The sequence below is a fragment of the Acinetobacter sichuanensis genome (genome assembly GCF_003024515.2).
Classification (GTDB): Bacteria; Pseudomonadota; Gammaproteobacteria; order Pseudomonadales; family Moraxellaceae; genus Acinetobacter; species Acinetobacter sichuanensis.
On the sequence record NZ_PYIX02000006.1, the window covers coordinates 57,672 to 115,342 of the forward strand.

The window sequence follows — 57,671 nt, forward strand, 5'->3', positions numbered from 1 at the left end:
AGACTTCATGATGGGGTAAAACAAACTCTACATCACTACGATGTCCATTTTTCATTAATGATACCGCAATATTTAAAGGAGGCGCACCCTCAAAGATCACTTCATGCAATGCCGCTGTAATTGGCATATAGACATCTAGCTCTTTTGAACGAGTATTGACTTGAACGATGGTATTAATACCTTCAGCCGTCTGCCCAAGTTCTTTGGTCGCCTGCTCTAAGGATTTACCGGAACCCAATGCAAAACCCACTTGATAATTACGACTCAAAGGACTATTACAAGTGGCAAATAAATCACCAACACCAGATAAACCAAGAAAAGTTAAAGGGTTTGCACCTAGCTTCACCGCAAAACGACTCATTTCTGCTAAAGCACGTGTCAAAATCATACTTTTGGTATTTTCGCCTACTTGATATGCAGCCGCCATTCCCATTGCGACAGCATAAATATTTTTTAATGCCCCCCCAAGTTCTACCCCATGCACATCATCACTACCAAACACACGAAATAAAGCACTATGTAAGGCTTGTTGTACGGCATAACGTACAAGTTCAGAGTCACTTGCAATCACTGTACCCGCAGGCTGACCTGCCATGATTTCTTTTGCAAGATTAGGACCCGATAAAACACCATAAGGTACTTCTGGCAACTCATCACGAATAATATCGCTCATAAAATTAAAGCTTTTCGCCTCAATCCCTTTGGTTAATGACACAACCGCCTGAGCACTGATAAAAGGCTTAATTTTCTTTAAGACATCACGAAATGAATGGCTTGGGATTGCCACTAAAATAATATCACGATCACGAACAGCTTTTTCTAAATCTGACTCTGCTTTTAAGCCAAGCTCTAAAGGATAATCAGGCAAATAACGTTTATTTAAATGTGTAGCATTCATTTCCTCAGCAACAGCTTCATCACGAATCCAAATCATGGTATCACAACCATTTCGTGCTGCTGTATTTGCCATTGCTGTACCAAAACTACCGCCCCCTAACACAGTGACTCTTAACGCAGTTTTTTGATTTAATACTACAGGCTCAACCAAATCTGAAAATTTTAACTCTGACATTATTGTTATCCTAAAACATAAATGATGTTGATATTAAGGGTTCATTCTTATTTAAATTTTAAAATGCTTGCCAAACTGAAACATGAGCTTCCGTACTTTTTTCAGCACGTGGAGCGATCGCTTTTGCCGCAGTTCCAATATAAATAATCCCTGAAATAAGATCGTCAGGTTGCAGCCCTAACTTTTGTTTTAATAATTTTGACTCAACAACTGCACCACTACGCCACATACTTGCAAAGCCTTGCGCTTGTAACGAAAGTAAAAAGTTTTGAATAGCAGCACCTGAACTTAATGTTTGTTCAAATGTAGGAACCTTAGGATGCTCGACAAAACGTGTCACCGCCAAAACTAAAAGTGGCGCTCTAAAAGGATGGGTTTTTACACGTTCAACTTGAATAGGATCCATTTCTCCTAAATTTTGAACTGCCTCCGCCAATAACTCACCAAAAGCTGCACGCTGATCGGCAGATACAACAATAAAATGAGTTGGCTTTAAACGATGATGGTCAGGCGCAGTTAAAGCAGCTTGAAATGCGAGTTCTAATTGTTCTGCATTGGGTGCAGGCTCAATTAAATGCCCAACAGACTGACGTTGATGAATATTTTGCTGCACAATTTGAAGATTTGAATCTGCCATTGACCATGTTCTATAAAAACCTTTTGAATCAAGATTAGCATAAACTTTTAAAAAAGCGTGATATTTGCTGAATTTACTCAACACAATTCTGACTATTTCACAGGACTGCCATATAAAACATCATATTTAATACATATTTTGGCATTTTTATCTCTATTCCTGTGCTGCAATATCAGAATCTTTTATTATTTAGAGCGAACCTATGAAAAAAACGCTTATTATCGCATCTATGCTGTCTAGTGCTTTCTTATTTACGGCTTGTAGCTCCAATCCGACTCAAACTCAAGCGATTCAAAAACCAAACAACCAATATGAAGTGACTGGTTTAGGCAAAAGTCAGATCATTTCCAAAAATAATGCGATCGGCGCAGCAAATAATGCTTGTGGTAAAAAGGCGACACCTATTGTTATAGATGAAAAAGTTGAATTTAATGGCGCGCTAAAAGGTGTATTTGACGAACAAACAGGGAAAATGATTACGGCTGCGGCAGGTGTATTAGGTTCAGTAATTGGTAAAGGTGGTATTGAAAAAGATACAGATTATCAAACAACATTGACTTTTACTTGTCAGGCGAATGCTTAATTCCTATAAAAAAACCTCTCAAAATCGAGAGGTTCTTTTATTTTTAGCGCTTTAAAAACAGCTTAGCAATAACCATCCAAGCGTGTTAAAGGCAATTTTTGTCCAATCGCTTTTTCAATTTCTGGTAAATAAAAAGCATCATCTTCAGATAAAAAGCTAATACTTACACCTTGAGTACCTGCGCGACCTGTACGACCAATACGATGCACATAATCATCTGACTGCTCAGGAAGCGTAAAATTCACCACATGAGAAACGCCATCTACATGAATACCACGCCCTGCAACATCTGTAGCAATCATGATATTGTGCTGACCATTTTTAAATTGATCTAACATTTTCAAACGCTTATCTTGCGCGATTTCACCTGAAAGCATCACGACTTTATAACCATCTGATTTTAAATGATCGTAAAGCTTTCGAACTTGATCTCGTCGATTTGCAAAAATCATGACTTTTTCAATCGGCTCATCAGACAATATTTCTCGCAACAAACGATACTTATCTTTCTTTTCAACAACATAAATACGTTGCTCAACATCCTGATTGGTTTTCTTTTCAGGTTCAATTTCAACAGTTACAGGATTAAACAACCATTGTTGAGCAAGGTTTAAAACGTCATAGCTGAATGTTGCAGAGAACATGAGCGTTTGACGCTGTTCTTTACGTGGTGAATAACGCACAATCCGTTTTACCGATGGAATAAAGCCCATATCCAATAAACGGTCGGCTTCATCAATCACTAAAAACTCAATTTGATCTAACCAAACTTCTTTTTGCTCAGTAAAATCAATTAAACGACCGGGAGTAGCCACTAAAATATCAACAAAATTTTTATCTAATTGCTTTTTTTGTTTATCAAAGTCAACACCACCTACTAAAGTTAAAACATTTAAATCTGAAAACTTAGTTAACTCGCGTGCATCACTTTCAATTTGAATGGCTAATTCACGTGTTGGCGCTAAAATTAAAGCACGTGGCTCACCACGAAAACGTTGACCTTTCACAGGATTTTGCAATAAATCATTAATAATACTGACTAAAAAAGCCGCAGTTTTACCTGTTCCTGTTTGAGCGCGACCAATCGCATCATGCCCAGCCAACGTATATTTCAATACTTTCTGCTGAATGGGGGTCATTTCTTTAAACCCTAGAGCATCAATCGCTTGCTTAAGTTGCGGATGTAAATTTAGGGTTTCGAAACCTGATGACATATATACGTGCTCTAACGGTAAAATATAAAAATATGAGGTATTATAAACAAACACAGCTAAAAAACAAAAACGCCCCAATTCATTAAAATTGGAGCGTCACTTAAGCTTTTACAAACTTAAGAATTAGTCTAAAGGCTGAACTTCTTCAGCTTGAAAACCTTTTTGACCTTGAACAACGCTGAATTCTACGCGTTGACCGTCACGAAGTGAACGGTGTCCGTCGCCTTGAATAGCACGGAAGTGAACGAATACATCGTCACCGCCAGCGCGTTGAATAAAGCCAAAACCTTTAGTATCATTGAACCATTTAACAACGCCTTGTTCACGAGCTGTCATAAGTTAATCCTCAGTTATTTAGAAAAAAGGACCACCCGGTGTTGCAAACAGCAGAGCAAACAAAGTTTAAAATATTTTTTATTTCAAAGCTTGTAATCATTCTGTAAGACTATTAACAAAATCCCGGTTACATCCACTTGTAATTCAGATAAATGAGCAGTTGTTACTGCACCATTCCTAAAACACGCAAGGAGCTTAACATGGGTGAATCACAATTAATAGAATTTTTTTAGATAATTATGAGATAAATATTTTCATTTCATCAATATTTTCTCTAACTTTTAGCTGAAATGCTTTTTCACAAAGTCTTTAACGCAAAAAGATTGGGCTGAGTTATTTTCTTTGTTAGACTAAACATTGTTTGATAGATAAATGTTATTGCTCATAAAATGACTGAAAGTTTAACTCCTGATTACATCACCATTGATGCCATAGGCAAACCTTGCCCTCTGCCACTTTTACTTTTAAAAAAGCAATTGAAAAAGTTACCAACGCCGCAAAATATTTTGCTAAAAGCTTCAGATCCACATAGTGAAATTGACATTTTGCGTTATTGTGAACTTCATCAACTCATTTGCCAATTCACACAAATTTCAGATCATGAGCTACATTTTTTAATAAAATCTTAAGTGTTTCAATTTTAAATTAACAAAGATTCAGTATTTTATGTTAATGCTTGTATAATTGAATAAAAGTTTACATTTCTATACCCAATTTTCCTTAATTATGAATGCCAATACAATTAAGATGAAGCTATGGTATTACCACTATTATCCTATAAGGAGAACTCATGAGTGACAGCAGCAATCAATTGATGCCCCTGTCCTTATCTGCGCCAGGTGTTAATCTGGGTGCTTATATCAGCACTGTGAACCAAATCCCTATTTTGACAGCCGAACAAGAAAAAGAGTTGGCTGATCGTTATTTCTATGATCAAGATTTAGATGCGGCAAAAATGTTAGTGATGTCTCACTTACGTTTTGTTGTTCATATCGCACGTAGTTATGCAGGTTATGGCTTACCTCAAGGTGATTTAATCCAAGAAGGTAACCTTGGTTTAATGAAAGCTGTTAAACGTTTTGACCCCAACATGGGTGTGCGTTTAGTTTCATTTGCGGTGCATTGGATCAAAGCTGAAATTCACGAATATGTCATTCGTAACTGGCGTATTGTGAAAATTGCAACCACCAAAGCCCAACGTAAATTATTCTTTAATTTACGTAGTTTGAAGAAATCAAGTAAAAAATTAACACTTGAAGAAGCTCAGTCCATTGCCAATGACTTAAATGTAACTGCCGAACAAGTCCTTGAAATGGAAGGTCGTTTAACCGCATATGATGCTGCTTTTGAGGCACAAGGCGATGATGACGATGAAGGTTCAACCCATGTTGCACCTGCGCTTTATCTCGAAGATAACCGTTATGACCCTGCACGACTGGTTGAAGAGGAAGATTATGAAGCACAAAGTACTTCTGCCCTGCACGATGCCATGGAACAGCTCGATGATCGCTCTCGTAATATTTTACAGCGTCGTTGGCTGGATGATGATAAATCCACATTGCATGAGTTGGCTGCTGAATATAACGTTTCTGCGGAGCGTATCCGTCAATTGGAAAAAAATGCGATGGATAAAATCAAAGTGGCGATGTCATCCAACTAAAAACTTTATTTCTATCTTCATAAAAGGGCGATCTGCCCTTTTATTTTTTATTTAAGTATTAACTTTTACAGTGTTTTTCCGCCTTAACCTCAACTTAAAATTGTGCTAAGGTGATGCGCAAATTTATACAGATGACTGACTGATGTGGATCGCAATTTCAGCACTGAATCTTGCTTTTGCCGTGATCTTGGGTGCTTTTGGCGCGCATGGTTTAAAAAAAATTGCCTCACCTGAACAATTAACATGGTGGCAAACAGCAACAGATTATTTTTTCTACCATGCCTTGGGTTTACTGGCTCTAGGTATCTTAAGCAAAGTGATTCCGCAGCTTCCGATTAAAACCAGTTTTCTACTGCTTCAGGTCGGTATTTTATTTTTCTGCGGTTCACTTTATATCATGGCATTGGGTTTACCCCGAGGTCTCGGTGCGATTACCCCCATTGGTGGTGCACTCATGATTGCAGGCTGGTTGCTGTTGGCATGGAATGCACTAAAGTACGCAAAATAAAGCGTTTAAATTTATGTTTTGCTTGAAAGGAATGGATTTTTTATGCAAATTTTCTTAAATGGCGAGCCTCAAGATACGACTTGTCAAAACCTCTTGCAACTCATTCAGGAATTATCCCTTGAAGGCAAACGTTTTGCCGTTGAAATGAACGAAATGATCATTTCCAAAAGTAAACTTGAGCAAACCCCCATTGCAGCACAGGATCGTATTGAAATTATTCATGCGGTTGGTGGCGGCTGATGGGTATAGAGAGATTGAATCATCCCATGCAAAATTTAAATCATTCAGACAGTCCTTTACTTATTGGCTCACGTCGCTTTCAATCACGTTTATTGGTCGGAACAGGCAAATATAAGGACATGCAGGAAACTGATCTGGCGATTCAAGCCAGTGGTGCTGAAATTGTCACGGTTGCAATCCGCCGTGTCAATATTGGGCAAAATCCTGATCAACCCAATTTGCTTTCAGTGATTCCCCCTGAAAAATATACCCTTTTACCCAATACCGCAGGTTGCTTCGATGCCAACAGTGCTGTGCGTACCTGTATGCTTGCACGTGAACTGCTCGATGGTCACAACCTGGTTAAACTTGAAGTTTTGGGCGATGAAAAAACCCTTTATCCAAATGTGACGGCAACACTTGAAGCTGCCCGCACATTGGTTGAAGATGGTTTTGAAGTCATGGTCTATACTTCTGATGATCCGATTGTGGCGCAAGAACTTGAAAGCATGGGCTGTGTTGCCATTATGCCTTTAGGCAGTCTGATTGGTTCAGGCTTGGGCATTTTAAATCCACACACCATTTCCATTATTAAAGAAAATGCCAAAGTGCCAGTTTTGGTTGATGCAGGTGTCGGTACTGCCAGTGATGCAGCGATTGCCATGGAACTGGGTTGTGATGGCGTGTTGATGAATACTGCAATTGCGGCGGCGCAAAATCCAATTTTGATGGCATCAGCAATGAAAAAAGCGGTTGAAGCAGGTCGTGAAGCATATTTGGCAGGTCGTATGCCGCGGAAGCGCATGGCAAATGCAAGCTCACCTGAAACGGGTTATTTCTTTAAATAATCAGTACTAAGCCTTTTATGACTTAATATTGAAAAAGGATTCCTCGGAATCCTTTTTTAGTTATAATGAATCATTAGAAAAATAAGGTCATACCATGATAAAAATAATCAGCCCTTTGTTTTTACTCAGTTATTTATCCATTCATATAAGCTACGCCACGCCTGTGGACTTACAAAAATTTATTCCAGCTCAATGGGAAATTATTTCTAAAGCAAATGGTGATTTAAATGCTGATGGTCAAAGTGATGTCGCACTGTTGATTCAGCCAGAAAATACCCAAATACAGGATCGAAAACTACTTATTTTATTAAAAAATAATCAAAGTTATATGCTGTATTTGAATAAAAAAATTCCTGCATGGACTTATCCTGATGAAGAAAACTGTATCGACGATGCCATTTCAGGAGCAGGTCTGGCAATAAAACATGGCATATTGGATGTCGGTTTTAATGCCATGAACAGTTGTTCCAACTGGTACGGCGAAGGTTGGACATATCGCTTTCAGTGGCGTAATAAACACTTGAAATTAATTGGTTTTGAATATTGGTTCATCTATAAAACTGATGGTAAATCCAAACGCTATAGTGGAAATTTTTTAACACAAAAATTGAAAACCACTTTTGCGAATGAGTTTGATGATCAGATTCAACCTCAAATTTCATGGAAAAAATTAATCCCGATACAACCAGATCAACTTGAACACATTCAATTTGAAGACAGTCCTGGTTTCTTAAAACAGATGATTAAATAAAATCAGCCATATACTCACTGTTCAAATCCCAATAACTGTTCAAACCCCAATCATCATCAAAACTGATCCTGATTGACCTTAAAGCATCAGACCTTTTTCAAGAATCCGAATCTTGACCTCCAATACATCATCCTGAACTTCCGCTTGATATGCCTGCATATGAGCTGTTTCCAGATGTGTTTGTAAGTACTGCATACTTTCCCAATATTCAAGCATGGTAATCACATTGGGATTTTTATGCTGAAAATCAGCCTCTACTTGTGCATCCAGCAATAATTCATAGCCATGACAACCCGACTCTGCCAAAACCGTTGGTGTAATTTTCCGAAAAGCATCTATCACTTTACTTTTATGCTCTATGCCCTCTCGTGTATGTATTTCCGCAATCACAATCAACATATTGCCGCTTCCTGATTCAATGAGCCAACTGCCAATGCTGCAAAAACCTGATGTAAATGTTCACGATATTGCTGTTCACAATCTGCAATATTGGGTGCTTTAATCACATCGTTGGCAATATAAGTGGCAAGTGCTTGCATACCTAAAAACTGATTGGCTTTGTGAAAGGGTAAATAAACACCATCGACGCCCACGCCATGGAAAAATTGCTCAGGATCGGTAAATGCTTCCATCGGGGCATTCCAGGTCAAAGACAACATATATTTTTTGTCATGCAGCAAACCACCTGAACCATACTTTTTAGAGGCATCAGAACGGCTACGTCCATCATTAGCATACAAAGTTCCGTGACCTTCGGTAAAAACATCATCCATATATTTTTTTACTGTCCATGGCGCACCCATCCACCAACCTGGCATTTGATAAATCACTACATCCGCCCACAGATATTTCTGAACTTCTTGTTTTACATCATAATCACGGTCTGCACGACTCACCTTTACCGCATATCCCAACTCACTCAATACGGATACTGCAAGCTCAGTTAAAGTATCGTTCAATTCGCCATTGGAATGTGCAAAAGTTTTCGCGCCATTGATAATCAGAATATTGCTCATATTTAACTCTAAATCTTAATCTATGACAGCACTATAAAGATTTACGTTGTTGCGAAAAATACAAGATTAAGCAAAATATTGTTGACTAAAAATCAACAATGATATCAATAAACATAAAAAAGCACCCGAAGGTGCTTTTCAAACAAAATTGTATTGCACTGAAAATTAAGGAATTAAACCTTCGTCACGCATTGCAATCTGTACAGATTGGCGTTCAGCAACCAAGTTACGTAGTGCAACAATATTTTTAAATGGTGTTAAGTCATGATGAATCACATTCGACCAATTGGTCAGGACAAATAAATAAGCATCCGCAGGTCCAAAACGGTCATTCACCAAATAATCGTATTCAGACTCACCTAAATAATCATCAATATATTTCAACATTTTATCAATGGTTGCATAACCACGTTGTTTTTCTTCGTCAGAAACGGCTGGATTAAAAAACACTGCATATTCATCATGTAATTCTGAGTTTAAATATCCTAACCATTCTAAAACTTTCGCACGCCCCAAACCTGAAGGTGGAATCAAATCTTGCCCTGCATCATGTTGTGCAATAAAAGGAAGGACCGCAACATTTTCAGTCAAAATCAAGCCTGGGTTGATTTCCAAGGCTGGCACATAACCTTTAGGATTAATTTCGTAATAATCTGCCCCTTTTTCAGTCGTGTGCGTTTTTAAATCAACACGTACTAAGTCAAAATCAACATTAATTTCATTAAGTAAAATATGGGCAGCGAGGGAACATGCACCTGGTGAATAATACAGCTTCATATCTAATCCTTGTTATATGGCTATTTCAGTTTTAAAGGGCTTCTTTACCAATTTCAAGTTGAATCAGGTGAAATTTGCAAATAAGCGTAAATTTATAAATAAGTAGTACTTTGAATATTCAGTAAAACCATAAATTTTTCAAGTGAAAATTCACTATGTAAAATCAAAAGATGTTTTATCATACACATTTTTAAAAATGATGAATTTTTAGAAATGAAAAACAAAAAAGCCAGTCATTTATACATGACTGGCTTTTTTGTTATTTGTAACACAAAGTTAATACAATGGATTGAATTAACTCAATTTTAGTTTACTAAAACTCAGATGACCATCTTCAGCACCGATCAAAATCGTATCACCTAAGATAAAATCTCCTGCTAAGATTTTTTGAGCCAATGGATTTTCAATCTGTTGCTGAATCGCACGTTTTAACGGACGCGCACCATAAACAGGATCAAAACCAGCATCAATCAGAATATCAAAAGCTTGATCATCGACTTTCAAACCGATGTCACGTTCATTTAAACGAGCACGTAAACGATCCAGCTGAATATCAGCAATGCCACGAATCTGTGATTTTTTCAATGAATGGAATACCACCAACTCATCAATACGGTTAATAAACTCGGGACGGAAATGTTGTGATACCGCATTCAACACAGTTTCACGAACATCTTCATCGCTGGCATTTTCACCTAATTCACGGACATCGCTTGAACCTAAGTTTGAGGTCATCACAATCACAGTATTTTTAAAGTCAATCAAGCGACCTTGCGAGTCAGTTAAGCGACCATCATCCAATACCTGTAATAGGATATTGAAAACATCAGGATGCGCTTTTTCAACTTCATCAAACAACACAATACTGTATGGTTTACGACGAACAGCTTCTGTAAGCACACCACCTTCTTCATAACCCACATAGCCCGGAGGCGCACCAACCAAACGACTGACTGAGTGTTTTTCCATAAACTCTGACATATCGATACGAATAATCGCATCATCACTATCAAATAAGAAATTACCCAATGCTTTGGTCAATTCAGTTTTACCCACCCCTGTTGGTCCAAGGAACAAGAATGAACCACTTGGACGGTTTGGATCAGACAATCCTGCACGTGAACGACGTACTGCATTGGATACAGCAACCACGGCTTCATCCTGTCCAACCACACGGTTATGTAAGAAAGACTCCATTTGCAGTAATTTCTCACGTTCACCTTGCAGCATTTTCGACACAGGAATACCTGTTGCAGCACTAACAACCTCTGCAATTTCGTTTTCAGTGACTTTGGTACGAATCAGTTTCGGTTCTTCATTAGTTTCCGCCACTTCTTCCTCATTCAGGCGTTTTTGCAACTCAGGAATCACGCCATACTGTAAACGACTTGCTTCTGCCAAATCACCTTCACGTTGTGCTTTTTCAAAGGCTGTACGGGCTTTATCAAGTTCAATCTGTGCTTGATTGGTACCATCAACCAAACGTTTTTCAGCAATCCACACCTCTTCCATATCGCTGTATTCTTTCTGAACTTCAGCGATTTGTTTTTCCAGATGCTCAACTTCAGCTTTACTGACAGAATCAGCATCTTTTTTCACCGCTTCCAATTGCATTTTCAATTGGATTAAGCGACGATCCAAACGGTCTAATGGCTCAGGTTTTGAGTCAATTTCCATTTTTATACGAGATGCTGCTTCATCAATCAGGTCAATCGCCTTGTCAGGCAATTGACGGTCTGTAATATAACGATGCGACATTTTCGCCGCAGCAATAATGGCTGAGTCAAGAATTTGCACACCATGATGGGTTGCATATTTGTCTTTTAAGCCACGTAAAATCGCAATGGTGTCTTCCACACTCGGTTCATCGACCAAGACTTTTTGGAAACGACGCTCTAAAGCTGCATCTTTTTCAATGAATTGGCGATATTCATCCAAGGTTGTTGCACCGACACAACGCAACTCACCACGTGCCAATGCAGGTTTCAACATATTGCCTGCATCCATTGCACCATCGCCTTTACCTGCGCCGACAAGGGTATGTAACTCGTCAATAAATAAGATGATTTCACCATCGTATTTTGCTAAATCTTTCAGCACGGCTTTTAGGCGTTCTTCAAATTCACCACGGTATTTTGCACCTGCAAGTAATGACCCTAAATCCAGTGATAAAACACGTTTACCTTTGAGGCTTTCAGGTACTTCACCATTGACAATACGTTGTGCCAAACCTTCGACAATTGCCGTTTTACCCACCCCAGGTTCACCAATGAGTACAGGGTTGTTTTTAGTGCGGCGTGACAAGACCTGAATGGTACGACGAATTTCTTCATCACGACCAATCACAGGGTCTAATTTGCCTGACAACGCACGCTCAGTCAGGTCAATGGTGTATTTATTTAACGAATCACGTTGATCTTCATGGTTATTTGCCATAACTTGTTCGCCACCTCGAATATTTTCAATTGCTTTGCGTAGTTTGTCAGTCGTCACACCCACGCTACTTAATAATGTTTTGGTTGCACCTGTTTCAGCGAGCGCCAAAATCACCCAATCGGTTGATAGGAATTCATCCCCTGCCTTTTGTGCAAAACTGTCAGCCAAGTTGAGTGCACGCACAGCCTCAGGGTTTAAGTTAATATCACCTGTCGGATTGCTGAGTGTTGCAGCATCATTGAGGGCTTGTTGCAGTTTATTTTTCAGTTCAGGTAAATTTGCACCTGATTGCTGCAATAAACTGAGGTTTGAAGGTTCTTCCAATAAAGCCGAAAGAATATGAATACCCTCAATCGCTGTATGGTCTTTACCCATCGCTAAAGATTGGGCATCGGATAACGCTTGCTGCAGGCGGTTGGTAAATTTTTCAAATCGCATTCTTGTTATTCCTCACAACAAATTCTGTACTTGAATAATAAATGGGAACACTTTGTGAATTTTCAACTTAAATTTTTAAATATTTAATATATTTTTCAAAAACTTACTAAAATACTCAGGATGTATTTCAGTATTAATATGCGTCCTGAATGTTTCTTTTTCAAGTCAGTGTTTTAGAAAAATATATGACTGTATTCAAGGTTGCTCTTGATGTATCTATCTCTTAGCGTAAGGATAAATTAGAGATTTTAGAAGAACGATAATGTTGAGTTTCAGTAATGCAGATATTGATCTACTGCTTTGACTAAATATGGAAAAATACTTCAAAATTTTTATTTTAATCGGTAGATGTTCCAATGCCACAACTGACATTGGAATTTTTGATGAAAACTAAACTTTCGACTTGGTTGCTGAACTTTGCGATACCGCACTATTGGCAGGCACACTTTGTGTAATCCAGACATTGCCACCAATAACAGCACCTTGCCCAATGGTAATACGACCTAAAATGGTCGCACCTGCATAAATCACCACATTATCTTCAACGATAGGATGACGCGCATATTCCTTTTGTAAACGCCCTTCACCATCGACTTCAAAACGCTTCGCACCCAATGTAACTGCCTGATAAATACGGACATTTTTACCGATAATACAAGTTTCACCAATCACCACACCCGTCCCATGATCAATAAAGAAACCTTCATCGATTTCTGCACCAGGATGAATATCAATCCCTGTTTTGGAATGTGAAATTTCAGCAATCAAACGTGCTAATAAAGACAAATCTTTTTTATAAAACTCATGCGCAATACGATGATAAATAATCGCCATAATCCCAGGATAGCAAAGCAGAACTTCATCGACACTGCGAGCGGCGGGGTCACCATGATAAGCAGCGATGACATCAGTATCGAGCAGACGACGTAATTCAGGCAATTTTTGTGCAAATTCAGTCACAATATTTTGTGCAATTTCTGAAATTTCGACCAGATCTTCGTGTTGCTTTTTATATTTTGCATCATAGCTCAAATTCAATTTGACCTGCTCAAGCAAGGCATACAATGTCTTTTCCAAAGTGTGCGCAATATAAAAATTTTCACTTTGCTGCCTTAAATCGTGTGGTCCCAAACGCATGGGAAATAAAATACCACACAGATCATTAAGAATTTTCTTGATTTCTTCCTTCGATGGCAACTCCCTGCCACCAAAAACTTTTAAATTTTTTTGCTGAGCACGCCATTCATTACGTGCCTGTTGCAAGTCTATTACGATATTTTGAATATTCCATTGGGTCATGCGTTTACCTGCTATGTCTTTGCTAATTTCATTATTGTTTTAATAATAAAATGTGTTTCACTCGATTGTTCAGTTCTTCTATGTAAATGGTATTTTAATCATCTGTTTTTATATAATAATTATTCGTATATCTATAGCAGATTTGTATATAAATGAAGCTAAATTTTAAAAATCACTTTTCTAAAAAAAGAATATACAATCCATTTTTTATTCATTTTAAGAATATAAAAAAGCATTATATTGAGCCTAAATATTTTCAATAAATTCTGAAATAACATTTTAAGAATTTGATCAAGGTGAACCATGACTAGCGCAACTCAAATTAATACCATCCAATTAGATGAACAAAAAGTCAAACAAATTTTGACTGAAGCTAAACAGCGCGCAGAAGATCATTATCTAGAGTTTACTGGCACTGTTTTACCACACGAAGCTTGGGCATTATTTCAATCAGATCTTGCTGTTATTGTTGATGTTCGTACAAATGAAGAACGCAAATTTGTAGGTTATGTTGAGGACACCATACACATTCCTTGGGCAACAGGTACAGCATTAAATCGTAATCCACGTTTTGCCAAAGAACTCGAAAATAAAGTCGGGAAGGATAAAATTATTCTGCTACTTTGCCGTAGTGGAAAGCGCTCAGCTGCTGCTGCAAATGTCGCTTTTAATGCAGGATTTGAAAATATTTACAATATTGAACAAGGTTTTGAAGGCGATCTTGATGAAAATAATCATCGTGGTGCTTTCAATGGTTGGCGTTTTCATGACCTACCTTGGAGACAAGAATAATTTGCACTTTTTGGAATAAGCTTAGCATTTTACTTCACAAAAGTTCATTTTTTAATCATAAAAAATTAGAAGATTTTGTGAAGTAAATCTACTAGATTATTCATTCAGCATGACAGCTTTAAAATGAAAAAAATAAAAGATTGATTCAAATTAAAACTGATACAAAGGAGAACACAGGGACATTTTATCTAACATATTCATACTTATTAAAAAACAAACACATTTACAAATACATCAGGATTTACCATGGCTAAAAACCAAGATACACCACGCCAAGCATTAAATGACCTAGCAGCTCGTCAACTTGCCAATGCAACAAAAACTGTCCCACAACTATCAACAATTACGCCGCGATGGTTGACACATCTATTACAATGGACACCTGTAGAAGCTGGTATTTACCGAGTAAATAAAGTTAGTAATACCGATGATATTCAAGTGGCATGTACACAACGTGATGAAGCAACCTTGCCACAAACTTTTGTAGACTATGAAGTTAATCCACGTGAATATTTTTTAAATGGTGTTTCAACTGTTTTAGATATTCATACTCGTGTTTCTGACTTATATAGCAGCCCACATGATCAAATTAAAGAACAACTACGTTTAACTATTGAAACCATCAAAGAACGTCAAGAAAGTGAACTGATCAATAATCCTGAGTATGGCTTATTAGCAAGTGTTGCCGATGGACAACGTATTTCAACACTCACAGGTGCGCCTACACCAGATGACTTGGATGATCTACTACGTAAAGTATGGAAAGAACCTGGCTTTTTCTTAGCGCACCCAGATGCAATTGCTGCTTTTGGTCGTGAATGTACGCGTCGTGGTGTTCCACCTCCAACTGTAAGTCTTTTTGGTTCTCAATTCATCACTTGGCGTGGTATTCCACTGATCCCTTCAAATAAAATTCCTGTAGAAGATGGTAAAACTAAAATCATCTTGCTGCGTGTAGGTGAAAAACGTCAAGGTGTAGTTGGTCTATTCCAACCAGGTCTAGCAGGTGAACAAGCGCCTGGCTTATCTGTGCGTTTTATGGGCATCAATCGTAATGCTATTGCCTCTTATCTCATTTCTCTATATTGCTCTTTAGCTGTATTAACAGAAGATGCTTTGGCTGTACTTGAAGATGTGGAGGTTGATAAATACCATGACTATCCAACAACTTACAAGTAATTTACCTTCTACTGATGCTGCATCTGCAACCGCAGATGCACCGATTAGTGAATCGGTTATTGCACAATTGGCAGCAGAGTTTTTCTCTGCTTTGCCAAAGCAAAACGCACATGGTTTAAACTTAGATTTACCTGAGCATGCAGCACCAAGTATCAGCCACCCACCACAACCAAAGGATCCTATTGCGGCTTTGAGTGGACGCATTCCTGCTGTAGTGCAACAAAGTAGCCTTAACCCTAATTCTACTCAACGCTTGGCTGATCCAACTGCAGATCATCCTGAACGTCGTATTTTGTCTTCATCACCTGTGATTGGTGGCGCGCATAATCCTGATCCTTCAGCATTATTTAATCGTATTCATTTACCTTCAGGCGCAAGTGAAGTACCGCAAGCATCACCCACGCTTGCAAACGATGTATCAGGACAATCAGCTTATTACTTTTTAGACATTCCAAAACCTGATTCATTACAAACGAGTCAGTCTGGTGATGTTTTGCGTAACCCTTTTGCTTTTGATGATTATCATGTTGTTGATGACCATCAACTTCAAGGTTTACTCAAAGATCGTAATGATAAACCTGTAACAACTGAATCGGGCTATTACTTCACAGCAACGCCTCAGTTAGATCAATCTCAATTTAAACGTGATCAAGATTTACAAATCCCAACGACAACACAAAATTATCAACCCATTGATATTTTGCAAATCCGACGTGATTTTCCAATCTTACAAGAACGTGTAAATGGCAAACAGTTGATCTGGCTAGACAATGCTGCAACAACACATAAACCACAAGCTGTGATTGATCGTATTTCATATTTTTATCAACATGAAAACTCGAACATTCACCGTGCTGCACATGAGTTAGCTGCACGTGCAAGTGATGCTTATGAACATGCACGTGATGTTGTTGCCCGTTTTATTGGCTCTCCTTCTGCACAAAATATTGTGTTTGTTCGAGGGACAACAGAAGGCATTAACTTAATTGCAAAATCATGGGGCAAACAAAATATTGGTGCTGGAGATGAAATCATCGTTTCAAATCTTGAACATCATGCCAATATCGTGCCATGGTTTCAGTTGACCAAAGAAACAGGCGCTAAACTTCGCGTTATCCCAGTAGATGATACAGGTCAAATTCGCATTGATGAGTTTGTGAAATTACTCAATCCAAGAACCAAACTGGTGGCAATTACACAAGTTTCTAATGCTTTGGGTACCGTAACACCGACTCAAGAAATCATTGCACTTGCACATGCGGCAGGTGTCCGTGTCTTGATTGATGGTGCGCAATCTGTTTCGCATATGCCAACCAATGTGACTGCTTTAGATGCTGACTTCTTTGTGTTCTCTGGACATAAAGTCTTTGGTCCTACAGGTATTGGTGCTGTTTATGCCAAATCTGAATTACTTGACACTATGCCTGTTTGGGAAGGTGGCGGTAATATGATTCAAGATGTGACTTTTGAAAATGTAATCTACCAACCTGCACCGAATAAGTTTGAGGCAGGAACTGGAAATATTGCAGACGCAGTTGGTCTGGGTGCAGCACTTGAATATGTAGAAAGCATTGGTATCCATAATATTGCACGTTATGAACATGACTTGCTTGAATATGGTCAACATGCGCTACAAAGCGTTTCAGGTTTAAGATTAATTGGTACAGCTTTGAACAAAGCCAGTGTCATGTCATTTACCTTAGCAGGTTATGAAACTGAAGAAGTGGGTAAAGTTTTAAATCAATACGGAATAGCAGTTCGTACAGGGCATCACTGTGCGCAGCCAATCTTGCGCCGTTTTGGTGTAGAACGTACGGTACGTCCTTCTCTAGCGTTTTATAACACCACTGAGGAAATTGATTTATTGGTTTCAGTCTTGCATCAACTTAGACGAGCAAAACCATATAAATCTTAATTTTTTATCCAATCATCATCACATGCTTAATTCATTAGGCATGTGATTTTGTCATTTCTTTTTTATAAAATCTTTTATAACAACGCTTTTGTCACAACTTTCCTAGTCACTAAAACACACTTAGGCTATTTCATATTAACAATCAAACGCTTGAGTTTACACTTTCAAAAGTTACACTTGATAAAAATTTATCACATTTTAAAAGCTTATGTTTTCAATCAAAAAAATCTTAATTCTTTGTGGATTACTAACAAGCACGCAAATTTTTGCTCTACCACAAGACTCGCGCCGTGCAGGTGGCATCGCGGTGATCCCACTTTCACAAAATATTTCTGAAGTAAAATATAAAGATCAACCGATTTTAATCACGCAACCCAATACTCAACGTTATGCAATTTTTGGTATACCACTTTCTACCCCTGTAGGCTCATTAGAACTACAAACCAATGCTCAACCCATTCAAATTGAAGTGAAGCCTTATAAATATGCAGAACAACGCTTGAATGTTAAAAATCAAGATTATGTCAATCCGCAGCAAGAACAACTTGACCGTTATGCGATAGAAGCCAAAGAACAAAATGACATTTATACCTCATTCAGCCCTGCACAATTTTCTGATTTTCCAAACTTTATACGTCCAACTGCTGGAAAATTTAGTAACTCTTTTGGGCGCAAACGTTTCTTTAATGGTGAAGAACGCGCACCACATTCAGGCTTAGACATTCCTGCACCTGTAGGACAGAAAGTGGTTGCTCCAGCATCTGGTGTTGTCGTCGGGGTTGGTGACTATTTCTTTAATGGTCAAACTGTTTTAGTTGATCATGGGCAAGGCTTGATCAGTATGTTTTGCCACTTAAGTAAAATTAATGTTGTAAAAGGACAGAAATTAACGCAAGGCGAGGTTTTAGGCTTAGTTGGTAAAACAGGTCGTGTAACAGGTCCACATTTACACTGGGGAATGAGTTTGAATAACGCTCGAGTTGATCCGCAATTATTTTTAAATCAATAAAACTTAAGCTATTTGCGCATATTTAAGGGAAAACTGAAGATCAGACACATTTTGTAATAATTTTAATTGATATTTTTTCAATTTAAATAAATTTAGTGATTTTCATCAATTTTTTAAGATTAAATGTTGATGTATACACTCGGAATTAAACTGAAAATCTATCAATTTCGAACAAAAAAAAGCCAAAATGTTTTTGGCTTTTTTTTTATTGTATTTTATTCTGCTGCAATAATTTCAAAATCATGGCTGATCACAACACCACCATCTGACAGCATTTTACTTGCAGAACAGTACTTTTCAGCAGAAAGTTCAACTGCTTTAGCTACTTGTTTTTCCTTTACATCACGTCCAGTCACCACAAAATGTAAATGAATTTTAGTAAAAACTGCTGGGATTGTATCTGCACGATCAGCCTTGAGCTGACATACAACACCTGTCACATCTTGGCGAGATTTTTTTAATATAGTCACAATATCAAAAGAAGCACAGCCACCAAGTCCCATTAATATCAGTTCCATGGGACGTGGTCCACGGTTTTCTCCGCCATATTCAGCAGAACCATCCATAACAACCTGATGTCCACTTTCCGATTTTGCTTCAAAAGCAACATTCTCTAACCAATGTACGCTAGTTTGCATTGCAACTACCTAAAAAAAGCTATAAATTTACAGTGTACCTGTACACTAGCATAAAATGAGTTGATAAGGAATTTCATCTCTTACGCTTCTATGTGACGAGTTCAATTTAGATTTATGATCTAGTTATTATCCAATTTGGAATTTTTTAGCATGTCTTCTAATTTAGCACAACTTAGTACAGATGCTTTGTCTCCTGGGCAACTGCCAGAATCTGTCAAAGCATTACTCAAGCGTGCTCACATCAATCGTTTTCCGAAACGTACGACTATTGTTGATGCGGGTTCAGAGTCAAAATCACTGTATTTAATTTTAAAGGGATCGGTATCAATCATTTTACGTGAAGACGATGACCGTGAAATTGTAGTTGCTTACCTTAATCCAGGAGATTTCTTCGGGGAAATGGGGTTATTTGAACAAAATCCTCAACGTACTGCTGAAGTAAGAACTCGTGATGTTTGTGAAATTGCTGAAATCTCATATGAGAATTTCCATGAAATCAGCAAACAATATCCTGACTTAAGTTATGCTGTGTTTGCACAATTGGTCAGACGTTTAAAAAATACCACGCGCAAAGTAACAGATCTGGCATTTATTGATGTTTCTGGTCGTATTGCACGTTGTTTAATTGATCTTTCAGCGCAGCCTGAAGCCATGATTTTACCAAATGGTCGTCAGATCCGCATTACACGTCAAGAAATTGGTCGTATTGTGGGTTGCTCACGTGAAATGGTCGGTCGTGTTCTAAAAACACTTGAAGAACAAGGCATGATTGAAACAGATGGTAAAGCCATTCTGATTTTTGATGTATCTTTAGAAGAATCTTCATATAATGAAGATGAACATGATGATGAATAATTAATTTATATTTTTCATTTTAAAAGCAAATCTTCGGATTTGCTTTTTTATGTGTAACTCTTGTGACTCTCCGTTGAGCTATAAAAATAATTGATTCAAGATAGAAATGTAACACTCATACTTTAACGATAATACTTAAGGATCATCTCAATGAAATATAATCCACTAGGTCAATCAGGTATTGAAGTTCCTGAAATTTGTTTAGGTACCATGACCTTTGGTGAACAAAATACCCAAGCTGAAGCTTTTGAGCAGCTCGCTTATGCTTTAGATCAAGGTTTGTATTTTTGGGACACCGCAGAAATGTATCCTGTACCGCCCAAACCTGAAACACAAGGTGCAACTGAAGAAATTATTGGACAATGGATTGCACAAAATGGACAACGCGATAAGCTATTTATTGCTTCAAAAATTGCAGGTCCACAACAAGGTGGCAGCCATATCCGAGATGGGCATACGAAGTTTATTGAAAGTGAAATTGCATCAGCTATAGATGGCTCTTTAAAGCGTTTACAGACAGATTATATTGACTTATATCAGTTACATTGGCCACAACGTGCGACGAATTTCTTTGGCACATTAGGTTATGGCAATAAACAAGCACAACAAAATATTGACATTACGCCTTTAGAGCAAACATTAGAAGCACTCAGTAAAGAAGTCCAAAAAGGTCGTATTCGTCATATTGGCTTGTCAAACGAAACCCCTTGGGGAACCTTAAAATTTTTACATTTAGCTGAAAAATTAGGTTTGGAAAAGATTGTCAGTGTGCAAAATCCGTATAGCTTGCTCAACCGTACTTATGAAGTTGGTATGTCGGAAATTGCACAGCATGAAAATATTGGCTTATTGGCTTATTCACCTTTGGCTTTTGGATATCTAACAGGTAAGTTCCGTCATGGTGCCCGTCCTGCTGATACCCGTATTACTTTATTTAGTCGCTTTAGCCGTTATAGTAACCCTGAAAGTGAATGGGCAATTGAGCAATATGCATTGCTTGCTGAAAAGCATGGTTTAAGTCTGACACAATTAGCATTGGCTTTTATTAAGCAACAATTTTTTGTGACCAGTACCATTATTGGAGCAACAAACTTAAACCAACTGAAAGAAAATATTGCAGCTTTTGATCTGATTTTATCTGATGAAATTTTACAAGGTATTGAAGATATTCACCGTCAACAACCTAATCCTGCGCCTTAACTGAAAGACAACATTGCCCCTAATCATTGGATTTGGGGCACTCTCTAAAATGAGGGATCAAATACAGGTCACTTCACGAGCAATAACCAAACGTTGAATATCTGAAGCACCTTCATAAATTTGGCTGACTCGAACATCTCGATAAATACGTTCTACTGGAAAATCGGATACATAACCATAACCACCATGAATTTGAATGGCATCAGAGCAAACTTTTTCTGCTATTTCTGAAGCAAAAAGTTTTGCCATAGACGCTTCTTTTAAACAGGGTAAATTTGCATCTTTTAAACTCGCAGCATGCAAAATCAACTGTCGTGCCGCTTCAATCTGTGTAGCCATATCCGCTAAACGAAAAGCAACTGCCTGATGTTGCATTAATTCAACTCCAAAAGCTTTACGCTCATTTGCATATTCGACTGCGGCATCTAAAGCTGCACGTGCCATACCGACACACTGTGATGCAATGCCAATTCGACCAGATTCTAAGTTTGATAATGCGATTTTATAACCTTCGCCTTCTTTGCCTAATAAATTTTCAGCAGGAATGCGACAATTTTCAAAAACAATAGTGGCAGTATCAGAGCAATGTTGTCCCATTTTATTTTCAATACGAGACACAATATAACCTTGTGTGTCTGTCGGTACGAGGAAGCATGAAATACCGCGTTTGCCTGCATCTTTATCTGTGACTGCAAAAACGATTGCGAGCTGTGCATGTTGTCCTGTGGTAATGAATTGCTTTGTTCCGTTGATTATCCATTCATCTCCATCACGCACAGCTTTACATTGTAAAGCCCCTGCATCTGAGCCTGCTTGCGGTTCAGTCAAACAAAAACAGCCAAGCCATTCCCCTGTTGCGAGTTTGGTTAAATATTTCTGTTTTTGTTCTTCTGTGCCATAACGCTGTGTAATACCGCATGGTAATGAGTTTTGTACACTAACAATAGTTGAAATAGCACCATCCCCTGCGGCAATTTCCTCAAGTGCTAAAACCAAAGAAATATAATCTAAACCTGCACCACCATATTGTTCCGCTACAGTCATTCCCAATGCACCTAATGCGCCTAATTCTTTGAGCTCTTGTATAGGAAAATGAGAGGTTTGATCACGTTCTGCTGCTGTGGGTTTTAATTTGCTTTGTGAATAATCACGCATCATGTCCTGAATCATTTTTTGTTCTTCGTTTAAAATCATCACAGCATCCTTTCTATATACTTTTTAGGCAAAAACTGACCGACTTGGTCTATAAAAAACCAAGAGAATCAAAGGTAAATTAAATTTTTAGTGAGAAATTCATATACTTCTTCATTGAACCCAAAGAAGTATATGAATAAAAATAGATGATTAAATTTAGAAAAATCTTATTTTAATGCACTACTTAGGTTGCATACGAATTGCACCATCAAGACGAATAGTTTCACCATTTAAATAACTATTTTCACAAATTTGCCCAACCAATGAAGCAAACTCTTCTGGTTTTGCTAAGCGTGGCGGAAATGGCACCATTTGCCCTAAAGCATCTTGGACATTTTGTGGTAGCGCTTTTAACATTGGTGTTTCCATAATGCCTGGTGCAATCGTCATCACACGGATCGCATGCTGTGCTAGTTCACGTGCTAAAGGTAAAGTCATCGCCACAACTGCACCTTTTGATGCTGAATACGCAGTTTGACCAATTTGACCATCAAAAGCAGCCACAGAAGCGGTATTGATAATCACCCCGCGGTCTTCCTCACCTGCTTGTAACTCATATTTTGCAATTAAATTTGCTGCAAAGCGAAGCATGTTAAATGTGCCTGACACATTGATATTTAATACACGTTGAAAATCAGTTAATGCATGAATGCCTTTTTTACCTAAAACTTTTGCCGAAGGACCAATACCAGCACAATTCACTAAGCCATTAAGCTGTCCATATTCTTGTTCAACATCATTAAAAAACTGTTCAACTGTGGTCTCATCTGTCACATCAAGTTGGACAAATTTAGCATTTTCACCCAATTGTTTTTGGGTTTCTTGACCTAGCTCACTATTCATATCCACAATAATGACTTTTGCTTGACGCTCAACTAAAAATTTTGCTGTTGCTGCACCTAAACCTGATGCACCACCAGTCACAACAAACACTTTTCCTTCGATTTTCATATTATTTTCCTATTCATTTTTTGAATATATGCACTCGACTTAAGCAGCAGAGTAAACATAGTTAAGCTTGAGTACAATTTCCAAAACGTGCATCTTTGCTGATGTATTTGGACAATTGTTTCGTGCTACAAAATAATGGAATTGCTCATGAATAATCAACCGCCTCAGTATAGCAAAGGAACAATTTCTATCGCATTGGTACATGAAGCCTTAGCAACTGCACAACAAAAAGAGCTAAATTTAACCCAGCTACTTCATAACGCAGGTATTTCAATAGAAATGCTACATTCTCCTAAAAGTCGTGTCTCAGTCAGTGCTTTTGCTCAACTTTGGACAGAAATTGCCAATCAGATGAATGATGAATTTTTTGGCATGGACAGTCATGGAATGCGAAGAGGTAGTTTTCAATTATTATCTAAAATGCTGATGCAAGCTGAAACAGTCAAAGTTGCACTCAATCAAATGTTACAGTTTTTAAATGCAATCCTTGATGACTTTCAAAGTACATTATTTATTGAAGAAAATTATGCTTATATTGTGATTTATGAGCGTAAAAGTACTAAAAATATGTTTGCTTATGCCACTTATTTCATGTTAATTCATGGTTTAATTTGCTGGCTCAGTGGTCAACGTTTAATCATCAATAAAATTCAACTAAAATGTGCAGCACCTCTTGATGATCATGATTATAAGGTTAGATTTTGTGAAAATATTCAATATGATAGTAATGAAAACTATCTACAATTTGATGCTAATTATTTAAAAATTCCCATCAAACAAGATCAACAATCTTGGTATAAATTTATCCGTCAGACACCCGAAAACTTATTGGTACGTTTTAAAAACCCTTATGCACTCAGTTCGATTATTCGTAAATCTCTCATGCAACAGTCACCTGAAAAATGGTTAGAACTCAATATTTTAGCCCAACAGCTCAACATGTCTGAAGCCACAATCCAACGTCGTTTAAAAAGTGAGGGAACGAGCTATCAACAATTAAAAAATGAAATCCGTCGAGATACTGCAATTGAACTACTGAGCACCAGCCAAAAAACCTTACAAGAAATTAGTGATGAATTATATTTTCAAGACCCAAGTGCTTTTCATCGTGCCTTTAAAAAATGGACGGGAGTCAGTCCAGGTTCTTATCGTGAACAATCATAAGTCTATGAACGAGTAACAATAGTGTAAAAAATCACTTTGCATTTAGAGTAAAAAATAGCGTCATTTTGCATAAATTTGCGCTGTTCATTCGTCTGAATCTGTTTGCTAAAAATACAATATTGGGTTACTTTTCAACCAAATTCAGCTATATCATTTTAGCTATTTTATCTTCCAAAATTGCTTTTATTGTTACAGGTTCTTCCATGAATAAAATGTCAGACGTGCTTGAGCATTCACTGGTACAAAAATTTGTTCACTCTTTATCTGCCCAAACAGAACATCTTGATGAGTTAATTGATGGCATATTAAATGCCCCACAACAAGATTTTCATCAGGCAATTTCGTCTTTTGTTGCTGATCAAGATACACCCAACTTTGCACAAGCCTTAGATATTCAAAAAGAAAATCTTCAAGCCATCCAAGATGGACTGGCTTTGCAAAAAGAGCATTTAGCAGATACAGCAAAAATTGTTGCATTATGCTTAGCTTTAGAAACAAATATACTTACTCAACTTGAAGTCGCTGAGTCTTTAAAAGATTTTCCTATGTAAAATGAAATTTGATGCATTAAAAAGGTTGCTTTAAAGCAACCTTTTTAACATTTTAATTAAGCATGATTAATTTTGCCACTGCGCTAAAGTGACACGGTCATTTCCACCATAGTCTTTGACTGTACGGATTTCTTTAAATCCATATTTTTGGAAAATTCCTTGTACAGCCTCAGCTTGATCATAGCCATGTTCTAAAGCAATCCAGCCTTGATGGGTTAACCAATTTTTGCCCTGTTTAATGATGAGTTCTATATCTGCTAAGCCTTGGTTCGCTGCCACCAAAGCACGCTCAGGTTCTGATGCTAAATCACGCATATGTACATCTTTAACATCAATGTATGGCGGATTAGATACAATCACATCAAAATATTGACGATTAAGCGCTTCAAACCAATTACCTAAATAAAATTTCACATGATTTAAATCATGTTTTTTCGCATTTGATAATGCAACCTCTAAAGTTGGTTCGTAAATATCTGTTGCAGTTACAGACCACTCAGGTCGTTCACTCGCTAAAGATAAAGCAATCGCCCCAGTTCCTGTTCCTAAGTCAACAATGCGCGCATCTACAGGTACATCAAGATGTAATACAGTTTCCACCAAAACTTCTGTGTCGGGACGCGGCACCAAAGTATCTTTAGTCACTGTTAAGTCTAAAGTCCAAAATGGCTGTGAACCTGTAACATAGGCTAGAGGCTCACCTGCTTGGATACGCGCCAAACCCTCAACATATTGTTGTTCTTGCTCAGCAGTCAGTTCTTGCTCTTTCTTCATGACCAAATCAAAAGAATCAATTTTGGTAATATGTTCAAGCAACCAAGCATTTTCTTGACGCTCATAACTTTCAGGCTCACCACGTAAGGCAAGCGCTTGTGCAATATTCATTAGCCACCATTCTGCTGAGCAAGAAGAGCCAACTGATCTGCTTGATATTCACGATGTAAGCTATCAAGTAACTCTGTTAAATCACCTTCCATCACGGCATCTAACTTATATAAAGTGAGGTTAATTCGATGATCGGTCATACGACCTTGTGGGTAATTATAAGTACGAATACGCTCAGAACGGTCACCAGAACCGACCAAGTCTCGACGCATTTCTGAAGTTGCAGCATCTGCAGCCGCACGTTTTGCATTTTCCAAACGTGAAACTAATAAAGCCATCGCTTTGGCTTTATTTTTATGCTGTGAACGTTCATCCTGACATTCCACCACTGTACCTGTTGGAATGTGTGTAATACGTACCGCAGAATCGGTTTTGTTAATATGCTGACCACCCGCACCTGATGCACGATAAGTATCGATACGTAATTCGGATGGATTGATTTCAACCGTGGTATCAACATCAATCTCAGGTAAAATTGCGACTGTACATGCAGAAGTATGTACTCGACCTTGGGATTCTGTTGCAGGAACACGTTGCACACGATGTGCACCACTTTCAAATTTTAAGCGACCATAAACGCCTTCACCATTAATCAGGCAAATGACCTCTTTATAACCGCCATGTTCACCTTCATTTTCCGACAATATTTCGATACGCCAATTTTGTGTTTCAGCGTACTTAGAATACATACGAAATAAATCACCTGAGAAAATAGCTGCTTCATCGCCGCCTGTTCCTGCACGGATTTCCAAATATGCAGAGTTAGCATCATTGGGATCTTTAGGAATCATCAGAATATTGAGGTCAGCTTCTAAAGTTTCGAGCAAGGCTTTATTTTCTTTTATTTCTTCAATCGCCATGTCTTTAAAATCTGGATCAGAAGACATTTCTTCAGCAGTCACGATATCTTCTTCAGCTTGCTTATATTTTTTCCAAACGTCGGTGATTTCGCTCAAATCACTGTGCTCACGTGACAAATTACGAAAGCGCTTGTTATCTGAAATCACTTCTACATCAGCAAGTAGTGCTTCTAGTTCTTCGTGTCGATCACACAATTGGTCTAATCGTAAACGTAACGATTCTTTCATTTAAATAAAATCTCAATCTCAAGCTCACCATCATTTATAGATTAAAATAAAGACAGCAAGACATTTTAAAAATTGTGCCTAGTTTAACGATTATGACTTTTAAATAACACCGCTATATCTGTTTCTCCTTAGATTTCACACTAGATTTTTTGTGTGACGCCTGACTGAAGTTTTTTAAACTCAATATCAGTTATTCACAATACCTACATGATTGGCATAAGTTTGCTGCTTTAAAGCACAATTTTAATAGAAAGCATACATTCAGATACTAAACACCTTAATAAAGGGAAATCTTCTCCATATTTTTGATGACGCCTTTTGTTACATTTAGCTCATCAAATAGAGATATAGAAAGCTGTCCGAATCAGGACATGGAGCAAGACATGAAATTAAATGCGATGTTATTAAGTTCTGCTTTAGCAATTACTTCAATTTTTACAGTAAGTGCCCATGCTGATAACTCAACTCGTATTGCAGCAACCTCAGCTTTAGGTAGTGTTGCAGGAACTGCTATTGGTAAACAAATGGGCGGTAATACAGGTGCAATGATTGGTTCAGCATTAGGTGGCGCAGGTGGTGCTGCTGTAGCAACAAACAAACGTGATCGTACTGCTGCTGCAATTGGTGGTGGCTTAGGTGGTGTTGGTGGCTACTCTGTTGGTAAAAATGTAGGTGGGTCAACAGGTGGTTATATTGGTTCAGCGTTAGGTGCAGCAGGTGGTTCAGTTTTGGGTAAAAAAGTATCTGAAGACCGCCATTATGATGATCGTAAATATAACCGAAAATATCGTAAACACCGTCATTAATTGATCATGATCAAAAGCACCTATTTTTAGGTGCTTTTTTATTACAGCTATCTTTTTATCAAAATATCGCTGATATCTCAGTTTGAATACATACTAAAAAACGGCACTTAAGTACCGTTTTTTATGACTTAAAATGATTTATACCATTAACAAGGACATTTTTTTAATGTCCCCCCTGCACTTGGATAACGTGCATCAACACAATAACGATGAAAGGTTTTTTCATCCATTGCCTCTAGATCAGGATGATGCTTCTTCATATGCTCTAAGTAGTTTTGATAATCTGGAACACCCACCATTAAACGAAAACTTTGCTGTAGGCGTGTCCACAAAGTTGCAATTCTTGACCAATTTTTAGGATTAAAAATTAAATCTTTTTGTGACATCACAGTCATTTTAATGATTTTATAAATCACCGTTTTGCCACTTTTGGCGAATTTCAAATTCATCTCACTCACCTCTTCTTTAGATTTAATGTTTGGCTGATGTTACCACTGTATCTTCTGGCTCTGCATATACAGCAGGTGCTTCATTTACAGTTGGAACAGGACTTGCCAATGCACGACGAATCACGCCAATCGCAGCAATAATCATCACAATCGCCACAATCATAAAGAATGCACATAAAGCTGCATTAATTTGATTTGACAATACAATCGTTTGCATCTCTTCAAGTGTTTTTGCAGGTTTTAAAATCTCACCTTTAGCAATCGCAGCGGAAAAACGATCTGCCTGTGCCAAGAAACCAATTTTTGGATTTTCATGAAAGATTTTTTGCCAACCCGCAGTCATACACGTAATGATCAAAAATACGGTTGGAACAATAGTGACCCAAACATATTTTTCTTTCTTCATTTTAAATAGAATCACTGTACCCAAGGTCAGTGCCATTGCTGCTAACATCTGGTTACCAATACCAAATAGTGGCCATAGACTATTAATACCACCCAATGGATCAATCACCCCTTGATAAACGAAGAAGCCCCAACCTGCAACTGCCACAGCCGTACCAATCAAGTTTCCGACAAAGTTATGTGAGTTTTTTAAAGCAGGTACAACAATACCTACAGTATCCTGCACCATAAAACGACAAGCACGAGTACCCGCATCCACCGCAGTTAAAATAAATAAAGCTTCAAATAAAATCGCAAAGTGATACCAAAATGCCATCATTGAACGATTATTGAAAATTTCTGTAATAATATGTGCCATACCAATAGCAAAAGTTGGCGCCCCACCTGTACGTGACAGAATGGTACTTTCACCAACTTCTTTTGCCAGTAAAGTTAAAGCTTCTGGTGTCACAACAAAGCCTAAATTACGCACGGCTTCTGCTGCACTTTCTACAGTTGTACCCAATACGGCTGCGGGTGCGTTAATCGCAAAATATACGCCTGGCTCAAGTACAGTTGCACAGATCATTGCCATAATGGCAACAAAAGACTCCATTAACATACCACCATAGCCAATGACACGAATATTGACTTCGTTATCAACAAGTTTCGGTGTAGTTCCTGAAGAAACCAACGCATGGAAGCCTGAAATTGCACCACAAGCAATAGTAATAAATAAAAATGGGAACATTGAACCAGAAAATACAGGACCCGTGCCATCAACAAAATGCGTAACAGAAGGCATTTTAAGCATTGGCATTGCAACCATAATACCGACAGCAAGACCTGCAATCACACCAATTTTTAAGAAAGTAGATAAATAATCACGTGGTGCTAATAACAACCAGACAGGTAGAACTGACGCAATAAATCCATAAATAATCAATGCCCATGTCAATTGAGTGCCTGTCAAAGTAAATAATGGTCCCCAATATGGATGTGCTGCAATATCTCCACCAAAAATAATGGCAGCCATCATTAACACAAAACCAATGATAGAAACTTCTGCAATTTTTCCTGGGCGCAGATAACGCATGTAGATTCCCATAAATAGTGCAATTGGTATTGTTGCTGCAATACTAAATACACCCCATGGGCTGTTGGTTAATGCTTTCACGACAACAAGTGCTAAAACTGCCAAGATAATAATCATGACACCTAATGCACCTAGCATCACAATGACACCCGCAAAAGATCCAAGTTCCTGTTTTGCCATTTCGCCCAGAGATCGACCATCTCGTCGTGTTGAAATGAACAAGACTAAAAAATCTTGTACTGCACCTGCAATCACAACACCAACCAATAACCAAATCGTGCCAGGGAGATATCCCATTTGTGCTGCCAAAATAGGACCAACTAAAGGTCCTGCACCTGCAATCGCAGCAAAGTGATGCCCAAACAATACATACTTATTGGTAGGTACATAGTCCAACCCATCTGCAAGACGATGCGCAGGTGTTAATCTACGTGGGTTGAGTTCAAAAACTTTATTGGCAATAAATAAACTATAAAAACGATAAGCAATGCTATATACACAAATTGCAGCAAGTACGAGCCAAACAGCATTGACATGCTCACCTCGACTGACAGCTAAAATTCCAAACGATACCGCACCAATAATGGCAACAATCACCCAAATCAGTTTGGATAAGGGCGATGATTTCTTTTCAATATTTTCCATGAATACCTCACATTTCGATTAAACGAGCAGTTCCATTGTTGTTATTTGCCATAATTCATTTCGGTTTTGTCTCTTTCCTTAGTGACTCTACTCCTCATTTTTTTGTTTTCATCTAAGACTTTTGATTTAAATGTGTTGTTAATATCACCAATTAACACGACATAAAGATGACCAGAATATTTTGATTATTATTTTTATTGTGACAATTTTGCCAACTCTTTTGAATCTACTCTTTATTTTTCACAGCCGATCTAAGACTTTAGTCTTAGAAAGGTCTTAAATTTATTTCTTTTTTATCTATTTTAAATTTTTTATTCTTATTGAAAAATACCGTAAATAACACACCATCAATGGGGTAAAAATATTGAGAATATATCTTCAATAAAATAAAAAAGGTAAAGATCAAATCAATCAATCTTTACCTTTTTCACAATTTCATTTTAAACAATAAAATTGCTGTCATTTATTTATAGTGAATATCAAAGGTTTTATCTGTGATAAATAAAAAAGTAACATCATTGTCTTCTTGTGCGCCATGAAACATTACTTCACCCTCAGGAAACCAAATAAAATTCCCTGGTCCAAATGAACCTTTAGAAGTAACTAAAATGCCGTCAAGCACATACATCCCATGTGCACAATGATGTGTATGTGATTTATTCATAAACCCAGCTTTATAACAACATTTAGAAATCGACATTCCAGATGTGTTGTCTAAAAATAATGGCTTCATCAAAATACTGGCATCCAACTCTGGAATTGGCAGTTCTTGCCACGGCATACGATGACTGTCTACAGTGATGACTTCTTGAGTATTTTCCATAATTAACGCTACATTATTCCATTCATTATTTATTCAAGACAAACAACTAAACATAAAATAGCTTAAAAAGGATAATTCGGTGCTTGTGCTTGAATTGTCATCCATTGCCATTGGGTAAATTCATCTGCATTGGCAGGACCACCAATACGTGTACCATTACCCGAAGCACCAAAACCACCAAATGGATTCAGCGTTTCATCATTTACAGTTTGATCGTTGATATGTAACAAACCTACTTTGAGTGACTGTGCGACTTGCATTCCGTGACTCACATTTGAAGTAATAATACCTGCTGACAGTCCATAATCGCCTGCATTTGCCAGTTCAATTGCTTCTTCATCTGAGGCAAATGGAATAAGCACCGCAACTGGACCAAAAATTTCTTGTTGGAAAATTGGATTATCTTGATTCACTTGCGATAACACAGTTGGTTCAAAGAACACACCATTGGCAACCCCACCAACCTCTAACTTTGCCCCAGCAGCAATGGCATTTTGTACAAGTTGTTCAACACGCTGACATTGTTTTTGATTGATTAAAGGTCCGATATTGACCTGTTGATCCATCGGGTTGCCAACTTTGAACTGTTTCACTTTTTCAATTAAACGGTTCTTGACTTGTTCAAAAATAGACTCATGAATCAGCACTTTACCCGAAGTCATACAAATTTGCCCTGAGTGTAAGAATACGCCCCATGCAATATTCTGCGCCGCCAGTTCAATATCTGCGTCATTTAAAATCAGTAATGAGTTCTTACCGCCCAACTCTAATGAAACTTTTTTTAGCGTTCTGCCCGCACCTGCACCAATGATTCGTCCAACTTCAGTCGACCCTGTAAACTGAATACTGGCAATATTAGTGTCATTCACCAAGGCTTCGCCTGCTTCAGCGCCACCCGGTAACACATGTAATAAGCCAGTCGGTAAACCTGCCAATTCAAAAATACGTGCTATCGCAAAACCACTACACACCGCAGTACGCTCATCGGGTTTGAGCACAACAGCATTTCCCAATGCCAAAGCAGGTGCCACTGCTCGAATTGCTAAATAAAGTGGAAAATTAAATGGTGAAATCACCCCAACCACACCCAAAGGAACACGTTTTGCGAGGCTTAATTTGCCATTTTGTGACGGTAAAATAGAACCTTGCTCACTTGATGGTAATGCTGCTGCATTTTTTAATGCCTGAATGCATAATTCAACTTCAAAACTCGCTTTCATGAAGATTGAGCCACTTTCTTTGACTAACCACTCAATGATTTCAGCTTTATGGTTTTGAGTAATTTGCACCGCATTTTCAAAAACTTGAGCACGCTCCTGATAACTTAATGCCCACCATGCTGCTTGAGCTTGTTTTGCTTGTGCTGCTGAAGTTTGAATATCTTTTGGTTGAGCATAACCAAATGTACCTAAAGCTTCTCCAGTCGCAACTTCAGTGGCTTGATATGTTTGTTCTGCTTTTGTCCATTGACCTGTAAAAAACTGATTTTCCCAAATCTCTGCTGTCAACATGCTCATTTGCTTATCCTCTCGAATTATAAATTGATCCATTCAAAACCATGTGCAAATCATCTTTAACAAGCTATTGCTCTATAAAATAATTTGATTCTTCTATAGAGCATTTAACATGCCAAAAATAAAATATTTAAAATTCAAAAAGATAAAAAATAAATCTAAAAAAGTGTCGGTATTTAGGTCAAATCAATCTATCTCTATGTCCAATAAAACGACACTTTTATTGTAGCCATTTCACAATCTTAGTTTAAATATTTATAAACAGTTGAACGTGAGATTTTCAGCCTTTTCGCCACTTTAGACACATTCATATTTTCCTCTTGATAAACACGCTTAATGGTTTCGCGCGTCACATCATCCAAATTGGTAATATTTGTAAGTGTCTGCGTTGTCGATTTAACTTCGTCTTGTAACATCAATTCTGTAATCATTTCATCATCAGAAAAAACTGCCGAAAGTTTCAATACATTGATAAGCTCTCTAATATTTCCTGACCATTTATAATTTAAAATTTGTTCTTTCACTTTTTCAGAATAACGATATTGTCCTAAATCAGCCAAAATCGCATTGGCAATCAAAAGCTTGTCATCACGGTCACGTAAAGGACTAAGTTCGATTTCATAACCACGAATCCGATAATATAAATCGCTTCTAAACAGCCCTTGTTCGACCATCTCTTTTAGATTTCGATTGGTCGCACAAATCAGTTTAAAGTTCGATTTTAACGCTGTCCGTCCACCGACACGATAAAACGTATTGTCTTGTAAAACTCTTAAAATTTTGACTTGTAAATGAATCGGTAAGTCGCCCAATTCATCTAAAAATAAAAAACCACCATTTGCAAGTTCAACTAAACCGACTTGCCCTTTGCTCTTTGCCCCTGTAAATGCACCACCTTCATAACCAAATAACTCAGCCTCAAGCAAATTTTCTGGAATCGCTCCACAGTTAATTGAAATAAAAGGCAGATTTTTGAAATTTTCATGGATTTGTTGGGCTAAATATTCTTTGCCTGTCCCTGTTTCCCCTGTAATCAAAATCGGAATATTGGCTTGAATTGCTCGAATACATTTTTGTAGTTTAAGATCTGTGGTTTTATTTGGTTTCTTTTGATGAATCACTTTGGCATAACAAAAAGAATGATCATTTCGTTTTAATAGATGTGTTGCATCTGTTTTTTGCATCAAATGATCAATATTTTCAAAAACTTCTGTGATGGTCTGCCCTAATATTTCTTTTACATCACAACCAATCAATTGACTCGCCACTTGATTCATATGCGTAATTCGCCCTTCTTGATCCATCCCAATCAGACCCGAATAAGCACTTTCAATTAAATCAGGCGTATTTTGAAAATATAAAAAATGGGTAATGCTTTCTGTTTTTCGAATGTACTCATTTTCAAATTTATAAGACTGATAAAGCAAATGATATAACCAATTTCCCGTTGCCATTTTGGTTTTTGAGGTAATATCGAGCGCGCCTAAGACATCGCCTTGACCATTAAAAATAGGCACTGAAGCACATGAAAATGAAGAAAACTCCGTTAAATAGTGCTGATGACCATTTAAAGTCATGGGTAAACTGGCATGAACACTACACACAGGTGCAATCGTTCCGAAGTTTTCCTCTGCAACAGATCGCCCACGTTGTAAAAAATGATATAAATCATCAAAACGATCATCATGTAACTCTTGAACGATCAGTCCTGCATTATTGATCAAAAAAACACTAATATTTTGTTGTTTATATAAATTAAAAATATCTTCTAAATAAGGTCGAGTCATCCGAGCAAAGCGTTCATCATCATCATTTAATTCATTGATTGAATAGTTTTTATTTTTTACCGCTGAATTATAAGGGGTTAAACCTGCATCTTTCGACTTTTGCCATGAATCCAAGATTGGCATGTGATGACGATCTAAATCAGGGCGAATACCTGACTCAAAAAATTGATGTTTAATACTTTCCCATGCACTTAATTCAATTACATTATTCATAAAAATCCCTTTAAGAATATCAGCCTAACTGCCTTTAGTATTTTATATTTATGCCGTAATTTTCAACAAAAATACAATTTTAGCTTAAACAAAATATTCGCTATTCTTGCAAATAGCCAATCATAAAAATTCTACCTTGCAACTCAGTAAAAACAAACCAACAATAAAATCATAACTTTATACTTTAAAAATGATGTCACTTGAAAATAGCATATCATCATGATCAAAGTGTCTATTTATTGGACACTCGTCTATAAACAAGACACTTTTAAAACAATAAAAGTGTCTATTATGATTAAAAATCAAATAGTTAAAATATGGCATACTTTTTGAAAGTATTAAGTGTATAACACGTGATTGAAGCTCATTATTTTTCAACATTCACTCACCGATCAACATGGAATTTATTAAATTAAGGATATTACAATGACAGATTTAATTGATATTCAAGCGGCTGTTACTGCGGGTAAAGGCGCCGATTTTAAATTAGAACAGTTAAAAATTCGTGCTCCGAAAAACAATGAAGTACTGGTTAAAATTGTTGCGACAGGCATGTGTCATACCGACTTGATTGTTCGTGATCAATATTATCCTGTTCCACTGCCTGCGGTTTTAGGTCATGAAGGTGCAGGTGTTATTACTGCGATTGGTGATGCAGTTAAAGACTTGGCTGTGGGTGATCATGTCGTGCTCAGTTATGGTTATTGCGGTTCATGTAAACAATGTAATTCAGGTAATCCAGCCTATTGTGTTGACTTTTTTGGGCGTAATTTTAGTGGTGCAGATCCACAGGGACATAACGCCATTTGCCGACATAATCATGAAGCGGTTCATGATCACTTTTTTGCACAGTCTTCATTTGCAACTTACGCTTTAAGTTTAGAAAATAATGCCGTTAAAGTCGATAAAAATGTACCTTTAGAATTACTGGGTCCATTAGGTTGTGGTATTCAAACGGGTGCTGGCGCAGTGATGAATACACTTAAAGTGAATCCCGCGAGTAGTTTTGTCACCTTCGGTGCTGGTGCAGTCGGTTTAAGCGCGTTATTGGCTGCAAAAATTTGTGGTGCCACCACAATTATTGCAGTTGATATTGTTGAAAGTCGACTTGAACTTGCCAAAGAATTAGGCGCAACACATGTCATTAACAGTAAAGAAACGGATCCAGTCGAAGCCATTAAAGAAATCACTCAAGGTGGTGTAGCTTTTGCACTTGAGTCTACAGGTCGAACTGAAATTTTAAAACAAGGTATAGATGCGCTTGGCATATTAGGAAAAATTGCAATTGTTGGCGCACCACCTTTAGGTACGTTGGCACAGTTTGATGTCAATGATCTTTTACTTGGTGGAAAAACTATTGTAGGTGTTGTTGAAGGCAGTAGTGTTCCAAAAACATTTATTCCTGAATTAGTTACACTCTATCAGAAAGGTTTATTTCCATTTGATAAATTGGTGAAGTTTTATGATTTTGCTGACATGAATCAGGCGGCATTGGACAGTCAAAACGGCATAACACTGAAACCTATTATTCGTATTGCCAATTCAAACTAAATCTTTCGGGCACGGCTGTTTTTAATCATACAGTCGTGCTTTTTTATTACATCTGCAAAAATATTGATGATTTGCAACAACATTTTCCTTTTATAGGATGTTTAGAATAATATTGCTGCCAAGCATAGCTAGATGTAAGAATTAGAAAAGGGATTATTGTCCTTTATTAAAGAGTATTTAAAAACTCTGAACGAAACACTGGATTATCTTCATCAACAATTTTTTTACCCTCAGCAATACTTTTTGGTACTACTCCATTTAAAAAAGTATTGTTATAAATTGGTGCCAAAGTCTCTAAATTAGCTGTAACTGGTATTGAATTAAGAGCTTTTAAAGTCTTTAAGAGATTATTTTTAAAAACTTTAGTATTTTTTAAATGCTGTTCTACAATACTTACTCTAGTTAATCTTGAGATAAATATTTCATACTCTGTGATAGTAATTATCATTTTTTTTACATCATTATAAAAATTTAAGCCATAAACCTTGTTTATCTCTAAAACAATCATATCAACTCTAGATGAACTTGATCCATGTATTTCTCTAGCTTTTTCAGAGACAATTAAATAAGATGAATTTAACTTCAGAAATTCTATCTTTAGTTCCTGATGATACTTCTCTAAAGTGTTAATTTTATGTACATCTTTCCAATCGTTATATAAATACAAAGCTACAAATGCAGCGAAAAAAGTCGCTGTAGCTGTTAAGTAATCAGAGCTTATATCAAAGTAGAAATTTGCTAATTTCGACAAACCCAAGCAACTAAAAAATATCCCTATAAATACCGAAACTAAAAATTTTATATTCATAAAAAAGCCCCATTCAATGGGGCATAGTTTAAGCAGCATTCAACTTTTTTGCTATCTCGGAAGCTGTTGGATTGTAATAAGTATTCACCAATACACTAAGGGTTTTACGCCCTGTCACCTGCGCCGAAATCTCTGATGTAAATTTGAGTAAATTAACCTGAAAAATAAGCAAAAAGTGCTGATAAATCGCAGGTATTAAAAAAGGGCTTTAAGTTATTATTTAAACTTAAAACCCTTATGCCGTAAGGCTTGTATCTTGGTAGGTTTAACCAGATTCGAACTGGTGACCTCTACGATGTCAAAGAACAGTACAACCTTAAAAATCAATTAGTTAAATATTATTGGTGCCCAAGTTGCGCCCTTTATTTTGTTACAAAAAACAAAAGGTAACAGTTTATTCATTATTAATATCACACTAAAGCGATATTATTTTATAAAACCTCCACTTAGTAGTCATCAAAATGCTTAAAAAAATTATTTTTTCTCTATTATGCATAACAACAACTTCCTCTTACTCTTTTGAAGTTTACCAATTTTTAAATTGGCACTACTTAAAGACACCAACTGGGGAAATGAAGTATTCCAAAGAAGTTACAGGTTATGATGATATTCTAGCATCCATAGGGATGAAGAAAATGAATGTAATATACCCAATATACTTACTTACAGACAACAAAGCTGATCCTGAAAAAATCAAGAAAATTGCTGAAGCTACAAAAACAGACCCAAATACACCTGTTTGCTTTGATATTGAAATAGGTGTTGCAAACCAACCTGAGACTGATTTACCTGTGATTCTTGATGCATTAAATATGTATCATAAATTTGGAGGCAAGGCTCCTGTAGGTGTTTATGGTGTACTACCACAAAGAACTCCTAATAAAAAAATGTCAGAAAATCAAAAAGCTGATTTTGTTGCCCTTAATACCCAATATAAAGCTATTGCAGAAAAAGTAGATTTTCTCGCACCAACTTTATACTTCTACTCATTGAAAGATATGGATATTTGGAAAAATAAGGCGCAATTCAATATGCAAGAAGCTAAAAAATACGCGCGTCAATATGATTTAAAAATATATCCTTTTGTTTCACTAAGTAATTGGGATATTCAAAATAAAAGATTTTTTATTACCCCTATGACTGAACAAAGCATGACAACTGCTCTTTCATTCTTAAAATCGCAAGGTGCTGATGGAGTGGTGCTTTGGGAAAGTGGTTCATCTAGACATGCTAGTGATAAAATGCCAGCAGTATTTGATATGAATAGGGATTCTTTTAAATCTGTTGTAAAGATTATCGATGACAATAAATAATATAACAAAAAGCAGTCTTATTAGACTGCTTTTTCAAATAATTTACGTTCTAAGGCTCGTCGATTTACTAAACCCTGCATTCGTTTACCTCCCGCTTTCACCCACACATCAAACTGAACAGCTGCACCTTTGTAGTCGCCACTATTCAATTTTTTGAGCAATGTAGAATCTGAAAAAGCACCTGTTCCGATGTTATAAGTTAAAGAAACTAAGGCATCGAACTGATTTTGATTCAAAGCAACAGTGACTTTATTTACAGCAGCTTCAAATTTTTTAAGATCAGATACCATATATTTAAGGTACATTTAGGTTTATTTAAATTTTCTAGCTCTTTTTCGTACTTAAGTTGCACTTCCATTAGGCGTTTATGGGCCCATTGAATGCATTCTTCAGGAGAGTCACGCGTTGCTGCGTCACGGAGATGTTTGTATTTGACTTGGATGCGCCAGGCATTGCCACGTTTGACAGGTTTTTGCATAATTACTAACTCTAAATATTTGGGGCCGTAATTTGGGCACCAAAATCTTTAAAGACACATACGTTCTTCAAATTTGGCGCCCAAAAGCGAAATATAAAGCAGTTTTTAATGCAAATTTTGAGTATTTTGATTACTCAAAGCTGACCTATTTGACATAAAAAACAGGGCAAAATCACTACAATTTTGCCCTTATATTATTGATATACATCAATAAAAATCTTGGTAGGTTTAACCAGATTCGAACTGGTGACCTCTACGATGTCAACGTAGCGCTCTAACCAACTGAGCTATAAACCTAATGTGGTGAGAATATTATTCATTTTTCTGTCATCTGACAAGCTTTAATTGTTCTTCTTTAACTCATTCGTACACTCTTTAAGCAAAGCTTTGAAAGTTTTTATATCATGCTGATTTTCTTCACCTAAATATACCATTTTTTGGAAAATTTGATTCAACTGCTCAAAATGGTGGTGTTGTGCTGAATGTTCTGACAGACGCATCATCCATTGCTGAAAGGTTTCAGACTCTGCTTTTTGCAAAGCAGGATTTAATTGTCGATTAAACTGAATAATACTCCGTTCAAGTGCAGTCAACTGTCGAGAGGCACGGAATTTAGTCACCCCCCAATACAACAATAACAAAGCTAAAATACCCAAAACCAGTACCAAGCCATAACTATAACTTGAAGTTAGCCCCAGCTTTTGCATCCAGCCATTTTGCTTCTCGGCATCATAACCCACGACCTTACTTTGCCATTGATAACTTGCATAATCACTCCACACGCGTAAAGTTCGCAAAACCGAAGAATGTTGCAAGCGTAAATTGGAATAATTGCCATCTCTAAAAATACTGCGGTCATCCGTCATGAGATTTTGCATCCCATTGTCAATTCGCATTGGTGCAATCATTGCTGTTGGGTCTATACGTTGCCATTGTCCATGTACATATACCTCTGCCCATGCATGTGCGTCCAGTTGGCGCACCTCCCAACTTTGTCGATCAGGCGCCAACTCACCGCCCTGATAACCGGTCACTACACGTGCAGGAATCCCGACATAACGCATTAACAAGACAAAACTTGATGCATAATGTTCACAAAAACCTTGTCTGGATTGAAATAAAAGTTCATCAACACGGTTATTGCCGAGTCTGCCGGGTGCAAGCGTATAAACAAATTTTTCCTGTTTATACCAATTCAAAACATTCTGAATATATTGTTCAGGTTGCGCATGGCTTTGCTGATACATTTTCTGTGCGAAAAGCTGTGCTTTAGGATCACTTGCCTTTGGATATCTTAGGCTATTTTTCAGGATTTGTGCGTTAAACTGCCCCGCTTGCATCTCTGTAGCCTGTGTACCCACCCATTGCAGTTGAATCGGCTGTGTACGTTGCAACAAGCGTTTTGGGGTAATGGAATCGTCCTGATTCAACTGAAAACGTGGTTCCAAAGGAATAGATTTTTCCAGTCCCGTGATCCATTGTTGCGCAGGATCATTTGCCAAATATTGATAATGAAAACTTTTTTGTTGTGTTGACGGCGGTTGGGCATTTTTAGTTTGTTTATTAATAAAACCACTCGTCCACCGTGTTCCATCATACTGATCCAAAACCAAAGCGCGCCAATATAAATCACTGCGTTTCGGCAACTGTTGCATATCACCAATAATTCGAAATGCCAAGGCACCAGATTGCGATAATTCGGCAATATCGCCCGGTGACATGCTGTCACTCAGTCCTGTAGTGGCTTGATTATTGGGAATCGGAATTTGCCATAAGGGTGGTAGGCGTGGAAAAAACATGAATAATAAAATAAAAAAGGGCAAAGCCAAACCGATAAACTTAAGGATGTGCCATGAATCTGTTTTCAACGACTGTAATATCGGCTGTGTGCTGATAAAATTTGCGGTCTGTACCCGATATAAGCCCACCAAGCAACTGATTAAACAACATAAAACCAATAACGCCATCCAAAAAGCCTGTGTGTGCAAAAATAAACTCGCACTGACAAATAAGGCAAAATTAAACAGGATGATAAAGTCACGTTTGCTTTGTGTTTCCAAAGCCTTGGCAAATAAAAATGTCGATAAAACGGCTGTGCCTGCTTCTACACCTAAAAAAGTCCGTGAATTGACATAAATGATCAGCATTGCCAGCAAGGCAAATAAAATTTTCGGTGCTTTGGACAGTATTTTAGGAAGATGAATGACTTGGTGTCGATTGAACTTGTAATAATAAAATGCCAGACCCAAAATATTCAGCAAAAATAAAATCGCTAGTGGTATGGGCATATACGCCATTTGTGCGATTAAAATTAAACTTAAGACCAATAAAATCGAAATTTGAATGGATTTATTCATGATCAACTCTCCTAAGCCTGCGCCAATAAGGTTCTGATATGAATATAATGCCGTTCACCCACGCCATTTTCAGTTTGTGCATGCGGTAAAATAAGACTATACGGCGTTTGACTGTGTTCGCACTGATCCACCAGTTCCATCATCAAACTCAGTTTTTCTTCGTGGTCTGCGCTTGGCATTTTGCTATATTCAATTTGCATGATGTGTGTATCCACCAAGTCTTCAAATTGCTTGACAAAAAGCCCCTGTCCTCGTGCTGCCTGTTTCCATGAAATGCTTTGTAATGAATCGCCTGTTTTAAAGTTTCGTAGTTCTTTAAACTCGTCCAAATCAGGTTCACCTGTATTGGAATAGTGCTGTAAATTTTGTGTAAACGCTTTGGCTTCAGGTGCAATCCAATAGGATTCGGTCAAATAGATATAAGTCCATGCCCGTACTAGTCCAAGTGGATAAGTTGAATAAATCTGAATTGGTGGAATTTCAAATTTTCCACGTTGTTTGGGAATAAAAACCAGATCAAAACTTTGTTGTTTTTCTTCAAATAAAAAACTTTGAACGGATTCATCTTTTTTGGATGGATCTGTTTCATCCTGTTTATTTTTTTGAGAAATATGATGTTGTAAATCAGTGATTTTAATATTTAAATATTTTGCAGTTGCATGTTGTTGCTGCATAATAATTTTGACAGTAAAAGCTTCGTTGACCTTGCCCACTTCATCGACTATCACTTGTAAGGTGACACCATGTAATTGCTTAAAACTTAAATAAAAACTGATACATAAAATCGCACTGATTAAAAAACAAAAACCTAAAATCAAGTTATTGCCATAGTTAATCCCTGCAATAAAAGTGATCAGAATCAGCACCAAATACAAAAAACCTTGCTGATACAGAAAGACCAAGACTTCATTTTGTTTCAGCGTGCGAATTCCCGTATAGCGAAATCGCAGATGCAACCAACGGACAAATCTTTTCCCTAACATCGTCAGATTTCCATTAGCCTTTCACAGATACTTTTTGCAGCAATGCCTGTGTTTCTGTTTCACCCAAACCAATACGATGCGATGCCACCGCCACAAAAACCGCCTGTACATCATCTGCAATCACAAATTGACGCTTTTCAATCAATGCATAGGCTTGTGCGGCTTTTTTCAGTGCCAATAATCCTCGTGTAGATAATCCATGTCGACCTTTTCGGGTTTCTTCAGCCAAATCAAGCATATAATCAAAGACCAAATCATTTACTGTCATTTGATTGACTATACTTTGTAATTGCAAAATTTCTTGTTGCTGAAAAATAGACTGTAATTCTCCAATCAAATCATGGCGTGACGCTTGTTGTAATAATTGTTTTTCCGCCATCCGTGATGGATAACCGAGTGACAATCGCATCATAAAACGATCTAGCTGTGACTCAGGTAAACTGTATGTACCACTTTGAAAGAGCGGGTTTTGTGTCGCAATCACCCAAAATGGTTTGGGCAATTCATAACGTATACCATCGACCGTGACATTGCCCTCCTCCATTGCTTCCAACAACGCACTTTGGGTTTTGGGACTGCAACGGTTAATTTCATCAGCCAACAGGATTTGAGTGAAAATTGGACCGAATTTAAACTCAAACTGGTGTTCTTTTTGATTAAACATATTGATCCCAATGACATCACTTGCAAGCATGTCATTGGTAAATTGAATACGTTGAAAGTTCAGACCTGCAAGTCGTGACAGACTACTTGCCAAGGTGGTTTTACCAAGTCCAGGTAAGTCTTCAAACAATAAGTGCCCACCCGCCAACAGACTGCATAAAGCAAGTTTGGTTTGTTGTGGTTTATCTAAAATAATTTGATTAATCTGGCTTAAAAATGCATCTATTTTTGGGTAATAGCTCGTTAAATCATTGGATATGTGTGCATGTTTTTGTTCTGTATGTTTTTGCTGCGTTGTTCCCCAAATCACCTTTTATTCCCCAATAAAATTTTTTAATTTGTATAAGTACAAACATACACGTTTTTATACAATACTCAAAGTTATAAAAAAATATTGAATAACAATATTATAGAGTAAGGCATTCCCAGTTTTAGCTTATTTCCTGATGATAAAGATATGCTCACAAACTCAAATCATGATCATGACTCATCTTATTTCTAGAGTAATTATGAAGAAATATCAGATAAAAATTACAAATGATTTACCAATAACAGCAACTTCAATACAACTAAATTCACAATCAAATCGTAGTTTTCTCGTAAATTAAGTCTAAGTTAAGAAATCAAGAAACTTCGAGAAGGAGTTTGAACATGAAATTACAAGCAATAATCGGTGCAACAGTACTTGCAGCAACACTGATGACAACTGCACATGCAGATAATTCAACACGTGTTGCCCTTTCTTCTGGTTTAGGCAGTGTTGTTGGTGCTGCAATTGGTAATCAGATGGGAGGAAGCACAGGTGCAATGATCGGTTCTGCCTTAGGTGGTGCTGGTGGTGCTGCGGCTTCAAGTGATCGTCGTGATCGTACAGGTGCGGCAATTGGTGGTGCTTTAGGTGGTGCAGGTGGTTATACAGTGGGTCGAAATGTTGCAGGCTCAACAGGCGGCTATGTAGGAGCTGGCTTAGGTGCAGCAGGTGGTTCAGCACTTGGACGTAAAGTAAGTGAAGACCGCCGTTATGATGATCGTGATGACCGTCGCTACAATGACCGCTATGATCGTCGTTATGATGGTGGCTACCGAGGTAGTAACTATCGCTATAATGATCGCCATGACAATGGTCGTCACTTAGGTCATTATAAACGCAAACATCGTGACTAATTTTTCTCTATAAGCTCGTTAAGAACAAACTCTTTTTCACCTAGATCGTTAGAACGCAAGCTAACCTTCTAGGTTTTTTTGTATGCTCATTTTGTAATTTATTTTAGTATATCGAAATAACACGATATACAAATATCTGTTTATATCGTATTATTTCGATATAAACCAACTTGAGTTATAGTCATGCGATCACTGCAAAATACCAAATTTTCGATTTTAGAATTAGCGCCAGTTCGTGAAGATAAAGATGTTAAATTTTCACTGCAACACGCGCTAGAACTTGCTCAACATGCTGAAAAATTAGGGTATGATCGTTTATGGCTCGCTGAACATCATAATATGGATGGTATTGCTAGCTCTGCAACTGCTGTCATGTTGGGTTATATTTTAGCAAATACAAACAATATAAAAGTGGGTTCAGGTGGCATTATGTTGCCAAACCATGCACCTTTGGTTGTTGCTGAACAATTTGGTACTTTAGCCACGCTTTATCCTGAACGTATTGAACTAGGTTTAGGACGTGCACCTGGTACAGACCAAATGACCATGCGTGCTTTACGTCGCGGTCGCCAAGAAACAGAAGATCAATTTCCAAATGATGTGGTTGAAATTTTACAATATTTTGATGATGTTCAACCAAACCAAAGAATTATTGCGACCCCAGGACAAGGGACTCATGTGCCTGTATGGTTGCTAGGCTCAAGTTTATTTAGCGCACAACTTGCTGCACGTTTAGGACTTCCCTATTCATTTGCCTCACATTTTGCGCCTCGCATGTTAGGGCAAGCGATTCGTTTATATCGTGAAAATTTCCAACCTTCACAATATTTAGAGCAACCTTATGTATCTATGGGTGTACCAACCGTTGTTGCACAAAGTGATGCTGAAGCTGAATATTTGGCAACCAGTGTTTATCAACGTATCCAAAATTTACTTACAGGTCGTAGTATGAAACTTAAAGCGCCTGTCGATACAATGGAAGGTCGCTGGACAGCTGCTGAAAAAATGGCGGTACAAAACTTCTTAGCGATTGCACAAATTGGTTCACAAAGCACAGTTAAACAAGGTTTAGAGCAGCTTTTAGAACAATATGATGTCGATGAGTTTATTTTTACTTGTGATATCTATGACACACAAAAACGTTTAGAAAACTTTGACTTACTGATGCAATTAAAAAAATAATTTAAACCTAAAAGATGCCAAGAGATTTTTTCGTTTGGCATCTTTTTATTTAAAGAGCTCATATTTACTAAACTCCTATAATTTAACATCTATTGCCATCCCTTATTTATCTGTCATCATACAGAATAGAAATAAAATGATAAGGAAAATAACAATGGATCAATACATCAACAAACCTACCCCCGCATTTATTGCAGCAAGTTGGGTTGCCTTATTGGCAGGTGCTTCTGCTTATGCAATTGGTTTATTTAATGCCGATATGTTATTGAATGAAAAAGGTTATTATTTAATTCTCATTTTATATGGTCTATTTTCTGCTGTCTCGTTACAAAAAATTATTCGTGACAAACTCGAAGGCATGCATGTTACCCCAATCTACTTTGCCTTATGTTGGGCATCCGTCATTATTTGTATTGCGCTACTTGCAGTGGGTTTATGGAATGCAAGTCTACAATTGAGTGAAAAAGGTTTTTATATTATGGCTTTTTTACTCAGTTTATTTGGTGCTGTTGCCGTACAGAAAAATATTCGAGACTTAGAATATATCCGCCTTAAATCTGCTCCAGAACTCACCACAAAAATTTTGGAAGAAAATCATAAGGCTCTCGAATTACCACAAGAAACGTATAAAGATGACTAAAAAAAGGATACAATTTTAAGGCAAAATATGCTGTTTCTTACGGTATATTCATCCATAAAAAGAGGTAAAAAATGCCTCTTTTTATATCAATATTGATGATTTATGCTTTTTTGAGTTCATAATTGTATAAAATACCCTCTTCATTATAGTGTAATACAATACTTTTTGACTTTTGAATACGTGACAATTCATCTGTAGTAATTAAAAAATCTTGAGCCAGTATAGATTGACTCACATTCAACACTTTTGGATTATCTCGTTTACGATAACGTAGCCAGTTATAACTCGCCCATAACAACAATGAAGCACAACAGACCACAACAATTAAAGCTAACCATGCAAAGTTATACATTTGCACATTCATTTGTTCAGCAAAAATATAGCTTTGGATCAATCTGCCCTGATACAACCACAAAATCAAACTCAGCAAAGGCAATATAAATAATGTCCACACGAGCCAACCTAATGCTTGAATCGTGTAATTTGTGGCTTTATTTTTGACATATTGAGGCTGATCAATATATTGAGGAATATCCAATTGAGCTGGATTAGTCACAATATTGGAATGGATTTTATTCATTCATTTTCTCCACGAAATCCACGATCTGGACTGACCCATCTCGCTCTTTTTTCTGTGTAAATAATGCTTTAGGAACTGCCACAATGGTCGTTGCAGCGCCTAAAATCCAAAAAAACAATGGGTACCAAATCACCCAAAAATAATTTCTTAAAAATCGATGATCGTCATAACGTTTGTCTATATACAAACTGATGAAAAACTGGATTAGACATGTGATCGCTAAAATGACGCCATACCATTGTGGTAGTAATGATTTAACGTACCACCCTGATGGTAAAGCAACAAATAATCCTACAAAAAACAAAACAACGATCAACAAAATGACATACGCCCAAATCATACTGAGCATTGACTCTAGAGCTACAGGCCACATTTTAAGAGCGCTCACTTTAAAAAGTTGAGGCACATAAGTCCAAAGTACCTCTACGCCACCTTGTGCCCAACGTAAACGCTGCTTCCACAACCCTGTCAAGGTTTCAGGCATATAGATATAGCACAGTGCATTCGGTACATAATGGATATCCCACTTTGCAAGCTGAAGTTTCCATGAAATATCAATATCTTCGGTAATTTTATCATCTGACCAAAAACCAACTTGCTCTAAGGCTGTTTTACGAAAACCTGCAATCACCCCTGAAACTGTAAAAATACGTCCATACGTTCTTTGTGCACGTTTAATTAAACCAATAATAGAAGAAAACTCGCCAACCTGTAATTTTCCTAAAATACTTGAACGGTTTAAAATACGTGGATTGCCTGTTACCGCTCCAACCCGATTAAATTGCGTTAAGTGATGCATCATCCAAATTGCAGCATGTGGATGCAATAAAGCATCACCATCAATACAAATCAGATATTCAAACTGACTCACCATCATGCCTGAACGTAAGGCAAATGCTTTACCTTGATTTTCAGCCAAATGCACCACACGCAACATTGGATATTGTTGTGCCAACTCATCTAAGATCTCGGCAGTACGGTCAGAACTGCCATCATTCACAGCAATAACTTCAAATTTTGAATATTGAGTTTGCAACGCATAACGAATCGTTTCTTTAACTTGTGCTTCTTCGTTAAAACACGGAATAATAATACTGCATCCTTGAGCAGAAACTTCAGGCAATTGCCCTTGTTTATATTCACGTTTAAAGAAAAACCAAAGTCCGCCTATCATCCATGTCCATGCCATCACCAACGGATATAAAAAGGCAAAGAGAAATAAAAACTCTACGCCTGTCATGGTGATTTCCCCTGTGTTTGATAAATAAATGGATTACGATAAGTCAATGGGCTTTGATTTAAACTCAATGGTGTGTATAAAAATTCTTGTACTTGTGCAGCATTATTGAAGTTGTATTGTTCAATCGCTAATTTTTGAATGCCAATTCGTTGCAAAGCAAGAAAATCAGCCTGTATTTTTTGCCAATCTGCTGCCGTTTTTGTAGATTTCACCGTTAAAGTGACTAAAATTTTGGCTTTCTCTGATGCAGTTAAAGCATCAAGCTGTTGAAGCATTTTTTTAAAATCTTGAGCATGATCTAAACTGTTTATTTCAAAATTAAATATATTTGCAGTCGATTGAAATTGATTTAAAAACTGCTGAATTGTTCCATCTGCAAGCTCATCTAACTGAACTTGTAGTGTTAAATTAAACGGATTACTAATATTGCTATAGGTTAAGGCGTATTGAGAAATATCCATCAAAGTTTGTGCAACACGTTTTTGCTGAATGACACAATCTTGTTGAATATTCACCTGAAAAGCACAGTGCAACTTTTGCTCTGTAGTTAAAATAATACCATCCAAGTTACTATTATTTTTAAACAATTGCTCTGAAAGCTGAACAGCCAATTGTGGTTTTTGCTCTTGTAAAGCGTAGGGTAAACGTGCATAAACACGATTAAAAATTCGGGTTTTTGCCTGCCATAATGTTCGATTCATGACATCTTTAGACATGCTTAATGCTGTATTTGGAAAATAGGCATGGTCATAAATACCATCCTGATTTTGATCACCTACGACATTTAAAATCAATGCATTACTCTTTAACGCACTCGTTAAATCTAAAATTTTTCCGAGTTGCTGATCGGCCAATTGATAATTTGATGAAAATTCAGCTAAATCAAAGGACAAAGCACGGATGGGTTCATAACGAATAAAATCTCGATATTGTATTGCATCCATCATTTGCTCAAAAAGATCTTCTGCACTTGGATTATTAACAGCTAAACCACGTTGAAATGTGCCATCTTTGACTTGATTCACGGCATCTGCACCTAAACTAAAAGACAGCGCAAAACCCGCTTTTTGTGCTAAATGCTCAGTTTCTACATTCGTTGCACCATAAGGCCAAACCATTGCAAGTGGGACTTCACCGACCTCTTTAGTTAAAATAGCTTTCGATTGTTTTAGATCTTGAATAATACGTTGCTCATACTCATCTTGCGTTTCATAACGTTTTAATGCCACCAGATATTGTCGTGTAATTGCAGCAGGCTGTTGATTATTCTGTGGGTTTGCTAAAACACCTTGATGCAGATTATGCGAATGACTCGCAAACTCAACCCATCCTGATTGATGCATTTCTCGAACTTGCGCCCAAGTCATCTGATTGCCTTGCCCATATGCTTCATAAATCGCTTTGGTATTACCATTCATCCAACTCGTGACCAAAGCAAATACAACTGGAATTTTATATTGCTTAGCCAAAGGAAAAACACGACTATAATGACTCAATGCCCCATCATCGAAACTGATTAAGATTGCATTTTTCGGCAAAGGTTGACCTTGTTGTCGAGCCTGTAAAATTTGTTTTAAACTGACAGGATGCCAATCTGAGCGTTTTAACCATTCAAAAAATTGAACTAAATTTTGGGTACTGATGGCATACGGATCACGATCACCATTTTTTAACACATCATCCCGTACATCGTGAAAAGTTAAACTCACAAAATGCTGCTGATCAAAAAAAATATTTTGCTGGGTGACTTGAGCAGATTTTACGTGTTGATCATTTGCAAATGCAGGACTAATCACACCAATCAAAACAAAATTGATAAAAATGCGTTTTGAAAACTGTTTAAAACTCATCATCAGAAACGCCCCTCAAAACTTAAATTTCCATACAATTGTTTTTCATATTCACCATCATAGGCATGAATGCCATAACCTAGCCCATAACCCAAAGACCATGTTCTTGATAATTTCCACATGTGTTGATATTGCACATCCATTACAGGTTTAGGGTCAAAACTTTGTTGTTGATACATGCCCATGGTAAAATTAAAACGTTGTGTCAAAGCTTGCTCATAGTTACGCCATGTCAACCAGTCGTGGTTCAAACTGACAGCTAAACTTGAACTTTGTTTGGGGCTAAAATAGGACACCTGATTGGTTTGATTTTTTCCATAGTAGCCACTCACACCTGCTGTGGTGGTGTGGTGAGGGCTTAAAAAAACACGTTGTGAGTAATCTGCTGTCAATTCTTGTCTTAAATTACCATCATTAATATCTGTCAACTGATAAACAGCACCTGCTTGACGAGACTCATTTTCTTTCCATCGAATTCCTACGCCATAAGACTGACCTTCGTGATTTAAGTCTATCGCTTGTAATGGAATATCAGCCTGACTATTGGCTGAAAGTGAATATTGCCAATGATCATTCAATTGATGCGTCCATGCAGCTTCAATACCTTGACGATCACCTTGATGGTTTTGTGAAGCAATGACAGTCAATGACTTTCTCTGATCTTGCCATTCTAGACCAAGCCCATAGCGTTGTTGTTCTAAAGTACCTTGACGAAACTTGCCCCAAATATCCCGATGTTCAGCCAAAATACGATAGTTATCAGCAAACCAAGGAGAATATAAGCTTGTGGTCATTTCACGATCTTGAGAACCTTTTAAACCTTGTATAAGCTCATTTTGATCTGAACGACTGCGAGAAAAACGACTATTGTGCTGAATCGTGGCATGATCACGATCTTCTAACGCTTTACGACTTTTAATAACACTACTGTCTTCAGCATAGTCTTGCATGAGCTGATTGGTTTGCTGACGCCATGTTTGTACATCACCTAAAGCTTGTGCATTTTGCATGGTATTAATTTTTGTTTGCTTAGAAACAGGCTGTAATCCATTTAAACGCGCTAAAGTTTGCGCTGCTTGTTCAGGTTTATCACGCCAACGTTGAATTCTAGCAAGCTGATTTAGCCCGTCTTCTGTATTCGAAGTTTTTTCCACCAAACCTTCAAAATAAGGTTCAGCAATATCTAAACGATTACTATATGCCCAGTTTAAACCACGCAAACCAATATATTGTGTACGATCAGCATGAACCGATTTATCTACACCTTTAGCTTGACTGTATTGAAATGTAGGCAATAAATGATCTATTTCTTTAATAAGTTGATTTGCCTGATCATATTTTTCTTGTTCAAGCAATGAATAATAAAATGCGCTATAGACATTCATATCCGAATAGTTTTTTTCAGTCATTAATGTTCGATACAACTGTTCGGCTTGTGCTGATTGACGTTCAGCTAAATAAGCATCAGCAATTGCCTGTCGAGCATATGCAGGCATGGTCGTTACCGCAGGCAATTGCACATGCTGTAAGAGATCAAGTACAGTTTTAGATTTACCCCTGACACTTAAAGCATATATATAGTCATAATAAAAACGATTAAAAAACGGTGCTGTAAATGTATATTCATTGGCAAGATGCTCAGCACCTAACAACACTACATCCAACATTTCATAACTTTTTGTATCAGACTCACCACGACGTGATAAATACTGTGAACGCTTAATCGCACTTTCAATCTGCTGAGCAAAATTTCCCAATATAATCTGCTGATTTAAGTTTGGATCCCAGTCCGTTTTGGGATATTTTTCAATCACTTCTATGGCTTGCTGATAACTCCCCAAAGCCATTAATGTATTGACATATTCTTTTTGAATATTTGTATCTTTAGGTTGTTTTTCATAAGCATATTGCACCGCATGTAAAGCTTCAGCCGTTTGTCCAAGTATTCGATAACTATATGAAACCTGCATGAGTTGCTCAGCGGATAGCTGTTTTAAACTCATTTTTTGCAAAACTGCCAATGCTTGTTTTTTCTGTTGATTTTCACTCAACAAAATGGCTTTTAAAATATTGACGTGTAACTGATTTTTCTGTTGAAACGGTTCAAATTGTTGCAGTAAAAGCAATGCTTGGTTAAATAACTTTTGATCGCGTAAAAGTTTCACCACACTCAACTGTGCATACTCTGGAAATTGAGTCACCTGAATCCGCTGCGTCAGCTTTAATAAAGTCGCGGCATCCAATGGATGTACTGTATTTACAGACAATAAATAATCAGCTAAAACCTTTTGATCCTGTGGATATTTTTGCAACAATTGTTCAAGTGCAACGATGCCTTTCTGAGTCTGACCATTTTTAATATACAACACCGCCTGTTCTCTTAAAGTATCAGGTGTTGCTGCATATGACGTTTGTAATCCTAAATATAAAAATAAGCCCACTGGCAAAAAATAATATGAATATTGCATAACTCATTCTTAAATTAAAGTGTGATATAAATCTCATTTCAATGATTTTAAGCAATAAAAAACCATACACTGTTAACTTATGTGCACACATTAATCTTGTTATTTTCAAATTATTTTATTAGATATCAATAAATTAATTTTATCTAAAATGTCTACTTTTCAATCAAGTTAATTTTTTTGTAAAATTAGCACACTTTTTTGTATAGTAAATTTTAAAAAACAATCAATAAATATTTCACAATATGACAAATAATACGACATTTATTTGCATTTAAATCATATAAAAAACCATAAGATGATCACAAAACTTTAATTATATGATAATAAAATTCACATAAATTTTACAACAAAAACAAAATATTAATACATTCAATCAAAAAAAATACGATATTTTTCTCACTTTTTAGAAACTTTGTTAAACCATACATTTTAAATAATTTTTAAGTTTGAACGGCCATTACAAAAAATAATAACCAAGTAAAATCATAAGATTAATTTACTTTCAATGTTATTTCTTCAGAAAAAAATACAATTTCCCTGAGTGAATTGCATTATTTTCAATCACTTCGTTTATATATTTTTTTAAAAAAAGTACTTTAGATTTATATCTTTTTCTGCAAAGACATCTAAAAATAGGATTTATTTGAATCTAATCGACTTATAATTTGCTTATTATTAATACAATATTCATATGAATAAATGAGGTATTTTTTATAACTCAATGACAAATTTAACCAACTAAAAAACTTGCCATTGAGCTTCATTCAAACCATTTATTGATTTAAATATCTATTTAAAATTTACTTTAAACACACAGCTTTAAGTGTATTTTTTAATCAAAGCTTAAACTAATTATCCAATGCGACGCTTCAATCCTGTCATTTGTAAAACACGTGTTGAAATTTCTTCAATTGACATCTCAGACACATTGAGATACTTGATCCCTTCTGAAATATAAATCCCTTCAACTGCACGTAATTCCATCTGACATTGAGAAAAACTGGCATAGCGACTATTTGCCTTGCGTTCTGTACGAATTGCCACTAAACGATCCGCATCAATCATTAAACCAAACAGCTTATGCTTATGCTCTCTAAGCACCGCAGGCAAACGATTATCGTCTAAATCTTCTTCTGTTAAAGGATAGTTTGCAACGCGAATTCCAAACTGTAATGACAGGTAAATAGATGTCGGTGTTTTGCCTGAACGTGATACCCCAATCAGAATCAAATCTGCTTTGTCATAGTGTCTTGTACGTGCACCATCATCATTGTCTAAAGCAAAATGAACCGCATCAATACGTGCCTTATATGACTCAGAATCAGTCACTGCATGGGTCTGTCCGACTAAAGTTGTAGGCTGAGTGCCTAAAACATCTGACAATTTGCTAATAAGCCCTTCAAAAACATCAAGATTTACAGCATTTGCTGTATTAATAATATCACGAACATAAGGGTCAACTAAGGTATCAAATACCAATGGCTGCTGACCATCTTTTTCAGCACTTTTATTAATCTCCTCCACCACACTCATTGCAGCTTCTTCAGAGGTAATATAGGGAATGATATGGATATCAAACTTTACATGCGGAAATTGCGCTAATAACGAGTGCCCAAGGGTTTCAGCAGTAATGGCAGTACCATCCGAAATAAAAAATACGCTACGCTTTATTTGGTTACTTTCTGACATTAAAATTCTCCTCAAACATTTGTCTTAGCGATGTATAATCTTTATAGTAAACCCATCTTACATGACTATCACTTAGTTGAATCAAAATGCTAAGTTTTTTGTTATAATTTGATGCCAAGATAGTGATTAATACTGCATAAGTGGAGCAACAACTTTGGAAGCACGCGTAATCGGTCTAGAAAAACTAGGGAAACACGACGTTGAGATCGTGGGTGGTAAAAACTCTTCTCTTGGAGAAATGATTAGCCATTTAGCAAATGCTGGCGTATCAGTTCCAGGTGGATTTGCAACAACTGCTGCTGCATATCGCGAATTCCTTGAACAAAGTGGTTTAAATGCCAAAATTTCTGCAGAATTGAAGCAACTCAATGTTGATGATGTTAACGCACTTGCTGAAACGGGTGCAAAAATCCGTCAATGGATCGTAGATACTCCACTTACTCCTAGCCTTGAGCAAGAAGTTCGCACTGCTTTTGCTGAACTTTCTAAAGGCAATCCAGATATTGCTGTTGCTGTTCGTTCATCTGCAACTGCTGAAGATTTACCAGATGCTTCATTTGCAGGACAACAAGAAACTTTCTTAAATATTCGCGGTATCGACAATATTCTTATTGCGATTAAAGAAGTGTTCGCATCACTTTATAATGACCGTGCGATTGCTTACCGTGTACACCAAAACTTTGACCATGACATCGTTGCCCTTTCTGCGGGTATTCAACGTATGGTTCGCTCTGAAACTGGTGCTGCGGGTGTTATGTTTACACTTGATACAGAATCTGGTTTCCGTGAAGCAGTATTTATTACAGCTTCTTACGGCTTGGGCGAAATGGTCGTTCAAGGTGCTGTAAACCCTGACGAATTCTATGTTTCTAAACCATTACTTCGCAATGGCAAACATGCTGTGATCCGTCGTAATCTTGGTTCTAAACACCAAAAAATGATTTATGGCGAAGAAGGTTCAGCAGGTAAATCTGTTGTTGTTGTAGATGTAGAAAAAGCTGAACGTCAACAATTTGCTTTAAATGACTTAGAACTTCAAGAACTTGCTAAACAAGCACTCATCATTGAAGAACATTATCAAGCACCGATGGATATCGAGTGGGCGAAAGATGGTGATGACGGTCAAATCTATATCGTTCAGGCTCGCCCTGAAACAGTAAAAAGCCGTGAAAATGTCGGCACAATGGAACGCTACCTGCTTAAGCAAAAAGGCACAGTTCTTTGTGAAGGTCGTTCAATTGGTCAACGTATTGGTTCTGGTAAAGTCCGTATCGTGACGTCGATTAAAGAAATGGACAAAGTGCAAGACGGTGATGTACTTGTATCTGACATGACTGACCCAGATTGGGAACCAGTCATGAAACGTGCTGCTGCAATTATCACGAATCGTGGTGGTCGTACTTGCCACGCAGCGATTATTGCACGTGAATTAGGCGTACCTGCGATTGTAGGTTGTGGTAATGCAACTGAAGTTCTAACTGATGGTCAAGAAGTTACTGTTTCTTGTGCTGAAGGTGATACAGGTTTCATCTATGAAGGTGCGTTAGATTTCGAAATCCAACGTAACTCTATCGAATCAATGCCTGCACTTCCGTTCAAAATCATGATGAACGTTGGTAACCCTGACCGTGCATTTGACTTTGCTCAAATTCCAAACGAAGGTATTGGTCTTGCACGTTTAGAATTCATCATCAACCGTATGATTGGTGTGCATCCTAAAGCATTATTGAACATTGACAGCTTACCACGTGAAACTCGTGCTGCTGTTCTAGCACGTACTGCGGGTTACTCTTCTCCTATCGAATTCTATGTCGAAAAATTGGTTGAAGGTATTTCTACACTTGCTTCAGCATTTGCAGATAAACCTGTTATTGTTCGTATGTCTGATTTCAAATCAAACGAATATGCAAACTTAATTGGCGGTAAACTTTACGAGCCAGAAGAAGAAAACCCAATGCTGGGCTTCCGTGGCGCAAGTCGTTATGTTTCTGACAACTTCCGTGACTGTTTTGAGCTTGAATGCCGTGCCTTGAAAAAAGCACGTGACGAAATGGGCTTAACCAATATTCAAATCATGATTCCTTTCGTACGTACAGTATCTGAAGCGAAACGTGTAATTGAATTACTTGCTGCAAATGGTTTAAAACGCGGTGAAAATGGTCTTAAAGTGATCATGATGTGTGAATTACCAACAAACGCATTATTGGCTGAACAATTCCTTGAACACTTTGATGGTTTCTCTATCGGTTCAAATGACTTAACTCAGTTAACGCTTGGTTTAGACCGTGACTCTGGTATTGTTTCTCACCTATTTGACGAACGTGATGCTGCGGTTAAAACATTGTTAGCTATGGCAATCCATGCTTGTCGTAAAGCAGGTAAATATGTAGGTATCTGTGGTCAAGGTCCTTCAGATCATCCTGATCTTGCACAATGGTTAATGGATCAAGGCATTGAGTCTGTTTCTTTAAACCCAGACTCTGTTTTAGATACTTGGTTCTTCCTTGCTGAAGAAAAGACTAAACAAGTTTAATAAAACATGTTAAAAAAGACCCTTTCGTAGGGTCTTTTTTTCATCTACGATTTTTATATTTAGATTTATTTTGAGAATTGAGCTTTATGCAAATTTACTTGGCGAGAAATAACCAACAAGCTGGTCCATATACTGTCGAACAACTCAATCAAATGCTTGCAAGCCAACAAGTACTCTTGACTGATTTGGCTTGGCACCAAGGTATGACTAAATGGAAAGCACTTGGTGAATTAACACAAGGTAAACTTGTATATGAACCTACGGGCTATATCAGCTCTACTCCAACATACAACCCAAATCCTTTTCAAGAGAACTCAGAAGTTTCGCTCAACAAACAACAAAGCCAGACCGAACTTGCGCCAATTTCATCACGTGTGTTAGCAAAAATCATTGATATGCTGTTGTGGCTTCCTGCTGCCTATATTCCAATGACCTATTTAAAACCAGAACAGCTTCAACAACTGGTTGACATCCAAGCAAAAATGCAATCTAAAGTTTCTGCCGCTGAAGCAACCAAACTACAAGAGCAATTTATCATGATGTTTCCTATGGAAGCATGGCAAATGATGGGGCTATATATTGTCATCATGCTCGCAATACAGGGATTTCTTGTTTTCAAATCTGGGCAAAGTATAGGCAAAAAATTAGCAAAAATTAAAATTGTAGATATGAATAATGGGCAACAAGTCTCAGGAAATCGCTCATTTTTAATTCGCTCAGTACTTTTTACACTCTTTACAATTATTTCACTTCCTTTATTCCCTCTGTTTTCACTGATTGATTACATTTTTGCAATTAACCAAAACCGCCAAACATTACATGATAAGTTGGCTAAGACCAAAGTCATCAAGCAATAATTTTTATGTTTTTTACAAAGGGTGCTTTCGCATCCTTTTTTTACAATATAACTTTGATTTATAAACATAAAGTTGAAAATTCACATATAAATCCGAGTAAAAAAATTGGTTTTTATTACAGTTATTTAAAGCCTGTTTACATATAGCTAAGTTTGCCGATATGAGGCATAATGCCCTACAACGTCTGGGTGTCAGATCATTGAGAATGTTTACTATTTGTAATTAATAGTCATTTTCAATCATGCGACACTTTAATCGCTATCCCATATTTAATAGGGAATGGGACTCTTCACCGAGGTTGTAAAATGAGACAAACGATTTTAGCTGTATTGTCTTTATCTACGCTAGCTGCACTCTTAACTGGGTGTGGTGGTGATATGGTA

51 protein-coding genes, 1 tRNA gene and 4 pseudogenes (2 of these 56 cut by a window edge) are annotated in these 57,671 nt (G+C 37.2%); 24 read left to right on the forward strand and 32 right to left on the reverse strand.

Annotated features, from left to right (window positions below):
* Together C9E89_RS05840 and C9E89_RS05845 are read right to left on the reverse strand one after the other, a co-directional pair.
* A protein-coding gene (locus C9E89_RS05840) for an NAD(P)H-dependent glycerol-3-phosphate dehydrogenase (protein WP_107007328.1) crosses the window boundary here: on the reverse strand, window positions 1–1,072 show its 5' portion. Its footprint begins 2 nt before the window's first position; the window shows 1,072 of its 1,074 coding nt (coding positions 1–1,072); its start codon is at window positions 1,070–1,072; its stop codon straddles the left edge of the window (only 1 of its three bases is visible, at window position 1).
* Between the two features lie 58 nt (window positions 1,073–1,130).
* Complete coding sequence (locus C9E89_RS05845; protein WP_107007329.1) at window positions 1,131–1,709, reverse strand: nitroreductase family protein; 579 nt, start codon at window positions 1,707–1,709, stop codon at window positions 1,131–1,133.
* Window positions 1,710–1,911: 202 nt separating this feature from the next.
* Between C9E89_RS05845 and C9E89_RS05850 the strand changes: the two genes are divergently transcribed.
* Window positions 1,912–2,292, forward strand: a complete 381-nt coding sequence (locus C9E89_RS05850) for a hypothetical protein (protein ID WP_107007330.1) — start codon at window positions 1,912–1,914, stop codon at window positions 2,290–2,292.
* 62 nt (window positions 2,293–2,354) lie between these two features.
* Here the strand turns inward: C9E89_RS05850 and rhlB are convergent, their stop codons facing one another.
* Both rhlB and C9E89_RS05860 read right to left on the reverse strand, forming a co-directional pair.
* Window positions 2,355–3,506: an ATP-dependent RNA helicase RhlB gene (gene rhlB / locus C9E89_RS05855; protein WP_107007331.1), complete on the reverse strand. Its 1,152-nt coding sequence runs from the start codon at window positions 3,504–3,506 to the stop codon at window positions 2,355–2,357.
* Between the two features lie 123 nt (window positions 3,507–3,629).
* Window positions 3,630–3,842, reverse strand: a complete 213-nt coding sequence (locus tag C9E89_RS05860; protein ID WP_004822370.1) for a cold-shock protein — start codon at window positions 3,840–3,842, stop codon at window positions 3,630–3,632.
* A gap of 389 nt (window positions 3,843–4,231) precedes the next feature.
* Between C9E89_RS05860 and C9E89_RS05865 the strand changes: the two genes are divergently transcribed.
* The 6 genes from C9E89_RS05865 to C9E89_RS05890 all read left to right on the forward strand — a co-directional run bounded on the left by C9E89_RS05865 (window position 4,232) and on the right by C9E89_RS05890 (window position 7,828).
* Complete coding sequence (locus C9E89_RS05865; protein ID WP_107007332.1) at window positions 4,232–4,471, forward strand: sulfurtransferase TusA family protein; 240 nt, start codon at window positions 4,232–4,234, stop codon at window positions 4,469–4,471.
* 161 nt (window positions 4,472–4,632) lie between these two features.
* Window positions 4,633–5,502: an RNA polymerase sigma factor RpoH gene (gene rpoH, locus C9E89_RS05870; protein WP_107007333.1), complete on the forward strand. Its 870-nt coding sequence runs from the start codon at window positions 4,633–4,635 to the stop codon at window positions 5,500–5,502.
* Window positions 5,503–5,644: 142 nt separating this feature from the next.
* Window positions 5,645–6,010, forward strand: coding sequence for a DUF423 domain-containing protein (locus C9E89_RS05875; RefSeq protein WP_107007334.1), 366 nt, complete (start codon window positions 5,645–5,647; stop codon window positions 6,008–6,010).
* Between the two features lie 42 nt (window positions 6,011–6,052).
* The gene (thiS, locus tag C9E89_RS05880) at window positions 6,053–6,250 is read left to right on the forward strand and encodes a sulfur carrier protein ThiS (protein ID WP_107007335.1); all 198 of its coding nucleotides are present in this window, start codon (window positions 6,053–6,055) and stop codon (window positions 6,248–6,250) included.
* A gap of 26 nt (window positions 6,251–6,276) precedes the next feature.
* Window positions 6,277–7,077: a thiazole synthase gene (locus tag C9E89_RS05885; protein ID WP_107007336.1), complete on the forward strand. Its 801-nt coding sequence runs from the start codon at window positions 6,277–6,279 to the stop codon at window positions 7,075–7,077.
* A gap of 94 nt (window positions 7,078–7,171) precedes the next feature.
* On the forward strand, window positions 7,172–7,828 hold the full coding sequence (locus C9E89_RS05890; RefSeq protein ID WP_107007337.1) for a hypothetical protein: 657 nt from the start codon (window positions 7,172–7,174) through the stop codon (window positions 7,826–7,828).
* 78 nt (window positions 7,829–7,906) lie between these two features.
* Here C9E89_RS05890 and C9E89_RS05895 read toward each other — a convergent pair whose 3' ends face one another.
* From C9E89_RS05895 to epsC, 5 genes are all read right to left on the reverse strand, one after another.
* On the reverse strand, window positions 7,907–8,227 hold the full coding sequence (locus C9E89_RS05895) for a putative quinol monooxygenase (RefSeq protein ID WP_107007338.1): 321 nt from the start codon (window positions 8,225–8,227) through the stop codon (window positions 7,907–7,909).
* Window positions 8,221–8,844: an NAD(P)H-dependent oxidoreductase gene (locus tag C9E89_RS05900; RefSeq protein ID WP_107007339.1), complete on the reverse strand. Its 624-nt coding sequence runs from the start codon at window positions 8,842–8,844 to the stop codon at window positions 8,221–8,223. Before C9E89_RS05900 ends, C9E89_RS05895 begins: the two co-directional genes overlap by 7 nt.
* A 165-nt stretch (window positions 8,845–9,009) precedes the next feature.
* Window positions 9,010–9,621, reverse strand: a complete 612-nt coding sequence (locus tag C9E89_RS05905; RefSeq protein ID WP_107007340.1) for a glutathione binding-like protein — start codon at window positions 9,619–9,621, stop codon at window positions 9,010–9,012.
* Window positions 9,622–9,915: 294 nt separating this feature from the next.
* Complete coding sequence (gene clpB, locus C9E89_RS05910) at window positions 9,916–12,495, reverse strand: ATP-dependent chaperone ClpB (RefSeq protein WP_107007341.1); 2,580 nt, start codon at window positions 12,493–12,495, stop codon at window positions 9,916–9,918.
* A gap of 390 nt (window positions 12,496–12,885) precedes the next feature.
* Window positions 12,886–13,794 (reverse strand): serine O-acetyltransferase EpsC, encoded by a 909-nt coding sequence (epsC, locus tag C9E89_RS05915; RefSeq protein ID WP_107007342.1) that lies wholly within the window; start codon window positions 13,792–13,794, stop codon window positions 12,886–12,888.
* 303 nt (window positions 13,795–14,097) lie between these two features.
* Between epsC and C9E89_RS05920 the strand changes: the two genes are divergently transcribed.
* The 4 genes from C9E89_RS05920 (at window position 14,098) to C9E89_RS05935 (ending at window position 18,689) form a co-directional block, all read left to right on the forward strand.
* The gene (locus C9E89_RS05920) at window positions 14,098–14,586 is read left to right on the forward strand and encodes a rhodanese-like domain-containing protein (RefSeq protein WP_107007343.1); all 489 of its coding nucleotides are present in this window, start codon (window positions 14,098–14,100) and stop codon (window positions 14,584–14,586) included.
* 246 nt (window positions 14,587–14,832) lie between these two features.
* The gene (locus tag C9E89_RS05925; protein WP_107007344.1) at window positions 14,833–15,765 is read left to right on the forward strand and encodes a family 2A encapsulin nanocompartment shell protein; all 933 of its coding nucleotides are present in this window, start codon (window positions 14,833–14,835) and stop codon (window positions 15,763–15,765) included.
* Window positions 15,740–17,680 (forward strand): family 2A encapsulin nanocompartment cargo protein cysteine desulfurase, encoded by a 1,941-nt coding sequence (locus tag C9E89_RS05930; protein WP_107007345.1) that lies wholly within the window; start codon window positions 15,740–15,742, stop codon window positions 17,678–17,680. Before C9E89_RS05925 ends, C9E89_RS05930 begins: the two co-directional genes overlap by 26 nt.
* 208 nt (window positions 17,681–17,888) lie before the next feature.
* Window positions 17,889–18,689: a peptidoglycan DD-metalloendopeptidase family protein gene (locus C9E89_RS05935; RefSeq protein ID WP_107007346.1), complete on the forward strand. Its 801-nt coding sequence runs from the start codon at window positions 17,889–17,891 to the stop codon at window positions 18,687–18,689.
* A 215-nt stretch (window positions 18,690–18,904) separates the two neighbouring features.
* Here C9E89_RS05935 and C9E89_RS05940 read toward each other — a convergent pair whose 3' ends face one another.
* Complete coding sequence (locus tag C9E89_RS05940) at window positions 18,905–19,327, reverse strand: OsmC family protein (protein ID WP_107007347.1); 423 nt, start codon at window positions 19,325–19,327, stop codon at window positions 18,905–18,907.
* Window positions 19,328–19,477: 150 nt separating this feature from the next.
* Between C9E89_RS05940 and crp the strand changes: the two genes are divergently transcribed.
* Both crp and C9E89_RS05950 read left to right on the forward strand, forming a co-directional pair.
* Window positions 19,478–20,182 carry a cAMP-activated global transcriptional regulator CRP gene (crp, locus tag C9E89_RS05945; RefSeq protein ID WP_107007348.1) on the forward strand — a complete coding sequence of 235 codons (705 nt, stop codon included), beginning with the start codon at window positions 19,478–19,480 and terminating at the stop codon, window positions 20,180–20,182.
* A gap of 150 nt (window positions 20,183–20,332) precedes the next feature.
* A complete protein-coding gene (locus C9E89_RS05950; RefSeq protein ID WP_107007349.1) occupies window positions 20,333–21,382 on the forward strand; it encodes an NADP(H)-dependent aldo-keto reductase in 1,050 nt (349 codons plus the stop codon).
* A gap of 57 nt (window positions 21,383–21,439) precedes the next feature.
* On the opposite strand, the gene C9E89_RS05955 is transcribed toward C9E89_RS05950, so the two are convergent.
* Entirely contained in the window at window positions 21,440–22,576 is a 1,137-nt protein-coding gene (locus tag C9E89_RS05955; protein ID WP_107007350.1) for an acyl-CoA dehydrogenase family protein, read from the reverse strand.
* A 180-nt stretch (window positions 22,577–22,756) separates the two neighbouring features.
* The gene (locus tag C9E89_RS05960) at window positions 22,757–23,527 is read right to left on the reverse strand and encodes a 3-hydroxyacyl-CoA dehydrogenase (RefSeq protein ID WP_107007351.1); all 771 of its coding nucleotides are present in this window, start codon (window positions 23,525–23,527) and stop codon (window positions 22,757–22,759) included.
* A gap of 147 nt (window positions 23,528–23,674) precedes the next feature.
* Between C9E89_RS05960 and C9E89_RS05965 the strand changes: the two genes are divergently transcribed.
* Window positions 23,675–24,691 (forward strand): AraC family transcriptional regulator, encoded by a 1,017-nt coding sequence (locus C9E89_RS05965; RefSeq protein ID WP_213069629.1) that lies wholly within the window; start codon window positions 23,675–23,677, stop codon window positions 24,689–24,691.
* 203 nt (window positions 24,692–24,894) lie between these two features.
* The gene (locus tag C9E89_RS05970) at window positions 24,895–25,242 is read left to right on the forward strand and encodes a hypothetical protein (protein WP_107007426.1); all 348 of its coding nucleotides are present in this window, start codon (window positions 24,895–24,897) and stop codon (window positions 25,240–25,242) included.
* A 66-nt stretch (window positions 25,243–25,308) separates the two neighbouring features.
* Here the strand turns inward: C9E89_RS05970 and prmC are convergent, their stop codons facing one another.
* Window positions 25,309–26,127 carry a peptide chain release factor N(5)-glutamine methyltransferase gene (prmC, locus tag C9E89_RS05975; protein ID WP_107007353.1) on the reverse strand — a complete coding sequence of 273 codons (819 nt, stop codon included), beginning with the start codon at window positions 26,125–26,127 and terminating at the stop codon, window positions 25,309–25,311.
* Window positions 26,127–27,215, reverse strand: a complete 1,089-nt coding sequence (gene prfA, locus C9E89_RS05980; RefSeq protein ID WP_107007354.1) for a peptide chain release factor 1 — start codon at window positions 27,213–27,215, stop codon at window positions 26,127–26,129. The genes prmC and prfA overlap by 1 nt, the downstream gene beginning before the upstream one ends.
* Window positions 27,216–27,598: 383 nt before the next feature.
* On the opposite strand from prfA, the gene C9E89_RS05985 reads away from it, so the two are divergent.
* Entirely contained in the window at window positions 27,599–28,021 is a 423-nt protein-coding gene (locus tag C9E89_RS05985) for a hypothetical protein (RefSeq protein ID WP_107007355.1), read from the forward strand.
* A gap of 146 nt (window positions 28,022–28,167) precedes the next feature.
* Here C9E89_RS05985 and C9E89_RS05990 read toward each other — a convergent pair whose 3' ends face one another.
* From C9E89_RS05990 to C9E89_RS06010, 5 genes are all read right to left on the reverse strand, one after another.
* Entirely contained in the window at window positions 28,168–28,470 is a 303-nt protein-coding gene (locus C9E89_RS05990) for a YbdD/YjiX family protein (protein WP_107007356.1), read from the reverse strand.
* Window positions 28,471–28,492: 22 nt separating this feature from the next.
* Window positions 28,493–30,595, reverse strand: coding sequence for a carbon starvation CstA family protein (locus C9E89_RS05995; protein ID WP_107007357.1), 2,103 nt, complete (start codon window positions 30,593–30,595; stop codon window positions 28,493–28,495).
* A gap of 463 nt (window positions 30,596–31,058) precedes the next feature.
* Window positions 31,059–31,418 carry a cupin domain-containing protein gene (locus C9E89_RS06000; protein WP_228198987.1) on the reverse strand — a complete coding sequence of 120 codons (360 nt, stop codon included), beginning with the start codon at window positions 31,416–31,418 and terminating at the stop codon, window positions 31,059–31,061.
* A gap of 62 nt (window positions 31,419–31,480) precedes the next feature.
* Window positions 31,481–32,935 carry a benzaldehyde dehydrogenase gene (locus C9E89_RS06005; RefSeq protein ID WP_107007358.1) on the reverse strand — a complete coding sequence of 485 codons (1,455 nt, stop codon included), beginning with the start codon at window positions 32,933–32,935 and terminating at the stop codon, window positions 31,481–31,483.
* Window positions 32,936–33,174: 239 nt separating this feature from the next.
* Window positions 33,175–34,932 carry a sigma-54-dependent Fis family transcriptional regulator gene (locus C9E89_RS06010; protein ID WP_107007359.1) on the reverse strand — a complete coding sequence of 586 codons (1,758 nt, stop codon included), beginning with the start codon at window positions 34,930–34,932 and terminating at the stop codon, window positions 33,175–33,177.
* A 426-nt stretch (window positions 34,933–35,358) separates the two neighbouring features.
* Between C9E89_RS06010 and C9E89_RS06015 the strand changes: the two genes are divergently transcribed.
* A complete protein-coding gene (locus C9E89_RS06015) occupies window positions 35,359–36,483 on the forward strand; it encodes an NAD(P)-dependent alcohol dehydrogenase (protein ID WP_107007360.1) in 1,125 nt (374 codons plus the stop codon).
* A 166-nt stretch (window positions 36,484–36,649) separates the two neighbouring features.
* Here C9E89_RS06015 and C9E89_RS06020 read toward each other — a convergent pair whose 3' ends face one another.
* Window positions 36,650–37,291, reverse strand: a complete 642-nt coding sequence (locus tag C9E89_RS06020; protein WP_107007361.1) for a hypothetical protein — start codon at window positions 37,289–37,291, stop codon at window positions 36,650–36,652.
* A 28-nt stretch (window positions 37,292–37,319) separates the two neighbouring features.
* Window positions 37,320–37,424, reverse strand: a pseudogene (locus C9E89_RS23775) (tyrosine-type recombinase/integrase); the annotation flags it as partial.
* A gap of 328 nt (window positions 37,425–37,752) precedes the next feature.
* Between C9E89_RS23775 and C9E89_RS06030 the strand changes: the two are divergent.
* The gene (locus C9E89_RS06030; protein ID WP_107007362.1) at window positions 37,753–38,604 is read left to right on the forward strand and encodes a hypothetical protein; all 852 of its coding nucleotides are present in this window, start codon (window positions 37,753–37,755) and stop codon (window positions 38,602–38,604) included.
* Between the two features lie 20 nt (window positions 38,605–38,624).
* Here the strand turns inward: C9E89_RS06030 and C9E89_RS06035 are convergent.
* From C9E89_RS06035 to C9E89_RS06060, 6 genes and pseudogenes are all read right to left on the reverse strand, one after another.
* A pseudogene (locus tag C9E89_RS06035) lies at window positions 38,625–38,897 on the reverse strand (lysozyme); the annotation flags it as partial.
* A gap of 53 nt (window positions 38,898–38,950) precedes the next feature.
* Window positions 38,951–39,082 (reverse strand): annotated as a pseudogene (locus C9E89_RS06040) (tyrosine-type recombinase/integrase); the annotation flags it as partial.
* Between the two features lie 220 nt (window positions 39,083–39,302).
* Window positions 39,303–39,379, reverse strand: a tRNA-Val gene (locus tag C9E89_RS06045).
* A 44-nt stretch (window positions 39,380–39,423) separates the two neighbouring features.
* Window positions 39,424–41,439: a transglutaminase family protein gene (locus C9E89_RS06050; protein WP_107007364.1), complete on the reverse strand. Its 2,016-nt coding sequence runs from the start codon at window positions 41,437–41,439 to the stop codon at window positions 39,424–39,426.
* Between the two features lie 11 nt (window positions 41,440–41,450).
* Entirely contained in the window at window positions 41,451–42,422 is a 972-nt protein-coding gene (locus C9E89_RS06055; RefSeq protein WP_107007365.1) for a BatD family protein, read from the reverse strand.
* A 13-nt stretch (window positions 42,423–42,435) separates the two neighbouring features.
* On the reverse strand, window positions 42,436–43,395 hold the full coding sequence (locus C9E89_RS06060; protein WP_107007366.1) for an AAA family ATPase: 960 nt from the start codon (window positions 43,393–43,395) through the stop codon (window positions 42,436–42,438).
* A gap of 341 nt (window positions 43,396–43,736) precedes the next feature.
* Between C9E89_RS06060 and C9E89_RS06065 the strand changes: the two genes are divergently transcribed.
* The 3 genes from C9E89_RS06065 to yiaA all read left to right on the forward strand — a co-directional run bounded on the left by C9E89_RS06065 (window position 43,737) and on the right by yiaA (window position 46,071).
* On the forward strand, window positions 43,737–44,249 hold the full coding sequence (locus C9E89_RS06065; RefSeq protein WP_107007367.1) for a hypothetical protein: 513 nt from the start codon (window positions 43,737–43,739) through the stop codon (window positions 44,247–44,249).
* Window positions 44,250–44,432: 183 nt separating this feature from the next.
* Window positions 44,433–45,431 (forward strand): LLM class flavin-dependent oxidoreductase, encoded by a 999-nt coding sequence (locus tag C9E89_RS06070; RefSeq protein ID WP_107007368.1) that lies wholly within the window; start codon window positions 44,433–44,435, stop codon window positions 45,429–45,431.
* 154 nt (window positions 45,432–45,585) lie between these two features.
* Window positions 45,586–46,071 carry an inner membrane protein YiaA gene (gene yiaA / locus C9E89_RS06075; RefSeq protein WP_107007369.1) on the forward strand — a complete coding sequence of 162 codons (486 nt, stop codon included), beginning with the start codon at window positions 45,586–45,588 and terminating at the stop codon, window positions 46,069–46,071.
* Window positions 46,072–46,171: 100 nt separating this feature from the next.
* Here yiaA and pgaD read toward each other — a convergent pair whose 3' ends face one another.
* The 5 genes and pseudogenes from pgaD to ppsR all read right to left on the reverse strand — a co-directional run bounded on the left by pgaD (window position 46,172) and on the right by ppsR (window position 53,898).
* The gene (gene pgaD / locus C9E89_RS06080; protein WP_107007370.1) at window positions 46,172–46,651 is read right to left on the reverse strand and encodes a poly-beta-1,6-N-acetyl-D-glucosamine biosynthesis protein PgaD; all 480 of its coding nucleotides are present in this window, start codon (window positions 46,649–46,651) and stop codon (window positions 46,172–46,174) included.
* Window positions 46,648–47,891, reverse strand: a pseudogene (gene pgaC, locus C9E89_RS06085) (poly-beta-1,6-N-acetyl-D-glucosamine synthase). Before pgaC ends, pgaD begins: the two are co-directional and overlap by 4 nt.
* On the reverse strand, window positions 47,888–49,744 hold the full coding sequence (gene pgaB / locus C9E89_RS06090; RefSeq protein ID WP_107007371.1) for a poly-beta-1,6-N-acetyl-D-glucosamine N-deacetylase PgaB: 1,857 nt from the start codon (window positions 49,742–49,744) through the stop codon (window positions 47,888–47,890). The pseudogene pgaC and the gene pgaB overlap by 4 nt, the downstream one beginning before the upstream one ends.
* Window positions 49,744–52,209, reverse strand: a complete 2,466-nt coding sequence (pgaA, locus tag C9E89_RS06095; RefSeq protein ID WP_107007372.1) for a poly-beta-1,6 N-acetyl-D-glucosamine export porin PgaA — start codon at window positions 52,207–52,209, stop codon at window positions 49,744–49,746. The genes pgaB and pgaA overlap by 1 nt, the downstream gene beginning before the upstream one ends.
* 852 nt (window positions 52,210–53,061) lie before the next feature.
* Window positions 53,062–53,898: a posphoenolpyruvate synthetase regulatory kinase/phosphorylase PpsR gene (gene ppsR, locus C9E89_RS06100; RefSeq protein WP_107007373.1), complete on the reverse strand. Its 837-nt coding sequence runs from the start codon at window positions 53,896–53,898 to the stop codon at window positions 53,062–53,064.
* 154 nt (window positions 53,899–54,052) lie between these two features.
* Between ppsR and ppsA the strand changes: the two genes are divergently transcribed.
* The 3 genes from ppsA to cyoA form a co-directional block, all read left to right on the forward strand.
* A complete protein-coding gene (gene ppsA, locus C9E89_RS06105) occupies window positions 54,053–56,431 on the forward strand; it encodes a phosphoenolpyruvate synthase (RefSeq protein ID WP_107007374.1) in 2,379 nt (792 codons plus the stop codon).
* An 86-nt stretch (window positions 56,432–56,517) separates the two neighbouring features.
* Entirely contained in the window at window positions 56,518–57,288 is a 771-nt protein-coding gene (locus C9E89_RS06110; RefSeq protein WP_107007375.1) for an RDD family protein, read from the forward strand.
* Window positions 57,289–57,593: 305 nt separating this feature from the next.
* Window positions 57,594–57,671, forward strand: the 5' portion of a protein-coding gene (gene cyoA / locus C9E89_RS06115; protein ID WP_107007376.1) for a ubiquinol oxidase subunit II. It continues 978 nt past the right edge of the window; 78 of the gene's 1,056 nt are visible here — the first part of the coding sequence; the start codon lies at window positions 57,594–57,596; the stop codon falls past the right edge of the window.

Bases quoted from the DNA above. Each gene is read 5' to 3' on its own strand.
- C9E89_RS05845 (WP_107007329.1), bottom strand. From the start codon at position 1,709: ATGGCAGATTCAAATCTTCAAATTGTGCAGCAAAATATTCATCAACGT.
- C9E89_RS05850 (WP_107007330.1), top strand. From the start codon at position 1,912: ATGAAAAAAACGCTTATTATCGCATCTATGCTGTCTAGTGCTTTCTTA.
- rhlB (WP_107007331.1), bottom strand. From the start codon at position 3,506: ATGTCATCAGGTTTCGAAACCCTAAATTTACATCCGCAACTTAAGCAA.
- C9E89_RS05860 (WP_004822370.1), bottom strand. From the start codon at position 3,842: ATGACAGCTCGTGAACAAGGCGTTGTTAAATGGTTCAATGATACTAAA.
- C9E89_RS05865 (WP_107007332.1), top strand. From the start codon at position 4,232: ATGACTGAAAGTTTAACTCCTGATTACATCACCATTGATGCCATAGGC.
- rpoH (WP_107007333.1), top strand. From the start codon at position 4,633: ATGAGTGACAGCAGCAATCAATTGATGCCCCTGTCCTTATCTGCGCCA.
- C9E89_RS05875 (WP_107007334.1), top strand. From the start codon at position 5,645: ATGTGGATCGCAATTTCAGCACTGAATCTTGCTTTTGCCGTGATCTTG.
- thiS (WP_107007335.1), top strand. From the start codon at position 6,053: ATGCAAATTTTCTTAAATGGCGAGCCTCAAGATACGACTTGTCAAAAC.
- C9E89_RS05885 (WP_107007336.1), top strand. From the start codon at position 6,277: ATGCAAAATTTAAATCATTCAGACAGTCCTTTACTTATTGGCTCACGT.
- C9E89_RS05890 (WP_107007337.1), top strand. From the start codon at position 7,172: ATGATAAAAATAATCAGCCCTTTGTTTTTACTCAGTTATTTATCCATT.
- C9E89_RS05895 (WP_107007338.1), bottom strand. From the start codon at position 8,227: ATGTTGATTGTGATTGCGGAAATACATACACGAGAGGGCATAGAGCAT.
- C9E89_RS05900 (WP_107007339.1), bottom strand. From the start codon at position 8,844: ATGAGCAATATTCTGATTATCAATGGCGCGAAAACTTTTGCACATTCC.
- C9E89_RS05905 (WP_107007340.1), bottom strand. From the start codon at position 9,621: ATGAAGCTGTATTATTCACCAGGTGCATGTTCCCTCGCTGCCCATATT.
- clpB (WP_107007341.1), bottom strand. From the start codon at position 12,495: ATGCGATTTGAAAAATTTACCAACCGCCTGCAGCAAGCGTTATCCGAT.
- epsC (WP_107007342.1), bottom strand. From the start codon at position 13,794: ATGACCCAATGGAATATTCAAAATATCGTAATAGACTTGCAACAGGCA.
- C9E89_RS05920 (WP_107007343.1), top strand. From the start codon at position 14,098: ATGACTAGCGCAACTCAAATTAATACCATCCAATTAGATGAACAAAAA.
- C9E89_RS05925 (WP_107007344.1), top strand. From the start codon at position 14,833: ATGGCTAAAAACCAAGATACACCACGCCAAGCATTAAATGACCTAGCA.
- C9E89_RS05930 (WP_107007345.1), top strand. From the start codon at position 15,740: ATGACTATCCAACAACTTACAAGTAATTTACCTTCTACTGATGCTGCA.
- C9E89_RS05935 (WP_107007346.1), top strand. From the start codon at position 17,889: ATGTTTTCAATCAAAAAAATCTTAATTCTTTGTGGATTACTAACAAGC.
- C9E89_RS05940 (WP_107007347.1), bottom strand. From the start codon at position 19,327: ATGCAAACTAGCGTACATTGGTTAGAGAATGTTGCTTTTGAAGCAAAA.
- crp (WP_107007348.1), top strand. From the start codon at position 19,478: ATGTCTTCTAATTTAGCACAACTTAGTACAGATGCTTTGTCTCCTGGG.
- C9E89_RS05950 (WP_107007349.1), top strand. From the start codon at position 20,333: ATGAAATATAATCCACTAGGTCAATCAGGTATTGAAGTTCCTGAAATT.
- C9E89_RS05955 (WP_107007350.1), bottom strand. From the start codon at position 22,576: ATGATTTTAAACGAAGAACAAAAAATGATTCAGGACATGATGCGTGAT.
- C9E89_RS05960 (WP_107007351.1), bottom strand. From the start codon at position 23,527: ATGAAAATCGAAGGAAAAGTGTTTGTTGTGACTGGTGGTGCATCAGGT.
- C9E89_RS05965 (WP_213069629.1), top strand. From the start codon at position 23,675: ATGAATAATCAACCGCCTCAGTATAGCAAAGGAACAATTTCTATCGCA.
- C9E89_RS05970 (WP_107007426.1), top strand. From the start codon at position 24,895: ATGAATAAAATGTCAGACGTGCTTGAGCATTCACTGGTACAAAAATTT.
- prmC (WP_107007353.1), bottom strand. From the start codon at position 26,127: ATGAATATTGCACAAGCGCTTGCCTTACGTGGTGAGCCTGAAAGTTAT.
- prfA (WP_107007354.1), bottom strand. From the start codon at position 27,215: ATGAAAGAATCGTTACGTTTACGATTAGACCAATTGTGTGATCGACAC.
- C9E89_RS05985 (WP_107007355.1), top strand. From the start codon at position 27,599: ATGAAATTAAATGCGATGTTATTAAGTTCTGCTTTAGCAATTACTTCA.
- C9E89_RS05990 (WP_107007356.1), bottom strand. From the start codon at position 28,470: ATGAATTTGAAATTCGCCAAAAGTGGCAAAACGGTGATTTATAAAATC.
- C9E89_RS05995 (WP_107007357.1), bottom strand. From the start codon at position 30,595: ATGGAAAATATTGAAAAGAAATCATCGCCCTTATCCAAACTGATTTGG.
- C9E89_RS06000 (WP_228198987.1), bottom strand. From the start codon at position 31,418: ATGGAAAATACTCAAGAAGTCATCACTGTAGACAGTCATCGTATGCCG.
- C9E89_RS06005 (WP_107007358.1), bottom strand. From the start codon at position 32,935: ATGAGCATGTTGACAGCAGAGATTTGGGAAAATCAGTTTTTTACAGGT.
- C9E89_RS06010 (WP_107007359.1), bottom strand. From the start codon at position 34,932: ATGAATAATGTAATTGAATTAAGTGCATGGGAAAGTATTAAACATCAA.
- C9E89_RS06015 (WP_107007360.1), top strand. From the start codon at position 35,359: ATGACAGATTTAATTGATATTCAAGCGGCTGTTACTGCGGGTAAAGGC.
- C9E89_RS06020 (WP_107007361.1), bottom strand. From the start codon at position 37,291: ATGAATATAAAATTTTTAGTTTCGGTATTTATAGGGATATTTTTTAGT.
- C9E89_RS06030 (WP_107007362.1), top strand. From the start codon at position 37,753: ATGCTTAAAAAAATTATTTTTTCTCTATTATGCATAACAACAACTTCC.
- C9E89_RS06050 (WP_107007364.1), bottom strand. From the start codon at position 41,439: ATGAATAAATCCATTCAAATTTCGATTTTATTGGTCTTAAGTTTAATT.
- C9E89_RS06055 (WP_107007365.1), bottom strand. From the start codon at position 42,422: ATGTTAGGGAAAAGATTTGTCCGTTGGTTGCATCTGCGATTTCGCTAT.
- C9E89_RS06065 (WP_107007367.1), top strand. From the start codon at position 43,737: ATGAAATTACAAGCAATAATCGGTGCAACAGTACTTGCAGCAACACTG.
- C9E89_RS06070 (WP_107007368.1), top strand. From the start codon at position 44,433: ATGCGATCACTGCAAAATACCAAATTTTCGATTTTAGAATTAGCGCCA.
- yiaA (WP_107007369.1), top strand. From the start codon at position 45,586: ATGGATCAATACATCAACAAACCTACCCCCGCATTTATTGCAGCAAGT.
- pgaD (WP_107007370.1), bottom strand. From the start codon at position 46,651: ATGAATAAAATCCATTCCAATATTGTGACTAATCCAGCTCAATTGGAT.
- pgaB (WP_107007371.1), bottom strand. From the start codon at position 49,744: ATGATGAGTTTTAAACAGTTTTCAAAACGCATTTTTATCAATTTTGTT.
- pgaA (WP_107007372.1), bottom strand. From the start codon at position 52,209: ATGCAATATTCATATTATTTTTTGCCAGTGGGCTTATTTTTATATTTA.
- ppsR (WP_107007373.1), bottom strand. From the start codon at position 53,898: ATGTCAGAAAGTAACCAAATAAAGCGTAGCGTATTTTTTATTTCGGAT.
- C9E89_RS06110 (WP_107007375.1), top strand. From the start codon at position 56,518: ATGCAAATTTACTTGGCGAGAAATAACCAACAAGCTGGTCCATATACT.